This window comes from Neobacillus sp. DY30, assembly GCF_030123065.1.
Classification (GTDB): Bacteria; Bacillota; Bacilli; order Bacillales; family Cytobacillaceae; genus Neobacillus.
The window spans coordinates 150,343-206,766 of sequence record NZ_CP126093.1; the positions used below are offsets into that span (position 1 = coordinate 150,343).

The following is a 56,424-nucleotide window of genomic DNA, read 5'->3' on the forward strand; positions in this document are numbered from 1 at the left end:
GCAGCAAGTAGATACATTAAATATCGTTCCAGAAACAGAAGCATTTGAATCTGAGAAGGTTGGTTCCAAGGAATAAGAGACTTAGCTGAGGCACCAATGTGTGCTTCAGCTAAGGTTGATTTTGTAAATATTGTTGTTAAAATCTTAAAGCCGATTTTAACGTGGAAATAGCAATTTCGTGCATTAGAATTTAGTATGTAGGCTCTTTTCTTATTAAATTTTTCCTGTTTTCTGTGGAAGCATAGCACAATCATTAAATTCTGCTCTAAAAAGCAGAAAAGTTTAAGAAAAGAGCCTTAGCTAATGATTGTCTAGATAGAAAGGGAGGTAGGCCCCTTGCTGGATGTTAATAATTTTGAGTATATGAAGATTGGTCTGGCATCACCAGATAAAATCCGTTCTTGGTCTTTTGGAGAAGTAAAAAAGCCAGAAACCATTAACTATCGTACATTGAAGCCTGAAAAGGATGGTTTATTCTGTGAGAGAATCTTTGGTCCAACAAAGGACTGGGAATGTCATTGCGGTAAATATAAACGTGTCCGTTACAAAGGTGTTGTATGTGACCGATGCGGTGTTGAAGTAACACGAGCAAAGGTTCGTCGTGAACGTATGGGGCATATTGAGCTAGCAGCTCCAGTTTCTCATATTTGGTATTTTAAAGGCATCCCTAGCCGGATGGGACTAGTTTTAGATATGTCTCCAAGGGCATTAGAAGAAATTATTTACTTTGCTTCTTATGTTGTAACCGAATCAGGAGATACAGCTCTTGATAAGAAACAACTTTTATCAGAAAAAGAATATCGTGCATACCGTGAAAAGTACGGAAATAAATTCCAAGCAGCAATGGGTGCCGAAGCGATTAAAAAGCTTCTTTCTGATATCGATTTAAATAAAGAGGTTGACGCATTAAAAGAAGAATTAAAATCAGCTCAAGGCCAGCGCCGTACTCGTGCAATTAAGCGCCTTGAAGTGTTGGAAGCATTCCGTAATTCTGGTAATGAACCATCATGGATGATTCTTGATGTTCTTCCTGTTATTCCTCCTGAACTTCGTCCGATGGTACAGTTGGATGGAGGAAGATTCGCTACTTCTGACCTGAACGATTTATACCGCCGAGTAATTAATCGTAATAATCGTCTAAAGCGTTTGTTGGATCTTGGTGCTCCAAGTATTATCGTTCAAAACGAAAAGCGTATGCTTCAAGAAGCAGTAGACGCATTAATAGATAATGGCCGTCGCGGCCGTCCGGTTACAGGACCAGGTAACCGTCCATTAAAGTCGCTTTCCCATATGTTAAAAGGGAAGCAAGGGCGTTTCCGCCAAAACTTACTTGGTAAACGTGTTGACTATTCAGGTCGTTCGGTTATCGTTGTTGGTCCGAATTTAAAAATGTACCAATGTGGACTTCCGAAAGAAATGGCACTTGAGTTATTTAAGCCATTCGTTATGAAAGAACTAGTAGAAAAAGGATTAGCCCATAACATCAAATCTGCAAAACGTAAGATTGAAAGAGTATCTCCTGAGGTATGGGATGTACTTGAAGATGTTATTCGTGAGCACCCGGTTTTATTAAACCGTGCCCCAACTCTTCATAGACTTGGAATTCAGGCGTTTGAACCTACACTTGTTGAAGGAAGAGCGATCCGCCTTCACCCGCTAGTATGTACTGCATACAATGCGGACTTTGATGGTGACCAAATGGCTGTTCACGTTCCACTTTCGTCTGAGGCACAAGCTGAAGCAAGACTATTAATGCTCGCAGCTCAAAATATCTTGAACCCTAAAGATGGTAAGCCAGTTGTTACACCTTCTCAGGATATGGTATTAGGGAACTACTACTTAACTCTTGAAAGAGAAGGCACCGTTGGAGAGGGTATGATTTTCAAAGATACAAATGAGGCATTAGTTGCTTATCAAAATGGCTATGTTCATCTGCACACCCGTGTTGCTGTCCATGCTGGTTCACTAGGAAATGAAACCTTAACGGAAGAACAAAACAATAAGTTGCTGATCACTACTGTTGGTAAACTTATTTTTAATGAAATTCTTCCAAAGTCTTTCCCGTATATCAATGAACCGACTAGACAAAACTTAGAGGTTGAAACACCAGCAAAGTACTTTGTTGAAAAAGGTGAAGATGTTAAAGCTAGAATTAAGGAAATGCCTATAGTAGATCCGTTCAAAAAGAAAATCCTTGGTAATATCATTGCTGAAGTATTTAAACGATTTAAAATTACTGAAACGTCTAAAATGCTAGACCGTATGAAAGACTTAGGATTTAAATATTCTACAAAAGCAGGTATTACTGTCGGTGTAGCTGATATCGTGGTATTACCAGAAAAGCAAGAAATCCTAAGTGAGGCTCAAGGTAAAGTTGATAACGTTATGAAGCAATTCCGTCGAGGTTTGATTACTGAAGACGAGCGTTATGATCGTGTTATTGCTATTTGGAGTGCTGCGAAGGATACGATTCAAGGAAAGCTAATGAAATCTTTGAATAAAACGAATCCTATTTTCATGATGAGTGATTCCGGTGCCCGGGGTAACGCATCGAACTTTACACAGTTAGCAGGTATGCGTGGATTGATGGCCAACCCGGCTGGACGTATTATCGAATTACCAATTAAGTCAAGTTTCCGTGAAGGTCTAACAGTATTAGAGTACTTTATCTCTACACACGGTGCGCGTAAAGGTCTTGCCGATACAGCACTTAAAACTGCTGACTCAGGTTACTTAACACGTCGTCTTGTTGACGTTGCACAAGATGTAATTGTCCGTGAAGATGATTGTGGAACAGACCGTGGTTTGTTAATCCGTTCATTAAAAGATGGTACGGAGGTAATCGAAGGATTAGATGAACGTTTAATTGGCCGTTATGCACGTAACGCAATTAGACATCCTGAAACAAAAGAAGTATTAGTTCCTGAAAATGGACTTATCACGGAGGATCTAGCTGAAACGATTGTTGGTGCTGGAATCGAAGAAGTGAAAATTCGCTCTGCCTTTACATGTAATACCCGTCATGGCGTATGTAAGAAGTGCTATGGCCGTAACTTGGCTACAGGACAAGAAGTTGAAGTTGGGGAAGCAGTTGGTATTATTGCTGCCCAATCAATTGGTGAACCTGGTACACAGTTAACGATGCGTACATTCCATACAGGCGGGGTAGCAGGAGACGATATCACTCAAGGTTTACCGCGTATTCAAGAAATCTTTGAAGCTCGTAATCCTAAAGGTCAAGCAGTCATTTCTGAAATTGATGGTGTGGTTGTTGGTATTAATGAAGGTCGTGATCGTCAGCATGAAATCATTGTCCAAGGTGAGATTGAATCACGTACTTATAATGCTCCATATACAGCCCGCTTGAAAGTAGCCGTTAATGATCAGATTGAACGCGGTCAGGAATTAACTGAAGGTTCTATTGACCCTAAAGAGTTAATTAAAGTAAAAGATGTTAATGCTGTTCAAGAGTACTTGCTGCGTGAAGTTCAAAAGGTTTACCGTATGCAAGGGGTTGAAATTGGCGATAAGCACGTAGAAGTAATGGTTCGTCAGATGATGCGTAAGGTTCGTGTAAGTGATGCAGGTGAAACAGATGTACTTCCTGGTACATTATTAGATATTCACCAATTCACAGATGCAAACGAAAAAGCTTTGTTAGCAGGTAAGCTGCCAGCTACTGGACGTCCGGTATTACTTGGTATTACAAAAGCGTCACTTGAAACCGACTCATTCCTTTCTGCTGCATCCTTCCAAGAAACAACAAGAGTTCTTACTGATGCTGCAATCAAAGGAAAACGTGATGAATTACTCGGCTTAAAAGAAAATGTTATCATCGGTAAGCTAGTTCCAGCAGGAACAGGTATGCAGCGATATCGCAAGGCAGAGCCTGTTTTGAGGGATACAACCTCCGAAGAAACAGTTGCCATTGATTAAAAGTTAAAATAGTGCGGTACCCGCTCACAAAGCGAGTACCGCATTTTAAAGAATAAGCCATTATAAAAAAGTTGAAAGTTTTGTTGACAACTATTTTATAAAATGATACTATATCAAAGGTGCTCCTATTCACCTGATACTTTGGAGGATATGATAAATGTCTTATGAAAAAGTATTACAGGCAACGAAGATTGTTATAGGAAATAAACAAACAGTTAAAGTACTAAAGGATGGAACCGCAAGTGAGTTGATCATTGCAAATGACGCTGAAACAAAAGTTACAGCTGCTGTAGTGAAACTAGCTCAAGAATTGAACATCCCAATTATCTATGTTAACTCGATGAAAAAACTCGGGAAAGCATGTGGAATAGAAGTTGGTGCTTCAACTGTCGTAATTATCCGTTAAAAACTGTTTTTGTAGATAGAAGATCTGCAAGGACTTTGTTTTTTGCACAAAAATGAACCACCTGGATGTGTGGGTCTACAAATAATGAAGGGAGGAAAATTTTCATGCCTACTATTAACCAATTAGTGCGCAAGCCTCGTCAATCTAAAGAGGATAAGTCAAAATCACCTGCGCTTAACAAAGGTTACAACAGCTTCAAAAAATCACAAACAAATGTAACATCACCACAAAAACGCGGAGTATGTACTCGTGTTGGTACAATGACTCCAAAGAAACCGAACTCAGCGTTACGTAAATATGCTCGTGTACGTTTGACAAACGGTATTGAGGTGACTGCTTACATTCCTGGTATTGGTCACAACCTTCAAGAGCACAGTGTTGTTCTTATTCGTGGAGGACGTGTAAAGGACTTACCGGGGGTACGTTATCACATCGTACGTGGTGCTCTTGATACGGCTGGCGTTAACAACCGTATGCAAGGTCGTTCTAAATATGGTACTAAGAGACCAAAAGCAGCTAAGAAATAATACAGTTTAAATAGAAAGCTTGTTTGAAAGGAGGAAATTAAATGCCACGTAAAGGTCCTGTAGCAAAAAGAGACGTGTTACCAGATCCACTTTACAATTCTAAATTAGTTACTCGTCTAATCAACAAAATGATGGTTGACGGTAAAAGAGGTAAATCACAAGAAATTCTTTACTCTGCATTTGAAACAATCCGTGAACGCTCTGGTAAAGAGCCAATGGAAATTTTCGAAGCAGCAATGAAGAATATCATGCCAGTACTTGAGGTAAGAGCTCGCCGAGTAGGTGGAGCAAACTACCAAGTACCAGTTGAGGTACGCCCTGACCGTCGTACAACTCTTGGTCTTCGTTGGTTAGTAAACTATGCGCGTCTTCGCGGTGAAAAGACAATGGAAGAGCGTTTAGCGAACGAAATCATGGATGCAGCTAACAACACTGGTGCATCTGTTAAGAAGCGTGAAGATACACACAAAATGGCAGAAGCAAACAAAGCGTTTGCTCACTATCGTTGGTAGGATTACCTTTAATATAAAAACTTCTATACTAGGAAGGAGAAAGACCCATGGCAAGAGAGTTCTCCTTAGTAAACACTCGTAATATCGGCATCATGGCACACATCGATGCCGGTAAAACGACGACCACTGAGCGTGTCCTTTATTACACTGGTAAGATTCATAAAATCGGTGAAACACATGAAGGTGCTTCTCAGATGGACTGGATGGAGCAAGAACAAGAACGCGGAATCACAATCACTTCCGCAGCAACAACTGCACAATGGAAAGGCCATCGCGTAAACATCATTGATACACCAGGACACGTAGACTTCACAGTTGAAGTTGAACGTTCCCTTCGTGTACTTGATGGCGCGGTAGCTGTACTTGACGCGCAGTCTGGTGTTGAACCTCAAACTGAAACAGTTTGGCGTCAAGCAACAACTTACGGCGTACCACGTGTAGTATTTGTAAACAAAATGGACAAAATCGGTGCAGACTTCTTGTATTCTGTAAAGACTTTACATGATCGTTTGCAAGCGAATGCCCACCCAATTCAGTTGCCTATCGGTGCTGAAGACCAATTCTCAGCAATCATTGACCTAGTGGAAATGAACGCTGTATTCTACAGTAATGACCTAGGTACTGATATTGAAATCGGCGAAATTCCTGAAGAATATCGTGATTTAGCTGAAGAGTGGCGTGAAAAGCTAGTAGAAGCTGTAGCAGAATTAGATGAAGAGTTAATGGAAAAATACCTTGGTGGTGAAGAAATCACTAAAGAAGAGCTAAAAGCTGGTATTCGTAAAGGTACTGTTAATGTAGAATTCTATCCTGTTATCTGTGGTTCTGCTTTCAAGAACAAAGGTGTTCAGTTAATGTTAGACGCAGTTATTGATTATCTTCCATCTCCAGTAGATGTTCCAGCTATCAAAGGACATGCAGTGGATGATGAAGAGGAATTAATTGAACGTCATTCTAGCGACGAAGAGCCGTTCTCAGCTCTAGCGTTTAAGGTTATGACTGACCCTTATGTTGGTAAATTAACGTTCTTCCGCGTTTACTCTGGTACTTTAGAGTCTGGATCATACGTTCAGAACTCTACAAAAGGCAAGCGTGAACGTATCGGACGTATCCTGCAAATGCATGCAAACAGCCGTCAAGAAATCTCTAAGGTTTTCGCTGGTGACATTGCTGCAGCTGTAGGTTTGAAAGATACAACTACTGGTGATACTTTATGTGATGACAAAAACCCTGTTATCCTTGAGTCTATGCAATTCCCAGAGCCAGTAATCCAGCTTTCTGTTGAACCTAAGTCTAAAGCTGACCAAGATAAGATGACAACTGCACTACAAAAACTTCAAGAAGAAGATCCAACATTCCGCGCACACACTGACCAGGAAACTGGACAAGTTATCATCGCCGGTATGGGAGAACTTCACCTTGATATCATTGTAGACCGTATGCGTCGTGAATTTAAGGTTGAAGCTAACGTAGGTGCTCCACAGGTTGCTTACCGTGAGACATTCCGTGCTTCTGCACAAGTTGAAGGTAAGTTTGCTCGTCAATCTGGTGGTCGTGGACAATATGGACACGTCTGGATCGAATTCTCACCTAATGAAGAAGGTAAAGGATTCGAATTTGAAAATGGTATCGTCGGTGGTGTTGTTCCACGTGAATACATCCCAGCGGTACAAGCTGGACTAGAAGATGCGTTAGATCGCGGTGTTCTAGCTGGTTATCCACTAGTTGATATTAAAGCAAGATTATTTGATGGTTCATACCATGACGTTGACTCCTCTGAAATGGCGTTTAAGATTGCTGCATCAATGGCACTTAAAAACGCGGCTTCAAAGTGTAAACCTGTTATCCTAGAGCCTATGATGAGGGTTGAAGTTGTAATCCCTGAAGAGTACCTAGGTGATATTATGGGTCAAATCACTGCACGTCGCGGACGCGTTGAAGGTATGGAAGCACGTGGTAATGCACAAGTAGTTCGTGCGATGGTTCCACTTTCAGAAATGTTTGGTTATGCAACTGCACTTCGTTCAAGTACACAAGGTCGTGGAGTATTCTCTATGCACTTTGACCACTATGAAGAAGTTCCAAAATCAGTTTCTGAAGAAATTATCAAAAAAAATAAAGGTGAATAATTGATTTTCACCTTTTAATAAAGTATAACTACTTATGTAACAATGGAAACTGTGGAATTGGGACAACCTATTTACAGTTTCCATCCAATATACTTAACTTTTTTAAATTAAAGGAGGATTTTCCTAATGGGTAAAGCTAAATTCGACCGCTCTAAGCCACACGTTAACATTGGTACAATTGGTCACGTTGACCACGGTAAAACAACTTTAACAGCTGCAATCACTTCTGTTCTTGCTAAATCAGGTAAAGCAGAAGCTCGTGCATATGATCAAATCGATGGTGCTCCAGAAGAAAAAGAGCGTGGAATCACAATCTCTACTGCGCACGTTGAGTATGAAACTGACAACCGTCACTATGCACACGTAGACTGCCCAGGACACGCTGACTATGTTAAAAACATGATCACTGGTGCTGCTCAAATGGACGGCGGTATCCTAGTTGTTTCTGCAACTGATGGTCCAATGCCACAAACTCGTGAGCACATCCTTCTTTCTCGTCAGGTAGGCGTACCTTACCTTGTTGTATTCATGAACAAGTGTGATATGGTTGACGACGAAGAACTTCTTGAATTAGTAGAAATGGAAATCCGTGATTTATTATCTGAATACGATTTCCCTGGCGATGACACTCCAGTTATCAAAGGTTCTGCTCTTAAAGCTCTAGAAGGTGACGCTGCTTGGGAAGAAAAAATCCACGAACTTATGAACGCTGTTGATGAGTGGATTCCACAACCAACTCGTGACACTGATAAGCCTTTCATGATGCCAGTTGAGGATGTATTCTCAATCACTGGTCGTGGAACAGTTGCTACAGGACGTGTTGAGCGTGGTGTAGTTAAAGTTGGTGACGTAGTTGAAATCGTTGGTTTCACTGAAGAGCCAAAATCTACTACTGTAACAGGTGTAGAAATGTTCCGTAAGCTTCTTGATTTTGCAGAAGCTGGAGATAACATCGGTGCCCTTCTTCGTGGTGTAGCACGTGAGGAAATCGAGCGTGGACAAGTTTTGGCTAAGCCAAAATCAATCACTCCACACACAAAGTTTAAAGCTCAAGTTTACGTTTTATCAAAAGAAGAAGGTGGACGTCACACTCCATTCTTCACTAACTACCGTCCACAATTCTATTTCCGTACTTCTGATATTACTGGTATTTGTAATCTTCCAGAAGGCGTAGAAATGGTTATGCCTGGTGACCACATCGAAATGACTGTTGAGCTTATCGCTCCAGTTGCGATCGAAGAAGGAACTAAGTTCTCAATTCGTGAAGGTGGCCGTACAGTAGGTTCTGGTTCAATCACAACTATCACTGAATAATTTTAATTTCAGTTATATAAAGAAGCAGCTGGATGACGATCCAGCTGTTTTTTTGTGCAATAAAACAAGTTTCTTCTATATAAATAGAACTCATGAAATTTTCAGTAATTTATGCGTTATCAAAGGTTATTTTTGGAGAATGATATTTTCTATTGAAATTGTATAAACAGGTCGCTATAATAGTAAAAGTGTGCTAAACGTAACAAAAAGCTATATTCTTTAATTTTGATGTTTAAATATTAAGGTTTTCCGAAAAGAGCCATCAAAAAGAATTTAATAAAAAATGTTGCGTTTGCCTAATCTTTTATGTATAATAGACAATGTTGGTCTTTGACTGCGATGATGTGAAAGGTTGCTGACACACCCGGCCGCTTTGCCATGGCGAGTGTGTGGGAAATTTTCACTGAGAATGTCTATTTTTAAAATAGGCGAATAAAGGAGGGAAAATAATGGCAAAACAAAAGATTCGTATCCGTTTAAAAGCTTATGATCACAGAATTCTTGATCAGTCTGCAGAAAAAATCGTTGAAACAGCAAAGCGTTCAGGTGCAGCCGTTTCTGGTCCGATTCCACTACCGACTGAAAAATCAGTGTACACGATCCTTCGTGCGGTGCATAAATACAAAGACTCTCGTGAGCAGTTCGAAATGAGAACACATAAGCGTCTAATCGACATCGTTAACCCAACTCCACAAACAGTTGATGCGTTAATGCGTTTAGACTTACCATCTGGTGTTGATATCGAAATTAAACTTTAATAAAAATAAATAACCAAATTTGTAGGAGGTGTGACTTAAATGACCAAAGGAATCTTAGGAAGAAAGATTGGTATGACTCAAGTATTTGCAGAGAACGGTAACTTAATTCCTGTAACTGTAGTTGAAGCTGCTCAAAACGTAGTTCTTCAAAAGAAATCAGTTGAAAGCGACGGTTACGAAGCTATTCAAGTAGGTTTTGAAGATAAACGCGAAAAGCTTTCCAACAAACCAGAAAAAGGACATGTTGCTAAAGCAAACACTACTCCTAAGCGCTTCGTTCGCGAATTCCGCGGATTAGACGTAACAGGATATGAAGTTGGTCAGGAAGTCAAAGTTGATATTTTCGCTGCTGGCGATGTTGTAGATGTAACAGGAATCTCAAAGGGTAAAGGTTTCCAAGGCGTTATCAAGCGTCACGGACAATCACGCGGCCCAATGGCTCACGGTTCACGTTATCACCGTCGTCCTGGTTCAATGGGACCTGTTGCTCCAAACCGCGTATTCAAAGGTAAATTACTACCAGGACGTATGGGCGGAGAACAAATTACTGTTCAAAATCTTGAAATCGTTAAGGTTGATGTTGAGCGTAACTTACTATTAATCAAAGGTAACGTTCCAGGACCTAAGAAGGCTTTATTAAAGATTAAAAGTGCGGTAAAAGCGTAATATCTTCATAAGAAAGGAGGAGCAAAAGAATGCCTAAAGTTTCATTATTTAACCAAAACGGATCTCAAGTTGGTGAAATCGAACTTAATGAATCAGTATTTGGTATCGAACCTAACCAACACGTATTATTCGAAGCGATTGTTATGCAAAGAGCTTCATTACGTCAAGGAACTCATAAAGTAAAAGTTCGTTCTGAAGTACGCGGCGGTGGACGTAAACCATGGCGTCAAAAAGGAACTGGTCGTGCTCGTCAAGGGTCTATCCGTTCTCCACAATGGCGCGGAGGTGGTACTGTATTCGGTCCAACACCACGCAGCTACAGCTACAAATTACCTAAAAAGGTACGTCGCTTAGCAATTAAATCTGCATTATCTTCTAAAGTGTTGGAAGAGAATGTGTTAGTATTAGAAAGCCTTGCTTTCGATGCTCCAAAAACAAAAGATTTCAAAACTGTATTAGGTGGTCTTTCTGTTGAGAAGAAGGCACTTATCGTTACTGCTGACCTTGATGAAAATGTAGCATTATCTGCTCGTAATATTCCTGGTGTAACAGTTGTAACTGCTGACGGAATCAATGTTCTTGATGTAGTAAATCATGATAAATTAATCATGACGAAAGCTGCAGTTGAAAAAGTAGAGGAGGTGCTTGCATAATGGATGCACGCGATATCATTAAGCGCCCCGTTATCACTGAACGTTCTACTGACCTAATGGCTGAAAAGAAATATACGTTTGAAGTTGATGTGAGAGCTAATAAAACTCAAGTTAAAGATGCGATTGTTGAAATCTTTGGCGTTGAAGTTGAAAAAGTTAACATCATGAACTATAAAGGTAAATTCAAGCGCATGGGTAAATTCGGTGGTTACACAAACAAACGTCGTAAAGCTATTGTAAAATTAACTGCTGATAGCAAAGAAATCGAATTCTTTGAAGCATAAAAACAAACTAACAAGAAGAGGAGGGAATAAAAATGGCGATTAAAAAGTACAAACCTACCTCTAATGGTCGTCGCGGTATGACAGTTTCTGATTTCGCAGAAATCACAACTAGCACACCAGAGAAATCTCTATTAGCACCTTTAAAGAGAAAAGGCGGCCGTAATAACCAAGGTAAGTTAACTGTTCGTCATCAAGGTGGCGGCCATAAGCGTTCATACCGTATCATTGATTTCAAACGTAACAAAGATGGCATTCCTGGACGCGTTGCCACTATCGAGTACGATCCAAACCGTTCTGCAAATATTGCATTAATCAACTATGTAGATGGTGAAAAGCGTTATATCCTAGCTCCAAAAAACCTAGTAGTGGGTATGGAAGTTATGTCTGGCCCTGAGGCAGATATTAAAGTAGGTAATGCATTACCATTAGCAAACATCCCTGTTGGTACAGTAGTACACAACATCGAATTAAAACCAGGTAAGGGTGGCCAATTGGTTCGTTCAGCTGGTACATCTGCACAGGTTTTAGGTAAAGAAGGTAAATACGTACTTGTACGTTTAAATTCTGGTGAGGTTCGTATGATTCTTGCTGAGTGCCGTGCAACAATCGGTCAAGTAGGAAATGAGCAGCACGAACTTATCAACATTGGTAAAGCAGGACGCTCACGCTGGTTAGGTAAACGCCCAACAGTTCGTGGATCTGTTATGAACCCTAACGATCACCCACACGGTGGTGGTGAAGGACGTTCACCAATCGGACGTAAATCACCTATGTCTCCATGGGGTAAACCAACTCTTGGATTCAAAACTCGTAAGAAAAAGAATAAATCCGACAAGTTTATCGTACGTCGTCGTAAAAAATAACGGGGTTGAACTACGGTTCAAAGATAGAGCCGTAGAACAATCACGAAGGGAGGTTCATCCATGGGTCGCAGCCTAAAAAAAGGACCATTTGTTGATGATCATTTAATGGTTAAGATCGAAAAGTTAAATGAAACTGAAAGTAAGCAAGTTGTTAAAACTTGGTCACGTCGTTCTACGATCTTCCCACAATTTATCGGCCACACAATCGCTGTTTATGATGGTCGCAAACATGTGCCTGTATATGTTACTGAAGACATGGTAGGACACAAGCTTGGAGAATTCGCTCCAACTCGTGCTTACAAAGGCCATGGTAATGATGATAAGAAAACCAGACGTTAAGAGAGGAGGGCATCCAAATGCAAGCTAAAGCTGTTGCAAGAACAGTTCGTATTGCTCCTCGTAAAGCACGTTTAGTCGTAGATCTAATTCGAGGAAAGCAAGTTGGTGAAGCGGTGGCGATTTTAAATCACACTCCTAAGTTTGCTTCTCCAATCGTGGAAAAAGTATTGAAATCTGCTATGGCAAATGCCGAGCACAATTATGAAATGGACGTTAATAGCTTGGTAGTAACTCAAGCTTTTGTAGATGAAGGACCGACGTTGAAACGTTTTCGTCCTCGCGCAATGGGCCGTGCAAGCCAAATTAACAAACGCACTAGCCACATCACAATCGTACTATCAGAAAAGAAGGAGGGATAACCTGTGGGTCAAAAAGTAAATCCAGTCGGTTTGCGTATCGGAATCATCAAAGATTGGGAATCTAAATGGTACGCTGGTAAAGACTTCGCTGATCTTTTACACGAAGACCTTAAAATTCGTGAGTACATCACGAAGCGTTTGAAAGATGCTTCTGTTTCTAAAGTTGAAATCGAACGTGCGGCTAACCGTGTGAATGTAACAGTTCATACTGCTAAGCCTGGTATGGTTATCGGTAAAGGCGGTACTGAAGTTGAAGCACTTCGTAAAGCTTTAAATCAATTAACTGGCAAACGTGTTCACATCAACATTCTTGAAATCAAGAGAGCTGATCTTGACGCGAAATTAGTTGCTGAAAATATTGCTCGTCAATTAGAAAATCGTGTATCTTTCCGTCGTGCACAAAAGCAAGCAATTCAACGTGCTATGCGTGCAGGAGCTAAAGGTATTAAAACAATGGTATCAGGTCGTCTAGGCGGCGCAGATATTGCTCGTTCAGAACAATATAGCGAAGGAACAGTTCCACTTCATACACTTCGTGCTGATATCGACTATGCTCATGCTGAAGCTGATACTACTTATGGTAAGCTTGGCGTAAAAGTATGGATCTATAAGGGAGAAGTCCTTCCTACTAAGAAGAAATCTGCGGAAGGAGGCAAATAATATGTTATTGCCAAAACGCGTTAAATATCGCCGTCAACACCGTGGAAAAATGCGTGGTAACGCTAAAGGTGGCACTGAAGTGACATTCGGTGAATTCGGCTTACAAGCAACTGAAGCTTCTTGGATCACTAACCGCCAAATCGAAGCTGCCCGTATTGCAATGACTCGTTACATGAAACGTGGCGGTAAAGTTTGGATTAAAATCTTCCCACATAAGCCTTACACTGCAAAACCTCTAGAGGTGCGGATGGGTTCCGGTAAAGGGGCACCTGAAGGCTGGGTAGCTGTTGTTAAACCTGGAAAAGTTATGTTTGAAATCGCGGGTGTTTCTGAGGAAGTAGCACGTGAAGCACTACGTCTTGCTATGCACAAACTTCCAGTTAAGTGTAAGTTTGTAAAACGTGAAGAAATTGGTGGTGAATCAAATGAGAGCTAATGAAATTAAAGACCTTACCACTGCCGAAATTGAACAAAAAGTTAAATCTTTAAAAGAAGAGCTTTTCAACCTTCGCTTCCAATTAGCGACTGGACAACTTGAAAATACAGCTCGCATTCGTGAAGTACGCAAAGCGATTGCTCGCATGAAAACTGTGATTCGTGAGAGAGAAATCAGCGTTAACAAGTAATAATTGAGAGGAGGTTCACATAATGAGTGAACGTAATCAGCGCAAAGTTTACACTGGACGCGTGGTTTCTGACAAAATGGATAAAACCATTACTGTTTTAGTCGAAACTTACAAAAAGCATCCTCTTTACGGTAAACGCGTTAAATACTCTAAAAAGTTTAAAGCTCATGATGAGCAAAACGAAGCAAAAATCGGCGATATCGTACGTATCATGGAAACTCGTCCGCTTTCAGCTACTAAACGCTTCCGTTTAGTTGAAGTTACAGAAAAAGCAGTTATTATTTAATTGTTCGGATTAATGCTCTATTCCGAAGGGAGGTTACACACATGATTCAACAAGAATCACGTTTAAAAGTTGCTGATAACTCTGGTGCTCGTGAGGTACTTACCATTAAAGTTCTTGGTGGTTCAGGCCGTAAAACTGCGGGTATTGGTGATGTTATCGTTTGTACAGTGAAACAAGCAACACCTGGTGGCGTTGTTAAAAAAGGTGACGTAGTTAAAGCTGTTATCGTTCGTACGAAAAGCGGTGCTCGTCGACCTGATGGATCATACATTCGTTTCGATGAAAACGCATGTGTAATTATCAAGGATGATAAGAGCCCACGTGGAACTCGTATCTTCGGACCAGTTGCTCGTGAACTTCGCGATAACAACTTTATGAAAATCGTATCCTTGGCTCCAGAAGTACTATAATATAAATATTGCCTTTAAGGAGGTGCTTACGAATGCATGTTAAAAAAGGTGACAAAGTAAGAGTTATCTCCGGTAAGGATAAAGGCAAAACAGGAGTAATCCTAGCAGCCTATCCTAAAGATAGCCGTGTACTAGTAGAAGGTGTTAATATCGTGAAAAAACACGCTAAACCTTCTCAAGTGAATCCACAAGGCGGAATTATGAGCTTTGAGGCACCAATTCATGTATCAAACGTTATGCCTATCGACCCTAAGTCTGGTAACCCAACTCGTGTAGGTTACACAACGGTTGATGGCAAGAAAGTACGCGTAGCAAAATCCGGTGAAGTATTAGATAAATAAATAGTTTAAATAAGAAGGGAGGTACTATGAATGAACCGCCTAAAAGAAAAATTTGTTAAAGAAGTTACTCCTGCTCTTATGAGCAAGTTCAACTACAAATCAGTTATGCAAGTTCCTCAACTTGATAAGATTGTTATTAACATGGGTGTTGGTGACGCAGTAGCAAATGCTAAAGCTTTAGATAATGCTGTTGAAGAACTAGCTACTATTACAGGACAAAAACCTGTAGTAACTCGTGCTAAGAAATCAATCGCGGGCTTCCGTCTGCGTGAAGGTATGCCGATCGGTGCAAAAGTTACACTTCGCGGTGAGCGTATGTATCAATTCTTGGATAAATTAGTTTCTGTTTCTTTACCTCGTGTTCGTGACTTCCGTGGTGTATCTAAGAAATCATTTGATGGTCGCGGTAACTATACATTAGGTGTTAAAGAACAATTAATCTTCCCTGAAATTGATTACGATAAAGTAAGCAAGGTTCGTGGTATGGATATTGTTATCGTAACGACTGCTAACACTGATGAAGAAGCACGTGAACTGTTAACTCAATTTGGAATGCCATTCCAAAAGTAATCGTTAAATAATGGAGGCGAAAACGTGGCTAAAAAGTCAATGATTGCGAAACAAAAGCGCACGCCTAAATATGCAGTACAAGAGTATACACGCTGCGAACGTTGTGGCCGTCCACACTCTGTATACCGTAAATTTAAGCTTTGTCGTATTTGTTTCCGCGAATTAGCGTACAAAGGACAAATTCCTGGTGTTAAAAAAGCTAGCTGGTAAAACCCAAGTCTGGGAAGGAGGTAAAAATAATGGTCATGACAGATCCGATTGCTGATATGCTTACTCGCATTCGTAATGCGAATATGGTGCGTCACGAAAAGTTAGAAGTGCCTGCTTCTAATATTAAAAAAGAAATCGCTGAAATCTTAAAGCGCGAAGGTTTCGTTCGTGATGTCGAATTTATCGAAGATAATAAACAAGGTATCATCCGTATCTTCTTAAAGTACGGTTCAAATAACGAACGTGTTATCACTGGTCTTAAGCGCATAAGCAAGCCTGGACTTAGAGTTTATGCAAAATCTACTGAGGTACCACGTGTACTTAACGGTCTTGGTATCGCACTAGTATCAACATCAAATGGTGTTATAACTGATAAAGAAGCTCGTGCTAAACAAATCGGCGGAGAAGTATTAGCTTACGTTTGGTAAGATAGTTTCTGAATGAATGGAGGTGCACTGAATGTCTCGCGTAGGAAAAAAACCTATTGAAATCCCTACAGGTGTTACGGTTACTTTAAACAATAGTACCGTTACTGTTAAAGGTCCAAAAGGCGAACTTACTCGCTCTTTTAATCCAGATATCGAAATTAAAGTTGAAGAAAACCTTATTACGATCGCTCGTCCATCTGACGTGAAAGAACACCGCGCATTGCACGGAACTACTCGTGCGGTAATCGCGAACATGGTCGAAGGTGTTTCCAAAGGCTTCGAGAGAAAATTAGAATTAATCGGGGTTGGATACCGTGCTCAAAAGCAAGGTAACAAGCTTGTATTAAACGTTGGATACTCACATCCAGTTGAAATTGAACCAGAAACTGGCCTTGAAATCGAAGTACCTGCTAATACAAAGATTACTATTAAAGGTACTGACAAAGAACGTGTTGGTGCATTAGCAGCCAATATTCGTCAAGTTCGTCCTCCAGAGCCTTACAAAGGTAAAGGAATTCGTTACGAAGGCGAATTTGTTCGTCGTAAAGAAGGTAAAACTGGTAAGTAATGCCGCATAGGTAAACGAAAGGAGTGACGTAAATGATTACGAAGCTTGACAAAAATGCTAGTCGCAAGAAGAGACATGCTCGTGTTCGTGCGAAACTTAGCGGTACTGCAGCTCGACCACGTTTGAATGTGTTTCGTTCTAACAAGCATGTATATGCGCAGGTTATCGATGACATGAGTGGAGTAACTTTAGCAAGTGCTTCTACAATCGAAAAAGATCTTAACCTTGAATCTACAAGCAATGTTGAAGCAGCTAAGTTGGTCGGAGAATTAGTCGCTAAACGTGCGGTAGAAAAAGGTATTACTGCTGTTGTATTTGACCGCGGAGGATATCTTTATCATGGACGTATTCAAGCATTAGCAGATGCTGCTCGTGAAAACGGCCTACAATTTTAATAGACAAAGGAGGGACACATATAATGATACGTCGTATTGATCCAAACAAACTTGAACTAGAAGAACGCGTTGTAACGGTAAACCGTGTAGCGAAAGTTGTTAAGGGTGGCCGTCGTTTTCGCTTCTCTGCTCTTGTAGTAGTTGGTGATAAAAACGGTCATGTAGGTTTCGGTACTGGTAAAGCTCAAGAAGTACCTGATGCGATTCGTAAAGCAATCGAAGATGCGAAGAAGAACTTAGTTGAAGTACCAATGGTTGGAACAACTGTTCCTCACCAAGTAATTGGACGTTTTGGTGCTGGTGAAATTCTTCTAAAGCCTGCTTCTGAAGGTACAGGAGTTATTGCTGGTGGTCCAGTCCGTGCTGTTCTAGAATTAGGCGGGGTAGGAGATATCCTTTCTAAATCTTTAGGAACTAACACTCCAATTAACATGGTACGTGCAACGATCGATGGCTTAAAACAATTAAAACGTGCTGAAGACGTAGCAAAGTTACGTGGTAAATCAGTAGAAGAACTGCTAGGATAAGGAGGGAAATCAAATGGCAAACAAACTATTAATTACCCTCACCCGAAGCGTAATTGGTCGCCCTGAAGACCAACGCGCGACAGTTACTGCCCTAGGTTTACGTAAATTAAATCAAACAGTTGAGCACCAAGATAATGCTGCAATCCGCGGTATGATTACGAAAGTTGCTCACCTTGTAACAGTTAAAGAACAATAATTAATTGTTTTCTTTCATAAGGAGGTGCCAATATGAAACTTCATGAACTAAAGCCTGCTGAGGGTTCTCGTAAAGAACGTAAACGTTTAGGACGTGGTATCGGTTCCGGTCAAGGTAAGACTGCTGGTAAAGGTCATAAAGGTCAAAATGCTCGTTCCGGCGGCGGTGTCCGTCTTGGATTCGAGGGTGGTCAAACACCTTTATTCCGTCGTTTACCAAAACGTGGTTTTACTAATATCAGCCGTAAAGAATATGCGATTGTAAACCTTGATGTTCTTAATCAGTTTGAAGAGGGTACAGAAGTTACTCCAGAACTTCTAATTGAAACTGGTCTAGTAAAGAATGAAAAAGCAGGAATTAAGATTCTTGCTAAAGGGAACGTAGAGAAAAAACTTACTGTTAAAGCTCATAAATTCTCCTCTACCGCCAAAGAAGCAATTGAAGCTGTAGGTGGAACTACTGAGGTGATCTAATGTTCCAGACAATCTCCAATTTTATGCGCGTGGCTGAAATTAGAAGAAAAATTATTTTTACTCTTTTAATGTTAATCGTATTTCGACTAGGCAGTTTTATTCCTGTTCCGAATGTAAATGCTGATATTTTGGCAGCACAAGATAAACTAAGTGTTTTTGGGATTTTAAATACCTTTGGTGGTGGAGCGTTGCAAAACTTCTCCATCCTTGCTATGGGTATTATGCCTTATATCACTGCTTCCATTATTATTCAGCTTTTGCAGATGGATGTAGTTCCGAAATTTACGGAATGGTCAAAGCAAGGGGATGCTGGACGTCGGAAGTTAGCTCAGTTTACACGATATTTCACAATTGTCCTAGGTTTTATTCAAGCTATAGGTATGTCTTATGGCTTTAATAATATGTCTAATGGACAGTTGATAGAGAATCCTGGAATTGGTACTTATTTATTAATAGCAGTTGTTCTAACGGCTGGTACTGCATTTCTGATGTGGTTAGGAGAGCAGATCACTGAAAAGGGTGTTGGGAATGGTATTTCCATTATCATCTTTGCTGGTATCGTTGCAAGTATTCCTAATACAGTAAATCAGATTTATGTACAGCAGTTTGAAAATGCTGGTGAGCAATTATTCCTCCGTATTGTTACGGTTGTTTTAATTCTTTTAGCAGTCATTGCAATTGTGGTAGGTACTATTTTCATTCAACAAGCAACAAGAAAAATTCCTATCCAGTATGCAAAACAAAGAGCGGTTAACGGACGTAATGCAGGGGCGCAGCAATCCACTCATATGCCGTTAAAAGTTAATGCAGCTGGTGTTATCCCTGTAATCTTTGCAGTTTCCTTCATTGTAACTCCTAGAACCGTTGCTTCATTTTTTCCAACTAATGATGTAACACTTTGGATTACAAGAGTTTTTGATTATTCCCATCCGATTGGAATGACATTATATGCTGTTTTGATTATCGCTTTCACGTATTTTTATGCTTTTATTCAGGTTAATCCTGAACAAGCTGCAGAAAATTTACAGAAACAAAGCGGTTATATCCCTGGTATTAGACCGGGCAGGAATACACAGGAATACTTAACACGGGTACTTTATCGTTTAACATTTGTGGGTGCTATTTTCTTAACAGTAATTGCGATTCTTCCGATCATTTTTATCAATGTGGCGAATTTACCGCAATCAGCTCAAATTGGGGGAACAAGCTTGCTAATCGTTGTGGGTGTTGCACTTGATACGATGAAGCAGCTAGAGGCGCAGCTAGTTAAACGTCATTATAAAGGTTTTATTAAATAAATGGTTTCGGGGACTTTTGTTCCCTAAACCAATAAATAGCACGAGGGGGAACACGTGTGAATTTAGTATTAATGGGGCTTCCGGGTGCCGGCAAAGGTACTCAAGCCGAACAAATCGTCGAACAATACGGCATCCCTCATATCTCTACTGGAGATATGTTCCGTGCAGCGATGAAAGAAGGAACAGAACTAGGATTAGAAGCTAAGTCTTTCATGGACAAAGGCGAACTTGTTCCTGATGAAGTAACAATCGGCATTGTTCGTGAACGGTTAAGTAAAGATGACTGTAAAAATGGATTTTTACTTGATGGCTTTCCTAGAACGGTACCTCAAGCAGAAGCTTTGGAAAGTCTATTATCTGAATTAGATAAAAAGATTGACTATGTCATTAATATAAATGTTGATAAAAGTATTTTAATGGATCGTTTGACAGGTCGTCGTATTTGTAAAGAGTGCGGTTCAACATATCATTTAGTATTTAATCCTCCTGCGAAAGAGGGATCCTGCGACAAGTGTGGCGGGGAGCTCTATCAAAGAGCTGATGATAATGCTGAAACAGTTCAAAATCGACTAGACGTGAATATCAAACAACAAGAACCATTGCTTACTTTCTATGAGACTAAGGGTTACCTGCGTACAATTGATGGTCAGCAGGATATTAATAAAGTATTTGCTGATATCCAGCAATTAGTCGGGGACTTACGTTAATGGCCATTAGTTTTATCGTGGATCGACTCTCGAACATCTCTTCAATAAGCTTCAAAAGTATGTGGCTGTAAATTGCTTTTCTATTGTACAGAGTATGTAGGACTGAGAGTTGGGTAAGACTTACATGTGGAATTTGAAATTCCATTTAATATAGAATATACTTGCGGACAGATGTGTAACAGTATGTTAATATTAAAAGGTTGCTATTGTTTTGTACCTATGAAAAGTATTTACGATACATTTTCGAATTAATAATTGAAATGAGAAGGGAGACGAATTAATGGCCAAAGATGATGTAATTGAAATTGAAGGTAAAGTACTTGAAACTTTGCCGAATGCAATGTTTAAGGTAGAATTAGAAAATGGTCATACCGTGCTAGCTCATGTTTCTGGTAAAATCCGAATGCACTTCATTCGCATCCTTCCGGGTGACAAAGTTACTGTCGAGCTTTCTCCATATGACTTAACACGCGGAAGAATTACTTACCGCTTTAAATAATTGCTTGCACTCCGTATTACTAAGGAGGTTAGGATAATGAAAGTAAGACCATCTGTTAAACCGATCTGCGAAAAGTGCAAAGTTATCCGTAGACGCGGTAAAGTCATGGTTATCTGTGAAAACCCTAAACATAAACAAAAACAAGGTTAATCTTGAAGGAGGTGCGCTAACTAATGGCACGTATTGCTGGTGTAGATATTCCACGTGAAAAACGTGTAGTTATCTCTTTAACTTACATTTATGGTATTGGTAAAAATACTGCACAAAAAGTATTAGCTGAAGCTGGTGTTTCTGAAGATACTCGTGTGCGTGATCTAACAGAAGACGAATTAAACAAAATCCGTGATATCATCGACAAATTAAAAGTTGAAGGTGACCTTCGCCGTGAAATTTCTCTTAACATTAAGCGTTTAATGGAGATTGGCTGCTACCGCGGATTACGTCATCGTCGTGGTTTACCGGTTCGTGGACAAAACACGAAAAACAACGCTCGTACACGCAAAGGTCCTCGTAAGACTGTTGCGAACAAGAAGAAGTAATCGGCAAAGGAGGTTATTTAAATGGCACGTAAAACTAATACACGTAAACGTCGTGTTAAAAAGAATATTGAATCAGGTATTGCACATATCCGTTCAACATTTAACAATACAATCGTAACTATTACTGATGTACATGGTAATGCAATTTCTTGGTCTAGTGCAGGTGCGCTTGGATTTAAAGGTTCTCGTAAATCTACTCCATTCGCAGCACAGATGGCTGCTGAAACTGCAGCTAAGACATCTATCGAACACGGTATGAAGACTTTAGAAGTTACAGTTAAAGGACCTGGTGCAGGTCGTGAGGCTGCAATTCGTGCGCTACAAGCTGCAGGTCTTGAAGTAACAGCTATTAAAGACGTTACTCCTGTTCCTCATAACGGATGCCGTCCACCAAAACGCCGTCGTGTTTAATTTTTCTGTATAGAATTTATATCCTGTGTCTATAATGGGATATGATACTAATTTTGTAGTTCATACAGAAGATTTATTCCAGTTGTTGTGCACAAAACGGGAACGTATACATGGGGGAATTTCGATTAGTTAATTTACTAGTCGAGGTTTCGACGTTTTGAAGGAGGGTTATTTGATGATCGAAATAGAAAAACCAAAAATCGAAACGGTTGAGATCAACGATGATGCCAAGTACGGGAAGTTCGTCGTAGAGCCACTAGAGCGTGGATATGGTACCACTTTGGGTAACTCCTTACGTCGTATCCTTTTATCTTCACTCCCAGGTGCCGCTGTTACATCGATTCAGGTCGATGGGGTACTTCATGAGTTCTCAACAATTGAAGGCGTCGTAGAGGATGTAACATCCATCATATTAAACATTAAAAAATTAGCTTTAAAAATCTATTCTGATGAAGAGAAAACCCTTGAGATTGATGTTCAGGGTGAAGGTCCTGTTAAAGCGGCAAACATTACTCATGATAGTGATGTTGAAATTTTAAATCCAGATCTTCATATTGCTACATTGGCTTCAAGTGGACATCTTCGCATGAGATTAACGGCTAAGCGTGGTCGTGGTTATACACCAGCTGAGCAAAATAAGCGTGAAGACCAGCCAATTGGTGTCATTCCAATTGATTCTATTTTCACTCCAGTGTCTCGTGTGTCCTATCAGATAGAAAATACTCGTGTGGGTCAAATGACAAACTATGATAAGCTAACGCTTGATGTTTGGACAGATGGAAGCACAGGGCCAAAAGAAGCTATTGCTCTTGGATCAAAGATTTTAACTGAGCATTTAAACATTTTCGTTGGTTTAACTGATGAAGCTCAAAATGCTGAGATTATGATCGAAAAAGAAGAGGATCAAAAAGAAAAAGTCCTTGAAATGACGATCGAAGAACTTGATTTATCAGTTCGTTCATATAACTGCTTAAAGCGTGCAGGAATCAACACTGTTCAGGAACTAGCTAATAAAACTGAAGAAGATATGATGAAAGTACGTAACTTAGGCCGCAAATCACTCGAAGAAGTGAAGGCGAAACTAGAAGAGCTTGGATTAGGCTTACGTAAGGATGACTAATTAGGTCATCTCCGACTTTAAAACTAATCTGTTTAATGACTTCAACAAAGGAGGGAACCCTTCATGGCTTACAGAAAGTTAGGACGCACAAGTGCACAGCGTAAAGCTATGCTACGTGATTTAACTACAGACTTAATCATCAACGAGCGCATTGAAACAACAGAAACTCGCGCAAAGGAAATTCGCGGTACTGTTGAGAAAATGATTACATTAGGTAAACGTGGTGACTTACATGCTCGCCGTCAAGCTGCTTCTTACGTTCGTAATGAGGTTGCTGATGCTGAGACAGGTACAGACGCACTACAAAAACTTTTCACTGACATCGCTCCACGTTATTCAGAGCGCCAAGGTGGATACACTCGTATTATGAAACTTGGACCACGCCGCGGCGATGGTGCACCAATGGTAATTATCGAGTTAGTTTAATACCTTTAACAGACAACAAGGGCGCTGGACAGTTTAGTTACAAACTTGTTCTTGAGCCCTTTTTCTGTAAGATAAACTTTATATCACTTACGAACCAAGCCAAAAAGAGTGTTATGATGAGCGTGACCTTTCTATATAGAAGGGCACTATAAGTAGAATCTATTTCTCCTTGGAAAGATGAATGTAAGCCTTTTATTTATTCTTTTTCACGACTCGTCTAGCTCATGCACCTCCTCCCATTTCTTTTTAGAAAACCCGTTCAGTGGCAGAATTTACTCGTTCTTCTGTCCAGGGGGAGGTGCAGGCTTTTTTTGTATTCTTCGAACTAGCATAGATAAGTCATGAATAGGTGAGTTGAGAGGAGAAGGTTTATATGAGGGAATCAGTTGTTTCATTAAGAAATGTGTCATTTCAATATGAGAACCAAAATAGGTACGCTCTACACAATGTAAGCTTTGATATTTATGAAGGTGAATGGTTAGCGATTGTAGGTCATAATGGCTCGGGTAAATCGACCACGGCTAAGCTCTTAAATGGATTACAATTTCCGCAGCAAGGGGAAATTATCGTTTGTGGAATTAAATTAAATGAAGAATCCATTTGGGAGATAAGAAAAAAATTAGGAATGGTCTTTCAGAACCCTGATAATCAGTTTGTTGGTACAACTGTGCAGGATGATGTGGCTTTTGGTTTAGAAAACCATGGAATTCCAAGAGATGATATGATCATAAGGGTGGAAGATTCCTTAAAAAAAGTCAAAATGGATCAATTTCTTAATCAAGAGCCGCACCATCTATCTGGCGGGCAAAAACAGCGTGTAGCAATTGCCGGTGTTCTTGCGTTGAGACCCTCAATCATTATCTTAGATGAGGCGACATCAATGCTTGATCCAAAAGGCCGCAGCGAAGTTTTAGAAACCGTACGGGCTTTAAAGGAAGAGAAGTCCCTTACTGTCATTTCTATTACACATGATTTAGAAGAAGCGGCTAAAGCTGATCGTATTATTGTGATGAATCAAGGCGAAGTTTATCGTGAGGGCAGCCCTGAAGAAATTTTTTCTATGGATGATGAATTGGTTCATCTCGGGCTCGATATTCCTTTCTCTATCAAAATGAGTAATGCATTTCGTGCAAAAGGGATTGACCTATCGAGGCACTATTTATCGGAAGAAGAGTTGGTGAATGAGCTATGGACATTTCGCTTCAAAGTCTAGAGTACCGTTATCAAGCAAACACCCCTTTTGAACGTTTGGCCATTAAAGATGTGTCTATCGACATCCCTTCAGGAACATATATGGCGTTGATAGGCCACACAGGGTCAGGTAAGTCTACTGTTTTACAACATTTAAATGCTCTGCTGCTGCCGACAGAAGGAACTGTAGTGATTGGGAACCATGAGGTAAAAGCGAAGCAGAAGAATAAAAATTTAAGACAGATTAGACAAAAGGTAGGGATTGTCTTTCAGTTTCCGGAGCATCAATTATTTGAGGAAACGGTTGAAAAGGATATTATTTTCGGTCCTATGAATTTTGGTGTTTCAGAGACAGAGGCAAAAAAGAGAGCAAGGCTTGCCTTAAAACATGTAGGACTAACGGAAGAGATATTAGAAAAATCTCCATTTGATTTGTCTGGCGGACAAATGCGGCGCGTAGCGATTGCTGGTGTTTTGGCAATGGAACCAGATTGTCTCGTTCTAGATGAGCCGACTGCTGGTTTAGACCCTCGCGGCCGTAAAGAGATTATGGATATGTTTTATTCGCTTCATAAAGAGAGAAACCTATCAACTATACTTGTAACACATAGTATGGAGGATGCAGCTAAGTATGCTGACCAAATTGTTATAATGCAGCAAGGACGCGTTGTAAAGCAAGGAACACCTATTGAAATCTTTTCATCGGTTTCTGAACTGGTGGATATGGGGCTAGATGTACCGGAAGTGGTACGTTTTCAACGAAGTTTAGAAGAAAAGCTTGGAATAAAGTTAGGAGTAACCTATCTTTCTATTGAGGAGCTATCATCAGCTGTTGCAGAATTGTTAAGAGGTGCACACGTATGATGGAAAAAATGATTATTGGGAGATATGTTCCCGCGGAAAGTCTTGTTCATCGAATGGACCCTCGGTCAAAGCTTATTATCATTTTCTTATTCGTATGTGTTATTTTTCTTGCAAACAACTTTCTTACCTATGCACTAATTGGAATTTATACTTTTTTAATGCTTGGTTTATCTCGAATTCCTTTTCGATTTTTATATGCAGGTTTAAAACCAGTTCTCTGGTTGGTCTTGTTTACTTTACTTTTACAGGTCTTCTTTACAAAAGAAGGAAGTTTATTGTATGAGCTTGGTCCAATTAAAATCTATGAAGAAGGAGTCAGACAGGGGATTTTTATTTCAATGAGATTCTTTTTCCTAATTTTAATGACCAGTTTGCTTACACTAACTACAACACCGATCGAAATAACTGATGGGCTCGAAACGTTATTAAACCCTTTGAAAAAGGTTCGCTTTCCCGTACATGAAATGGCTCTGATGATGTCTATTTCACTACGGTTTATTCCAACCCTTATGCAAGAAACTGACAAGATTATGAAGGCACAAATTGCACGTGGAGTTGAGTTTTCCAGCGGTCCAGTAAAAGAGAGGGTTAAAGCGGTTATTCCATTACTGATTCCCCTTTTTGTCAGCTCTTTTAAGCGTGCTGAGGAGCTCGCCATTGCCATGGAAGCTAGAGGGTACCGCGGCGGTGAAGGAAGGACAAAATACCGTCTGCTGAGCTGGAAACTAGCTGACACGCTCCAGCTATTAATTCTTGGTATTTTAACGATATTATTAATCCTATTACGGTCATATGGAGCTTAATCATGAATCGCTTTAAATGCATTATTTCCTACGATGGTTCTGGATTCTCTGGATATCAGGTACAACCGAATAAACGAACCGTTCAAAGTCAAATAGAAACGGTCTTGGCTAAAATCCATAAGGGCAGCCATGTGAAAATTTCGGCTTCCGGAAGAACGGATGCAGGAGTCCATGCAAAAGGTCAGGTAATTCATTTTGATTCCCCATTGTCCATTCCTGAGGATAATTGGGAAGCAGCCATTAACTCTATGCTGCCAGAGGATGTATCAGTTCTTTCTGTGGAAAAAGTAGACTCGTCCTTTCATGCCCGGTTCGATGCCAGCGGAAAAGAATACCGCTATTTTCTTTACCAATCCTCGAAAAGGGATCCCTTTCAACGGCATTATGCTTATCATTACCCGTATCCTTTAAATCTAGCTGCCATGAGAGAAGCATGCGCCTATTTACTGGGTACACATGACTTTTCTAGTTTTTGTTCTGCAAAAACGGAAGTAGAAGATAAGGTGAGAACGATTGAGACCATCGAAATTCACCAAGAAGAAGAGCGTCTCTGTTTTCGTTTCGTAGGCAATGGCTTTTTATATAATATGGTTCGAATTTTAGTAGGAACGCTATTAGAGGTTGGTGCTGGGAAGCGGCGTCCAGAGGAATTAGTGGAGACACTAGAAAAAAGAGATCGCCGCTATGCTGGAAAAACCGCGCCAGGACAGGGATTATACCTTTGGAAAGTATATTATTAAATTTATTTTTAATAACAACACAACCTGGTGTAACATTTCCTTGACTTTTAGCTTTAAAGAATTTATTATATTATATGGTTGTGTTTTTAATCCCACGATAAAGCCCCGGAAAGTCTTCATCGTGATTGAAAATATATGAACTTAACAATTGACGCACAATGGCGTTACCGTTTATTCCCGGAACAGAATGGACGATAATGACTTATGACGGTGCGAAAAAATAATCTTTATGGATTTAATTTAGGAGGGAAATTCATGCGTACAACGTTTATGGCTAACGCCAACAATATCGAGCGTAAATGGTACGTGATTGACGCTGAAGGCAAAACTCTTGGTCGTCTTGCTTCTGAAGTAGCTTCAATCTTACGTGGTAAAAATAAACCAACTTTTACACCACATGTTGACACTGGTGATAATGTTATCATTCTTAACGCTTCTAAAGTTGAATTAACTGGTAAGAAATTAACTGACAAAATCTACTACCGTCACACTATGCACCCAGGTGGTTTAAAAACTAGAACTGCTCTTGAAATGCGTACAAACTATGCTGAGAAAATGATCGAGCTTGCTGTTAAAGGTATGCTTCCTAAGAATTCTCTTGGCCGTCAACAGTTCAAAAAATTACACGTATATGCTGGCAGCGAACATCCGCACCAAGCACAAAAACCTGAAGTTTACGAACTTCGCGGTTAATAAAGAGGGAGGGAATTAACTTGGCACAAGTTCAATATATTGGTACTGGTCGTCGTAAGAGCTCTGTCGCACGTGTGCGCTTAGTTCCAGGTACAGGTAAAATCCTAATTAACGGTCGTGACATCGAAGAGTATATCCCATTTGAAGCTTTACGTATGGTTGTTAACCAACCATTAGTAGCTACTGAAACTAAAGGCAGCTACGATGTTCTTGTAAACGTAAGCGGCGGTGGATACACTGGTCAAGCTGGCGCAATCCGCCACGGTATTGCTCGCGCATTACTTCAAGCTGACCCTGAATATCGTCCAACATTAAAGCGTGCAGGACTATTAACACGTGACCCACGTATGAAAGAACGTAAGAAATACGGTCTTAAAGGTGCGCGTCGTGCTCCTCAGTTCTCAAAACGTTAATTATCAATGTTTCAAGGCCCTTTTCACTTTTGTGGAAAGGGTCTTTTTTATGCTAAAAAGTGCTTTTGACCACATTTTGACCATCAAAAATTTTTGACCAAATCTGACCACCAATTAAAGCTCGATATACTTTTGTAACTTTGAAGCGGTTTGTTCTTTAAGGGTGTTAGTTACGTGAGTATATATATTCATTGTCATTTGAATATTAGTGTGTCCTAGTCGCTCTTGTACTTCTTTAATACTAGCACCAGCTTCAAATAATAAGGAGGCATGAGTATGGCGTAAACCGTGTATAGTTATGGGATGGAGGTTGTGTTTCTTTATTAAAATATTTAGCTTTTCATTAAGATAGGCTAAGCGTAACGGTGTTCCATCGTATCTTATAAAAACAAGATTATTGCCACCATTTATTTTTTCATTAGCAAAGACCTCTTCCATTGGCTTATACGCCACTTTTTAAGCAAAGCTAAGGATTTACTATCTAGGCTTATTAAACGCTTAGAATCCTTTGTTTTTGGTGTCTGAAAGAGATGTTTTCCATCAGTCTGGAATAGTGTTCTCCAAAAGCGGATAGAACCGGCCTCAAAATCAATATCATCCCATGTTAATGCCGATAGTTCCCCTTTTCGAGCCCCGGTGTAAATTAAGAGGTGGATGAAATAGAAATCACTTTCAAGGTGAGGGCAATACGTTAGAGGATTTAGTAAGTACTATCAATACAGTTTCATGGAAACCATACCAATACAACTTATTCTTACTCTCATATTTGTGTAGAATAAGCGAAAGAAAACAAAAAGGAAAAATAGGGAAAGAATTGAATAAGAGATGGAATTATTAGAGAATAAATCGAAGCTTTAAGTTATTCAATTAACGAGGAGTTAATTGTACAAGGTCATAAGGTGCTATTAAATTGAGGTGTTATTAATGATATTAGTGAGTTCTTGTTTAGCAGGGTTAGAGGTAAGATATAACGGTACGCATAGTTTAGATCATAAGATCAGAAAACTAATAGAAGTGAATAAGGCAATACCTGTATGCCCGGAATTGTATGGTGGATTTTCAACCCCCAGAGAACCTGCTGAAATAATAGGTGGTAACGGAGAAGATGTATTGGATGGGAAAGCTAAAGTAGTCGAGAAGTCAGGTAGAGACGTTACGGAACTATACATAAAAGGAGCTTACACTACTTTGGAAAAAGCTAAAGAGGTTAATGCAACAGTAGTTGTTCTTAAGGAGTATAGTCCATCCTGTGGTAGTTCAATGATTTATAATGGTGAATTTATGGGGATGAAAATTGCTGGAAATGGAGTTACAACTGCTTTATTAAAAAGAAACGGTTTACGAGTAATATCAGAAGAGCAGTTTGCTGATAATTTCGATAAGATAATATAATTTATCTTCAATTAATGAGCGCATTACTTCAATAAGGAGTAATGCGTTTCTAATTTGGACTAATTTGAAGTATTGTATAATAACTCCATGGCATAAATAGTTTCATAATTTTTAAATGCATTTGGATTATTATTGCAATGGCACATTTGCAAAAGTAGACGGACTTCAAAGTAAGCCGCTGTAAAGACACCGCTTTTTAAAGAAGTGGTGTCTTTAATTTGATAATAGAAAAGTTTCAGCCAAGATATGACATCCTTTTTACTGATTTTAAAGTGAATAACCCTTATCAAATAAGGGATTTACCTAGAATTAATCAAACGTTTGTTTAATGTTGTTTTTTGTAGTAAACAGTCGTTGTTAAATTCTTGCGAGTTTTAATCAAACGATGGATTGAAGGTTTGAATGTTGAAAATACTCGAGTCATGTTATTGACGCTTCTGAGCTCCACTTTATATTTTCTAAAATTTACAAAAAATCTTAGAGAAACGTTTCCACATATGATATTCTTGTTTGAAGAGGTGATATCATGGCAACGATTAAGGATGTTGCGAAGTTGGCGGGGGTGGGAATTGGAACCGCTTCCCGTGTCATTAATAAATCAGGATATATTAGTGAAGAGACGAAAAAGAAAGTCCTTGAGGCTATTGAAAAATTAGGGTACATACCAAATGAAACGGCAAGAGCATTTGTGACGCAAGATAATAAAATTGTGGCGTTATTTTTACCGTCCATTCATCATGCTTTTTTCTCTGAGCTGGCTTATTATATTGAGGATGAGCTTGACAAAAAGGGATATCAAATGATGCTTTGCAACTCGAGTGGGCAAATCGAGAAAGAACTTCAGTATATTAGAATGCTAAAGCAAAATAAAGTATCAGGAATTATCGGGATTTCATATAATCAGATACAAAATGAAATCACTTATTCCATGCCGATTGTGTTTGTAGACCGCCATATTGGAGAAATTCCATTTGTGTCGAGTGATAACTATGGCGGCGGTAAAATGGCCCTTCAAGTACTAAAGGAAACAGGATGTCAACATGTCGCATATATCGGGACGTATTCAAAAACCGTGGTTACTGAGGTGGAAAAAAGAAAACAAGGATTTGAAGATGCTGCAAAGCAGTACGGCATAAACCATACCATTTATATTGAAGAGGATCCGATCAAGGATCAAACGGCATTTCTAAATAAATTCTTAACGAAATTCAAGGATTTGGATGGAATATTTGTTGAAAATGATAATATGGCACTGGAGCTCGTACAAATGGCGCTTGAAAAGAATATTAAAATTCCTGAAGAGCTTTCCATTATAGGATTTGATGGGATCCAAACGGGTAAGGTGTTAAGGCCAAAGCTTTCAACGATCAGGCAGCCTGTAGAACGAATGGGTCGAAGCTTAGTCGAACTATTAATGAAAAGAATCAATGGTGTTCTAGTAACACCGGCTATTCATCCTGTAGAGTTTTTAAAAGGCGAAACGACACGTTAAAAACGAAAATACAGAATATTTAAAAAACGGATTGACAAAGATATGGGTGTTTTATATACTCAAAATATAGATGGAAACATTTCCACACCAACACAAAGGGCTCAGCCCTTTTATTATCGCTTTGTTTGGAAACGTTTCCAAAAAAGGAGGGGGTAAATATGAGAAAATTTATTAGTCTTTTAATGGTGGCATTATTCGTTTTTGTTTTAGCGGCTTGTTCGAATTCTGCAAGTAATAATCAGGAAACAGAGAAAGGGACAAATGAATTGAAAGTGTGGGTTCATGTACCTGAAGATGAACCAGAAGGGGCAAATTATGATGCAAGAGCGAAGGAATTTGAAGAGCAGCATGAAGGTGTAAAGGTAACGGTGGAACACATCGTAAAGACTGGTGAGGGCAGTGGATATAACGATAGAATCAATGCAGCCATAACGACAGGCGAGCTGCCCGATGTGGTTACGCTTGAAAGTGTTCATACCGCATCTTACGCTGATTCAGACATTCTTTTGCCATTGAATGATTACCTTGATCAATCAACCATTGATTCTTATTTAGATACCATTATTTCTGCTGGCAGTGTAGGAGATAACCTTTATGCATTGCAATCGTTTGATTTATCAGCACCTGTTTTTTACAATCCGAATATCTTCAAAGCTGCAGGCATAGAAATACCAGCGGATGAAAATGGAAATTGGACATTGGATTTGGCTTGGAGTTATGAAGAATTTTTAGAAAACACTAGAATCTTAAAAGAACACATGGGGAAGGAACCGGTGCATATGTTCCCTGACAACAGCGGATGGCAAATGTACGCGCACTCTCCTATCATTTTTGCAAATGATGGGAAGCTTGTTGGAGAAAATGGTCTGGATACAGATGGGTTTTTAAACAGTAAAAATACTATGGAAGCATTGCGATTTATGGAAACACTATTCAGAGAAGGCATTGTCTCTCCGACTGCCAGAGAAAATGCCTTTGCATTAGGAAATGCTGCAATCAGCTTTGAAGGTCCGTGGATGATTGATGTATTCACAAAGGATTATCCAGATTTGAATTGGTCAATCATGCCTTATCCATACGGAAAAGAAGGGCATAACTCAGCACCGCACGGAAGCTGGTATGTAGCAGGGACAAAAAACACGAAATATCCAGAACTTACAGCTGAGCTTGTTGCTCATTTAACAAATAAGGAAAGTGCCAAGGCGATGGAAGAAGCTGCCGGACTTATTCCGGGTCATAAAGAATTGCTGGATTCCTCGGAATTATATAGCACGTATCCACGAAAGCTTATGTTGGATCAATTAGTGAACACGGAGCACTTAAAGCCGAAATCACCGATTTTCCCAGTATTGGAAGATGTACTTGGTGATATTGTGGAAGGGATTGCATTAGAGAGCGGGTCTCTTGAGGACTTGGTACAGGATGCAATCGACAAAGCTGAGCGTGAGGCAACAAGATATAAATAAAGGTACCTCTGGCTGCAATCAATTTAACAGAGCCGAAAGTAAAAAAGATGACAATAATGGAGCTGTTCAAAAACCAAAGTGTCAGACCCTTTTGGGACAGCTCCATGATCGTAAGGGGTATTGATATGAACGAAGTCATAACAAGATTAATTAGAACAAGTATAAACAATAATAGAATGCTAAAATTCTTTTTTAGCCCTCAGTTTCTATTTTTACTCCCTGCATTTCTATTAATTACGGTATTTGTTATCTATCCATTGATTCTTGCAGTTGCCTATTCCTTTACAGATTATTATTTATTGAAACCTAATGATATGTCATTTGTTGGTTTTAATAACTATGTTGAGATAGCAAAGGACAAATATGCGAAACAAGCATTTTTTAATACTACAAAATATGTAATCTATATTGTTCCTCTTCAAGTTGCTTTATCGTTATTTTTGGCGATTCTTATTGCAAAAAAGTCAAGGGTTAATACGATTTTTAGAACTGCATTCTTCTCACCATATATTTTATCCATTATTGTGGTTTCTTTATTGTGGAAAAACATCCTTGATCCGGAATTGGGGATTGTTAACCTATTTTTAGCTAAACTTGGTTTTGCGAAACAAGCATTTTTCACCGATCCCGAATTAGCACTTCCAACCATCTCCTTTATTATTCTTTGGCAAGGGATTAGCTTCCAAATGTTAATATTAATGGCTGCTCTGCAGGATATCCCATCATCTTTATACGAGGCTGCGAGTATTGAAGGTGCAAATGCCTGGCAAAAGTTTAGATATATTACCGTTCCAAGTATAAAGGATCAGCTTGTGTTTGTACTCATTGTTGTAACAACAGGCACATTCAAAATCATCATTGAACCATTGGTTTTAACAAACGGAGGTCCTCAAGGCAGTACGTCCAGTATTTTATTATATATGTTTGAACAAGGATCGAGATATCGTCAAATTGGATATTCAAGTGCCATTACCGTCATATTCGCATTAGTATTAATTGTTATAGCATTTATACAAAGGAAATTAGTAAAGGAGGGATAAACATTGCCGAAATTTTATGTGATGAAATCAATGAAGATGTTTATCTTACTCGCATTTTTCATACTGTTTTTGTTCCCGACGGTTTGGATGTTTGTAAATAGTACGAAATCAGTCGCAGAAATTTCTAGAGAAATTGGCTCCATTCAAAGCTTTATACCAACTTTCAGTAACGTCCATTTATGGCTTGAGCCGTATAAAGAATTGTTTAGTAGATTTAACTTTTCCCTTCATTTTTTAAATAGTGTGTTTTACAGTTTTGTCATTGTTTTTGGAAGTTTGTTAGTGAACTCCTTAGCGGGATATGCGTTGGCGATATTTGATATCCCCTTTAAGAAGTATATCCAAGGATTCTTACTGATTTTAATTATCTTTCCATTTCAATCCGTCTTGATTCAGATCTTCATCATCATCAATGAAATGAACCTGACGAATACAGTGTGGGGCTTGGCATTGCCTCATATAGGAAGTGCCTTTAACATTTATCTCTTTATGGTATTTTTTCAAAAAATCCCGAAAGAATTGCGGGAGGCAGCTTATATGGATGGTGCATCGGATTGGAAAATTTTCACGAAAATTGCCGTTCCGATCTCTAGACCTATCTTTATCACGATTGGGATCTTAGTGTTTGTTGGATCTTGGAATGATTTTGTATGGCCGTTGATGATTTTCACTGAAACAGAAAAATATCCTTTGGCCGTTGCAGTCAATATTATGAATGAGACAAAGCCCGTCTACTTAAACCAGGTGATGGCTGGATTAACTGTAACAACGATTCCTATTCTATTAATCTATCTTTTTGGTCAAAAATACATCATGCCTCAAAATTCATCGTCTGGAATTAAATAATGGAGGTGCAAACATGAGTTTACTTTATGAGCTTAACTTTTATGAGGGGCATGGCAATAAAACAAGGGAGAGTATCCGCGGTCATAAACTGGACATTGAATATGTTTTCCATCATGCAAAATATAAGGAAAGCTGTTCACCAAATTGGATAAAGTCCAACGTTTCAGGCTATGCTCTCGATTTTGATGGCTATTCTACTTTTATAAAAGATAAGTCGCTTGATGTAAAGGGTTCCTTTACAATAACTGCTTTAATTGCTCCTCGCTGCTTTGAAGCATGCCATGGGGAAGTGTCAACAACGATCGTTGATCAATTGGACAAAAAAATGAAACGAGGCTTTGCTTTAAGCTTGTATCGTCATGGGGAAGTACAATTCGAACTAGGGGACGGTAAAAAGATACATAGATTAAGAACCATAGGGCAGCTCGAATTATTTAAGAAATCACTTATTACTGTTACCTATAACGAAGAAACCCATATGGCCTTCATCCATATCAATTCAACACTTGAAGCAATCGGGTCCCATACATTTTTCTCACCTGCTAAAATTCCTTTATCGATTGGACGAAATCATGCACCGTTTAAAATTAGCGATATTTTTACAGGTGGAATGTATTCAGGCTTAATCGACTTTATCAAGATTTATGATGATGCGTTGTCAGCTGAGATAATTCAAAAGGAATTCTTTAGTATAAAGGAAAAGCTGTCACTGGATATTAACGATATCGATCTAGATGAAACAAAGCTGTTGGATGATGTCCACCGTCCAAAATATCATGCTATTCCACCGCAGCATTGGATGAATGAACCTCATGCCCCTTTTTATTATAAGGGAAAATATCATTTATTCTATCAGAAGAATGCATCCGGGCCTTACTTCTCCAATTTGCATTGGGGACATTGGACCAGTGATGACATGGTTTTTTGGAAAAATGAAAAAACGGCATTATTTCCACAAAAGGGTGATTTATCACCTTCAGGGGTGTGGTCTGGTTCAGCCGCAATCGGACCAAAGGAAGTCCCTTATTTATTTTACACTTCTGCCAACTTGGCTAAAGAACGTAATCAAGGTGTTGCCATTGCACGGCCTAAACATATAGATGATGTACACCTTGTTGAATGGGAAATGGCCAATGAAGAGGCCATCACTCAAACAGACAAACAGGGAATACCTTCACAATTTAGGGATCCATTTGTCTGGAAAGATGAACAAAAGGAGAAATGGTATTTACTTATTGGCGGCGGCATGGAGGGAAGGGGACCTACAGCTTGGATCTATACATCAGAGGATTGCGAGAATTGGTTATTCAAAGGAGAGTTTTTTACTGTAAGCCATTCTCGCTTTCCTTATTTAGGAGTAAATTGGGAGCTGCCTGTCTTTTTGCCAGTATCCGATGACAAAGGAAATACAAAGTATGTGTTCATTTTTATGAGTCATTTTATAAAAGAATCAGATTACCAGGTGGATACCTACTATTATCTGGGAGATTTTGATAAGGACAATCTCGAATTCGTTCCTGATTCGGAAGAACCACAATTGATGGATTATGGAAGGTTTAAATTTAGCGGTCCAAGTGGTTTCGTTGATCCAGTGACGAACAAATCGATTTTATTCTCCATCCTTCAGGGGGATCGAACGGAAAGGGAAGAGTATGATGCTGGCTGGGCGCATAATGCTGGTCTTCCGATTGAGCTTTATATGGAAAATAATGAACTTAGAATGAAGCCGCTTAGGAATCTTACTGCTTTACGAGAAGAAATTCTACTAAACGAATCAAACCAATCATTAGCTGAAATAAATGAAAAACTGACAGCAGTGAACCATAAAATGCTTGAAATCATTGTCGAATTTGAAAAGACTGAAAAAATGGTCGGCATTGAAATCAAAAAGGATCCAACAAATCGAGAGAAAACTAGCTTGATATTTGAAAAAGAACATAACAAAGTCTGGATTGATCGAAGGAAAAGCAGTTTGGACCGTGATGGCGATAGACAAGGTGGAGCATTGGAAATTGAAAACAATTTAATGGCACATGTCTATATCGATCATTCGACGATTGAATGCTACTTAAATAATAAAAAAATGATAACAAGCAGAGCGTACCCTACATTACGTGACAGTGATCATGTATCGCTAATTGGTGACGGGGATATAAAAATTAAATCATTGAGTGTTTATACATTAAAACCGATTTGGAAAAATAGAGAGAAATGAGTGGGTTTCTCCCTTTTTCGATGATCAATTTAAAAAGAAGCGGTATTGGTTATACCCCAATTGCCCGAAAGACGAAGGAGATGGAGTTACGGTCAAATGGCGAGGCATCATTTGCCCGAAAATGAAAAGAGATATGAAAAGATAAAAAAGAGAGACCTTAGCCACCGCACTAAAGTCTCCAAGAAATAACCAAACCTAACCAAAGTGACGATCCGTCTTGCCTTCGAAGCTTGATGGATTGTTTGTTTACCTTTGTATATTAATGAACAAATTGATTGAAATTTGTTAAGGTGAAGGAGACATCTCCTTCACTTTCCTTTTTTCAAGAGTGACTATATTATTCTAAAAGTTACTTAGTTAATCAATAACTTCCTAAAATGTAAAACAAATCAGTTGTCATTTACGTTGGGTATGGGAAATAAATCTAAAAAAGAATTATATTTCGGGGATGCATCAACGTTATTTAAATACCTTAAATTATAAGTCATCACCCTTAGATCCATTTCAGATGCTTGTCCCTTATGTATGGCAGCAAAAGCCTCAGAAGCACCGGATAGCAGATTTCCAATTAACAGCAGTGCAAAGGACAATAAAAAAACAGGTTTCAATACTTTTTTCAACCAAATTCCCTCCTTCATGATTAATAAGAAAATAATAAGGTGTATGTAAATTTACGAATGGAAAAATGTAACTATATTGTAAAAAAGGAACACCCTGAATGGATATCATACCAAATAAAAAAATGGGTGGGATTTGAAAATTTCGAATTGTGTAACTTAAAGCTTTTTGGTACTATGAACTCGAAGTGTTAACTAATTTATATATTTGGTTAACAAATAGAGAGAAGGAGTGTAAATACCTATGACAACACGCAAATTTGATTATGATACTTTGGCTGAGAAAAATAAAAGATATGTGTGGCACCCTTTTACACAGATGAAGGAATACATAAATGATGATCCTGTCATTATAGCGAGTGGAGACGGGCGCAGGCTTACTGATGTAATAGGAAACGAATACTGGGATGGTGTGTCCTCGATTTGGCTTAATGTACATGGTCATCGCGTACCTGAACTGGATCAAGCCATTCGGGATCAACTGGATCAAATTGCTCATTCCACCCTTCTTGGAATGGCAAATATTCCAGCTATTTTACTTGCCGAAAAGTTAATTCAACGAATGCCAAAAGGTCTTGCAAAGGTATTTTACTCTGATTCGGGTGCAACGGCTGTAGAGATTGCGATTAAGATGGCATTTCAATATTGGCAACATAAAGGGCAGCCGCAAAAGCAACACTTTATTACAATGAAGGAAGCCTATCATGGAGATACCATTGGCGCTGTGTCCGTCGGTGCCATTGATTTATACCATAAGGCGTATTCGAGCCTGCTCTTTCACTCTATTAAAGCTCCTTATCCGTATATGTATCGATCTCCAATTGCGGGAAGCGAAGAAGAACAAACCGCCTTTTTCTTATCCGAATTAGAGAAAACGCTGCAGGCTTCTCATCACAAAACGGCAGCGCTCATCATCGAACCTCTCGTGCAAGGCGCGAGCGGAATTATTGTTATGCCGCAAGGGTATTTGCGGGGTGTACGCGAGCTATGTACCAAGTACAACGTATTATTGATTGCAGATGAAGTAGCAACCGGTTTTGGCCGGACAGGTCGCCTCTTTGCTTGTGACCATGAAGAAGTAACACCTGATATCTTAACAGCGGGAAAAGGTCTTACCGGAGGATATTTGCCTGTTGCCGTTACAGTGGCAACAGACGAGATTTACGAAAGCTTTTTGGGGGAGTATGAAGAGCAAAAGACGTTCTTCCACGGGCATAGCTATACGGGAAACCAGCTGGGGTGTGCTGTCGCGATTGCAAACCTTGAATTAATGGACAAAAACAATACATTGGTTGAAGCGGAGCGGAATGCCCGTTACGTTGCAAACCGGCTCCAAGAGTTTTACGAGCTGCTGCATGTAGGAGATATCCGCCAAAAAGGATTAATGATTGGAATTGAGCTAGTCATGGATCGTTATTCGAAACTGCCGTATGAGTGGCAGGAACGAATCGGTGTCCGCGTATGCCGCCGGGCAAGGGAATTAGGTATGCTCATCCGGCCACTTGGAAATGTCATTGTTTTCATGCCGCCGCTTGCCTCTACTTTTGAGGAATTGGATGCGATGCTCGATATCTTATATCAATCTATTAAAGAGGTTACACAATGACGATATGGGAACAGGAACTTGACTCGATTAAGAACGAAGGGCTGTACCGTCAGCTGAAACTTGTTGAAATAATTGGTGATGAAGGATATGCGATGGTGAACGGGCAGAGTATGCTTATGTTTGCCTCTAACAATTACTTAGGTCTCGCAAGTGACCATCGGCTAATTCGAGCATCTATAGAGGCAACAAATCAGCTCGGCACAGGATCAACAGGGTCAAGGCTCACGACTGGCAATACATCTCTCCATGAAAAATTAGAGGAAAGGATCGCAAGCTTTAAAGAAACGGAAGCAGCGATTCTATTTAATACAGGGTATATGGCGAATATTGCTGCGTTGACAACGTTAGTTGGAAAGGAGGATGTCATTTTATCGGATGAATGGAATCATGCTTGCATCATCGATGGCTGCCGATTGTCACGTGGACAAACGATGGTCTACCGTCACGCCGACTTAGAAGATCTGGAGAGCAAACTTAAAGAAGCGGACCATTTTCGGAGAAGACTTATTGTAACAGACGGGGTGTTCTCCATGGATGGTGATATCGCCCCGCTGCCGGGTATTATTGAGCTTGCAAAGCGTTATAATGCCCTTGTGATGGTCGACGATGCCCATGCGACAGGAGTATTAGGAAAGGATGGACGGGGTACGGCAGAGTATTTTGGACTCACTGGTGAGGTGGATATTCATATGGGCACTCTTTCTAAAGCAATGGGGGCAGAAGGAGGATATATCGCAGGCAGCCGGTCATTAGTCGATTATCTTATGAATCGGGCGAGGCCGTTTATCTATTCTACCTCTCTTCCTCCGGGAGTGGTGGCAAGTGCTCTTACCGCAATCGACATCATCAAGTCAGAGCATGTGCGCAGAGTACGGCTGCATTACATAAGTGAACGACTGCGGCAGGCATTAACAGCTCTTGGGTATCATGTACTGGGTGGACAGACACCGATCCTTTCTGTTATGTCTGGGCAAGTAGATGAGGCTATGAAATTGTCACAAGCATTATATGAAAATGGTATTTTTGCTCCTGCCATCCGTCCTCCAACTGTTCCAGTAGGAACATCACGTATTCGTCTCACTGTAATGGCAACCCATCAAGATAAGCACATCGATCAAGTCATTCAAGTGTTTAAGAAACTAGCTGCAAAATAAGAGGGGGATAAACCGGATGAAAGGATTTTTCGTTACGGCTACGGATACCGAAGTGGGAAAAACAGTGATAGCCGGGGCAATCGCGGGTGTGCTGAGGAAACAGGGGAAAAATGCCGGCGTATATAAACCTGTTCAGAGTGGTCATGTTGCCGGTCATCTGGAAGGAGATGCGGCACGGCTTAAAGCACTTTCGGGAGTAGATGATCCACTGGATCATATTTGCCCGTTTTCGGCAGAAGAACCGCTTGCCCCTATACTGGCGCTGCGCCGCGCTGGAAAACATGTCACCTTGGGCCATTTAAAGCATCACTACACTCGATTGAAAGAAAAGTACGAATATATGATTGTAGAGGGAGCAGGGGGGCTCGCCGTCCCATATGTCGAGGATGGACTAGTCGTAGATGCAGCTCTAATGTTCAAACTTCCCCTCCTTATCGTGGCAAGGCCAAATCTAGGTACGGTAAACCATACACTGTTAACGATAGAATTTGCCAAGCAGCGCGGGTTGCAAGTGGCAGGGGTGGTTCTGTCCGGTTACCAGGAAGAAACGGCAGGCATAGCTGAACAAACGAACCCGGATATAATCCATTCCTATAGCGGGGTACCTGTTATAGGGGTCATCCCATGGATCACGGAGTCAAATCAATCGGAATATGTTTTATCGGCCGTTGAGCAATGCATAGACTGGAACCAATTAAGAATTCTATAACGATATTATTTAATAACAGCAGGGCAGGAATCGATGGCGGACTGGACGATGATTGAAGATCTCGGATTTGAAATTGAGGAGTGCGCATTGTAAGAAGGAGACAGTTTAGGCAGGTTGGGTGATATTGTGTCAGAAGAGTTATACAGTATACGGATGCGTGCAGCAGAAGGCGGCCCCCATGAACAAGGAGGGTTTCATATTTCAGGTGGTGAAACGCTCACCTCAAAACAAAAGGTAGCCGAAACTGCCAGGACGCTCGTTCAAAAAGCGTTGAAGCATAGCCGTGGAGACGCGGATTTTATTCAAGTTGTCATTGAAAAGGTAAGTGCGGACAACCATATGCCTATTACTCCCTTGCCGGTTTTGTCGGTTGCGGCGAAAAATAGGGAAGAGGGCAGGCTACGTGCCGCAGAATATTTACGATCGTTTGGTGTTTCCGAACAAGCTATCATAAGCGGAATGCAGCTGTTGCAAGACCATACAAACTTACGCGGAGCTGCCATTTTGAGCGCTTCTACCGGGAAACGTCTTGATGATCGGGGCGAGAGGGGAGTGCGGGTGACGCGGATGGGATGGAGCCAAGAAGCCTACAACAGCTGGTGCGCTGCACACCCTCACGTTTCTTCTTCCCGGATAACCGAAGCGCTCGTGCTGGCGACGAAGGTTGCCCATGCCCCGTTTGTACAAGCTGAGCTTTGCTGGTCTGATGACCCGGAGTATGTAACGGGATATGTAGCCTGCCGGGAAATGGGATATGTACGAATCAATCCTTTGAAGGAACGAGGGGACTTTAGCGGCGGCCGAATCTTTTTCGTACAAGATGATGTCAACTTGGACCAATGTATTTCTTTTTTGGAACAAAGGATCGTAATGCTCGTATAATACGAATGAAGAAACTTGCACATCCTTTTATAAGAAATAGCAGCACATGAAAAGCCGATGATCCTAAAAAGGAACATCGGCTTTTTTGCTTGTGCACCCGTTATATGGTAAAGGAAACAGGAAGTGCTTTCAACGAACGAAAACCAACAAGCTCCCTCCACTGCAAGTCGTCTGTTTCTAGTTGTAGATTCGAAAACCTTCTTAGTAAAGTATTAATGGCAATTTGTGCTTCTACACGTGCTAGAGAAGAGCCCAGGCACATGTGTATTCCGCTGCCGAATGCGAGGTGATGATTGGATGACCGGGTTATATCGAGCTTATCGGGATCTTGAAATTTAGCGGGATCGCGGTTGGCGGCTCCGAGCCAAATGTACACGTTTTGGCCTTTTTTGATAGTAACTCCTCCAATAGACATCGTCTCAGAGGCAGTCCGGGCCGTCATTTGTGTAGGACTGTCATATCGTAAACATTCCTCTACAGCGGATGGTATAAGAGAAAGTCGTTCTCGTAATTTATCCAACTCCTCTGGATGCCGAAGTAAAGCAAAAATGCTGTTGCTAATAAGATTTACTGTTGTTTCATGACCAGCAATGAGCATTAAAATGCAGGCAGCCAACACTTCTTCTTTATTGATCCTGCCCTGTTGTTCTCCTGCTATCACTAATTTGCTAATAAAATCGTTTTGCAGATGCTGGGTACGCTTTTCAATCAATTCCTGAAAATATATGGCTAATCTGAACAGAGCCTTTCTGCTCCGATGCAATGTGTCTGGTGTTCGGGTTAAATCAATCGCTTCAATTATCGTATTGGAACACTCCCGAAACAGCTGGCGGTCATCGGCCGGTATGCCTAATACCCTGGCGATGACCATACTTGGAAGCAAAAAGGCAAAATCAGCCACAATATCCATCCGTTTAGCCTGTTCTACACGATCAAGCAAGGTATCCGCGGTTTCCTGTATGTACGGAAGGAAATCATCTGCAGTACATGAAGTAAAGACAACCTGAATCAGCGATCGTAACCGCATATGGTCAGGAGGATTTTTAAAAAGCATCGTGTTGTTCCATATCGAAGAAATAGGATCCTGCCTCTTTGATGGGGGGGACGGGAACCCGGGTTTTAAAGCGGGAATCCTTCAAGATGGCAGAGGCCTCTTTATAACCTGTAACAAACCACCCTTTGTGCTCGAGAGAGGAAACCCATTGGATGGAACCTGCAGAACGAAGAGAATGGTAGAAAGGGTAAGGATTTGCAAGAAACTCAGGCGATAAAGGGTTAAATAGATTGGGAACGAGTGTTTCTAGTGTAGAACGTTCATTCGACATACTAATACCTCCAGATGTTAAATGTAAACTTAAACTTATAATGGGTTGACATATGTTGATTATATCATTTTAAAGAATGAGTTTACACTAATAACAAGTGCCAGGAGCGCTGGAATTACACGTTTCTGACTATGTAATTTGCATATTAGAACATTCGATTTCTTTACCAGTAACAACTGAATTTCAGTCGTATTTTCACCAACAGGCTTGAATATTGATTTAGATCCTTGTCATTCTATCAAGGTTCTTTTTTCGCTATTACGTTTTTTCAATAAGGCAGGAATAAATCAAGGAATTGAAGAATTTCACTATGACGAGAGTATAGAAAATTAACGAAAGTGAGGGAAGGTAAATTGAACAATATCAGGGAAAGCCTTCCGAACCAGAATTTTTTATTAACAACGAAACTTCACCTTCCTCATCCCCCCATTCATCATGTGAAAAGAGAAAGGCTTTATCAAAAGTTAAACCTTGCCATGCAATGTAAGCTTACCTTGGTTACAGCACCTCCTGGATATGGAAAGTCCACCATCGTAAGTGATTGGGTTCGGAACGAAAGGATTAACGCTTGTTGGTTATCACTTGATGAGGGTGACAATGATGTGCTTCGTTTTTGGACCTATTTGACCGCTTCATTAGCGGCTGTACATCCAGCCATGAACAGTGTCCAGGAGGATTTGTTGCAGCCTGAGTTAATGTTATCGTTAGAACAATTGGCGGGCAATTTGATTAATAAGCTGGTGGATGTTTCGGAACACATGGTCATGATTTTTGATGATTATCATCATATCGACAACCCGGAAGTCCACCGTTTCGTCTCGCTTCTAATACAACACATGCCGAGTCAAATACATATTTGTTTAATCAGCCGAACGGAACCTCCCTTTCCAATCGGTGCTTTACGAGCTAAGGGACAAATCAACGATATGAATAGCCAAGAATTGAAATTTACAAAGGACGAGATCTCGGACTATTGGCTCCATCAAACAGGTGTTTTTCCACACCAATCCATCCTTCAATGCTTAACCAAGGTGACAGAAGGATGGATCGCAGGAATTCAGTTGGCCAGTCTTTCCGAACAGTCTGGCCAAAAAGGCACTTTAAGTCATTTTAACGGCAGTCATCGCTATATTGTCGATTACTTAATGGAAGAGGTTTTTCAACATTTGCCTCATGATTTGAAATTATTTTTAATGAAAACATCGATTCTTCATCGGATGAATAGTGACTTATGTAATGTGCTCACAGCCCGAACTGATTCTCAACAATTTTTAAGGCATATCGAACAATCGAACTACTTCCTTATCCCGTTAGACAGTCACCTATATTGGTATCGTTATCACCATCTCTTTGCTGACTTTTTAACTTCTCATTTGAAAAAAGAACTGCCGAATGAATATAAGAATCTGCATGAAAAAGCTAGTCAATGGTTCTCTCAACATGGCTATAAAGAAGAAGCTGTTCCATATGCCATTGCCGCTGGAAATTATGAGCTGGCCGTAGAGATAATCCTGAGTATTGTCACGAATCTTTTAAGGAGGAGAGAGGTGACGACATTACAAAAGTGGCTGCAGCAATTACCTGCTAAGATCATAGAGCGGCCTGAAATTTTAATCTTATTAACATGGACGGATATGCTGTCGGGAAAATATGAAAATGTAAATCTATATCTTGGAAAAATAAAAGCGATCCTCCAGGAGGAAAAGTTTCATGAGCAGGCAATTCGGCTAAATGAGGAACTCTTTGTATTAAAAAATTTAAATGCCTTGATAATGGGGGATTATGATTCTGCAATTGAGTTATTAAGTCAGCTGGCAGAACGGGAAAAAATGCCTGATGTGAAAATATGGCTGGATTATGGGATTGAGCTAAATCCAGGAGAGCTGCCATTCATCCGAAGCTACTATGGGATGAATGGCAGAGTCAATAAAGCTTTCCAATTCCATCAGCTTTATCATACCTTCATTGAAAAGAACGATTACCAAGATTCTGCCTATGCTGCTTATCAGCGTGCAGCTTTTAGTGAAATTTATTATGAGCGAAACGAGGACGATTTGGCAATGGAATATGCGGCAGAGGCTATCAAGCTGGCAAAATCTTTTCGGTTAATAGGGGCATATATCCCCGCGGTAATCGTTAAATCAAAAGTAGATTGGTCCAGGGGAAATGCTTTTCTATCGATAGAAAGTCTTAATCGTGCAAAAGACTATTTGAAGGAATTAAACCGCCATACCAGCTATTGGAGTCAACTAGTATCTTCTCAACTCGTTCGGTTCGAGCTTGCAAAAGGTGAAATGGGCAAGGTCGATCTATGGTTGGAGGCATGTCATTTTCAGGAACAGGCAGAAATCCTTCCTAATCAGGAGTTCGAACTCCTTGTTTATATCCATGGATTGATGGAAAAAAGGCAGTTTAGCCTGGCTGTTGGTTGGGCAAAACGGGTACTGAATCAAGCACAACAAAACGGTAGAATCATGATAGTGCTGGAATCCCAGCTATATCTTGCAGAAATCTACCGCAGACAGGGTCTTGCGTTTGAAAGTATGGAGCACCTAAATCAAGCTATAAAACTTGGCGAAGAGCATGGCTATCTGCGGGCCTTTACTGATATCGGATTTCCACCTAAAGAGTTGTTTCAACAATACCTATTAGTAAAAAATAAACGCCAGCATCTTGAAATGGTAACTGGCGTTTCGAATGAATATATTACTTCCATCCTTGAATTGGTCGGGGTATACGATAAATCTAGCGATCGAGCAGGGGTCCACACTCTCACGACTAGAGAATTAGAGGTCCTTCAACTGTTGTCCATGGGTTTATCTAATAGAGAAATTGCTGCGAAACTGGTGTTATCCGAGGGAACTGTGAAAATCCACCTCAATCGAGTTTACAGTAAACTTGGAGTAAAAGGCAGGGTGGAAGCCATTCAAAAAAGTAAATAAAACCAATTAAATATAACCTACTATATAACCTTTGTTAGATTAACAGTTGTGGTCTGTTTGCTACGATGGTTTTATCAAAAGCAAAGGTTATAGGAGGTTTTTTAATGAGGAATCAATTTGATGTTATTATTGTTGGCGGCCGCGTAGCAGGTGCGGCAACAGCCTATGAGCTGTCCAAAAAAGGTTACAAGGTCCTGTTGGTTGAACGAGGAAAGTTTCCTAGTGATATCCTTTCCACCCATAACTTTTTTAACAATTCTCTCGTAATGTTAAAAGAAATGGGGGTTCTCGGAACACTATTGGCCACGGGAACGCCAACATATAAACGAGTATTCATCCAATTCGATGATCAAATCATTGATGGGAACTTTCCGGAGGTAGAGGGTGAACCAAACTGTTTATGTATTCGTCGTACGCATTTGGATCAAATTTTGTTCTATCATGCGGCGCAACAAGAAAATGTAACGGCAATTCAAAGGTACCGAGTAACAGATGTGGTAGAAGAAAACGGAGCTACTGTAGGTATTCTTGCGGTCGATCAGAATGGGATCGAGCATGAATATCGCGCGAATCTCGTGATTGGCGCAGATGGAAGAAATTCTTTAGTCCGGAAAAAGGTAAACAGTGAGAAGTTGAAATCCGTACCCACTGATTTCGCCTCCTATGTCGGCTATGTCAAAAATTTTACGCAAAATGGTAAGAGAAGCGCGGAATTTTATAAAATCAAGGATAAACTGATTATCGCTTTCCCAACCAGCGATCAGCTGCATGTCATCGGGATTATGTTTCCGCTTGAGGATAAGGAATGGATGGAACGGTTTAAAGGAAACCCGGAAGAAGCATTTCGTTCCCTAGTGGATTCCGGCTTTGAAAACACCGATTTTCCCAGGCGTTTACAGGCTGCTTCCTTTGAGGGACCTGTAAAAGGTTTATTAGGCTATGATAATGATTGGTATAACGGAATGGGGAAAGGCTGGGCCTTGGTCGGTGATGCACTTTCCTTTAAGGATCCGGCGGTGGGGCAGGGGATGCATGATGCCCTTTATGGTGCTCGAGTTCTTGCCGAAATCTTAAGTCAGCATCAAGACTGGTCCATCAACTGGGATGACATGGCTGAAGAGTACAAACAGCAAATGACGACGAAAATGATGGCAAGATTTGAAATGGCCTGCAAATTTACAAAAAATATACCGTTCTCAGAGGAACAGCACCTGGTCAATCAATTGATCGGGTCCAATCCAGAATTAACACAAACCTTCCTAGGGATCTATAATTATGCCAGTGATCCAATAGAGTTAGAAATCAAGATTGGTAGTTTAATTGAGAGTCTTCAGCAAAAATAGCGGCTATTTTGGGAACCGTTTTTGGCTCAAGTTGAGCAGTCTAAATATCTTGGCTAAAAGGGTATGATAATTCATGCTTCTTTGCAAGAGTGTGTAAAAAGGAAACAGGAAGGACTCCCTCTCAATTTCGGGAGGATGAAAAAGAATAAGAAAAGCAAAAACAGGCCATCCAAATATATTTGGTTCATTACTTGATCTCAGTTGAATTAATGCCGTGTGCATTAATAGTGCAAGCACGGTTCTGTGAGGGGATGGAGTACAATTTGCCGTAAGGTAGAAAGGCGCCCTTCTACTCGACTAGTTGAATAAGCATGAATTATTTTTGACCACCAAACATATATAAGAGTATATTATCAAATTTTTAATAAACAGAAAAAAGCCCGATAAATCAGGCTTTCAGTAAATGATTTTATTCCCAGTTTCTTCATATTTAATATATAAATAAAAGAACGTAAGAAATACGGTCTTAAAGGTGCGCGTCGTGCTCCTCAGTTCTCAAAGGGTTAATTTTCAAACTTTCAAAGACTCTCAACTATTTTGGTTGGGGTCTTTTTTATGCCCAGTTTTTTCATAGTTAACAGGTAGGATGGAGGACAATTCTCAAGAACTCTCCAGGAGATTTTGCCTGCTTAAACAAAAGACTAGACGACTTGCTTTAGGGAATTGAAACGGTTATCTTTTTAGAGACTTGACTTTAACTTGATGGGCTATGAAATGAAATTTCATAATTTTACTGTATATTTTAAAAAATAATGCTAACTACTTAATACTTAAGACCTGTAAAAGCACCTGTTATGAGACTTATGTGGTATAGACGACTGTATATCATTACCTATATGCTTTTACTATAAGTTGTAAGCGTTGCCAGATTATTGGTGAACACCGGGTAGTTCCCCGCCTACAATTCAATCATTTGTATTAAGGAGGGCATATGAAAAGAAAAACGTTTATGATAACTGCAGTTTGTACAATGCTGCTAGGTACATCACCTGTATTTGCAAACTATGAACTTCCTTATGGACCCACAATTGAAAAGGAAGAGAAACTCACCATCCCATCTAAGAAACCACATCCTGTATTTACATGGAATTCGACTATTATACCAGTTACAAGTGTACTTCATCCAAGCTCCGCACGAGGAGCAGGCATGGTGGAAACACCACTCAAGCAAATTGATCAAATTATGAACCAAGCCATTTCACAAAAGTTAATGCCTGGGGCGGTAACATTTGTTGCGAGGGCGGGAAAAATTGTTAAACATGACGCATATGGCAATTCAGCTCAATACATCGATGGCAAGTTCACAGAAATGGAAAATCCCATTCCTATGCAAAAAGATATGATCTTTGACTTAGCGTCAATCAGCAAGATTTTTACCGCTACTGCTGTAATGATTCTTTTTGAAAAAGGGTTATTTAATCTTGATGATCCGGTAGCCAAACATATCCCGGAATTTGCTGCAAACGGGAAAGAAAGCGTAACAATTCGTCAGTTGTTAACTCATACCTCTGGGTTTACTGCTTGGATTCCATTGTATTCACAGGGGACTTCAAGAGAAGATAGGCTGCAATTGGTTTTAAATCAGCCATTGAAAAATGCACCTGGTACGACATACGAATACAGTGATCTAAACATGATTACGTTAGGGATGTTAATAGAGCATTGGTCAGGTACTCGCCAGGATCAATTTGTCTACGAGAATATCACAGCACCTTTAGGAATGAAGGATACGATGTACAACCCGCCAGTTTCTTTAAAACATCGCATTGCGGCGACTGAATATCAGGCAATACCAAATCGCGGTCTTGTCTGGGGCGAAGTTCATGATGAGAATGCTTGGTCGTTGGATGGTGTTGCTGGTCATGCTGGCGTATTCTCTACGGCTAATGACCTTGCAAAACTTGCCCATATATTTATTAATGAAGGCGAGTATGGCGGCAAAAGAATCTTGAAGCCTGAAACCGTACAGTTGCTGCTGCAAAATCAGAATGCAGCGTTTCCGGGGAATGACCACGGACTAGGCTGGGAGCTTGGCCAGGGCTGGTATATGGATGCATTATCAGAAGGTACATACTCCTTTGGCCATACGGGCTATACAGGTACATCAATTGTAATTAGCCCAAACAATAAAACAGTAGCCATTTTGCTGACCAATCGTGTCCATCCGTCAAGAAATATGGGGTCAATGAACCAAACCCGACGCTTATTTGCTAGAAGTGTAGCTGATTCAATTCCGGTATCCATTCCAGGTAAGAGCAATGCATGGTTTGCTGGGTACGGCGATAAGCTCAATCGAGTAATGGAAACCACCTTGGATTTATCAAATGAAGCCAAACTGTCTTTCTCCACTTGGCATATGATTGAGAATGTCTGGGATAGTGGATCTGTAGAGATCTTTAGAGATGGCAGTTGGCAGCAACTTGCCTTATTAACAGGCACAAGTGATGGATGGGAAAAGAAAGAATTGACGATACCTAGTAATGCGACAAAATTACGATTTGTTTATCAAACGGATGGATCTACAAATTCACGTGGCTGGTACATTCTGAATCCAAAACTGGATTCGGGAGATGTACTTTCTTTTTCAAAAAATGAATGGGAACTTAGAGATTATTAAATGGACAATAACTTGAGGAGGAGAAACATGCGAAAATTAGTAAAGTCATTATTCACCTCATTTCTCGCAGTTGCGCTGCTATTTACAGGAATTCCATTGTCAGGTGTGGCAGCTGCTTCGGAAATTAAAGATTTAGTGATAGACCTCAATGTCCCGCAAGTTACACGGGAAGTAAGTGAAAACAAACTTGATTTAAACGCACTCCATGTTTATGAGGATGGCCGATTTATGATGGCTTCTGAAAATTTAAAATGGAATTCTTCTAACAAGAATGTGGCATCTGTTTCGAAAGATGGAGAAGTAACGTTGTCTGGTCACAATGGGAAAACATTTATATCTGTCAGTGATGGCAGCTATAGTGATAGGATTTCAATTCAATTCAAAGGAAACCAAGATACGGTTCTTGTTGAAAAAGAAAAAGGCAGCCGCTATGACCTTATTGGCAGTGCAATCAAGCATATGAGCATGGAAGAAAAGGTCGGACAAATGCTAATGCCTGATTTTAGAACCTGGAAGGGTCAGAATGTAACAGTAATGAATAATGAAATTGCTAAGCTTGTAAAGGACTATCATCTCGGCGGTGTGATTTTATTCCGTGAAAATACGGTAACAGCTGATCAAACAACGAAGTTAGTCAGTGCCTATCAGGAAGCCGCAGAAAAGTTCGGACTGCTGATTTCCATTGACCAAGAAGGTGGAATCGTGACACGTCTGCAAACTGGAACCGACATGCCTGGAAATATGGCACTGGGAGCAACTCGCTCTGAAGAAACAGCCGAGAAAGTTGGTAAAGCCATCGGTGAAGAGTTAAACGCACTGGGGATTAATATGAATTTTGGCCCAGTACTGGATGTAAACAACAATCCAGATAATCCGGTAATAGGGGTTCGTTCATTCGGTGAAAATCCCGAGTTAGTTGGAAAATTAGGTAATGCATATATTAAAGGACTTCATGAATCGGGAACTGCTGCAACCGCAAAGCATTTTCCAGGTCATGGTGATACTGCAGTTGATTCACATATAGGACTTTCTGAAGTACCACATGATATTGATCGATTGAAAAAGGTGGAGTTATATCCATTCCAACAGGCAATGGATGCGGGAATTGATGCAATTATGACAGCACATGTAACCTTCCCGAAAATCGATAATACAAAAGCCATTTCGAAAAAGGATGGAACAGAAATTGCTGTACCCGCAACTCTCTCTCATAAAGTATTAACAGGGCTAATGCGCGAAGATATGGGCTTTAAAGGAGTAATTGTTACCGATGCGATGAATATGGGTGCTATCTCAGAACATTTTGGCCCGGTTGACGCAGCAATCCGTGCGGTTAAGGCAGGAGCTGACATTCTTTTAATGCCAGTTGGGATTGAAGCTGTAGCGAATGGAATCTATGCTGCTGTTAACTCTGGCGAAATTTCAGAAGATAGACTAGAGCAATCAGTTGAGCGAGTTTTAACGTTGAAAATAAATAGAAGCATTGTAAAGGCAGAGGGAGAAAAAAGTCTTGATGAAAAGGTAGCAAATGCACTTCAAGTCGTAGGATCTCCTGAACATAAGGCAATTGAAAAAGAAGCAGCAGAAAAATCGATTACGCTTGTAAAAAATGATGCTGTTCTTCCTCTTAACGTTTCACCGGAAGATAAAATTGTTGTAGTTGGCGGTTCAGGATTCTCCATTAATCTCCTTGCTGATGAGGTCAAAAAGCACCATCCTGGGGCTATATATGTGAATGCTTCAGGTCCGCTTAATGCTGCACAACTAGCACAAGTGCAAAGTGCGAAATACATTATAGTCGGAACCTACACCTCTAGTGTAAGTGGCAGAGCAGAAAACGCCAGCCAAATGGTGATGACAAGACAACTCATCGAAACGGGTGTACCTGTTATTGCAGTAGGGGCTAGAAATCCTTATGACATTATGTCTTATAAAGATGTCGATGCGTTTCTTGTTCAATATGGTTTCAGACCAGCAAGCTTTGAGGCAGCAGCAAACACCATTTTTGGCAAAAACAATCCAACTGGAAAACTGCCAGTAACCATTTACAACCATGATGGCAGTGTATTATATGGTTTTGACCATGGGTTAGGATACTAGACAGAGAATAGATAAAGAGGAGGGATAGTTTTGAAAAAGTGGCTTACAGGATTATTAGTTCTCGTTCTACTACTATCTACTGTTTCTGCAGCGTTGGCGAAGAACGATAAAGAGAAGAAGAATAAAAAATTCCGTTTAGGTGTAGAGGTTTTGCTGCAGGATGAAATTGAGTTGATTAAAGATAAACGTGTGGGGTTGATCACCAATCCAACAGGAGTCGATCAGAACGTTACGAGTATCGTAGATTTATTCTTCAATCATCCCGATGTGAACCTTACTGCTCTTTACGGTCCTGAGCATGGTGTACGAGGAAGTGCACAAGCAGGTGCGTATGTCGAACAATATACAGATGAAAAAACAGGACTTCCTGTTTACAGCTTATATGGTAAGACGAAAAAGCCGACACCTGAGATGCTGAGCAATGTCGATGTATTATTATTTGATATTCAAGATGTTGGGGCGAGGTTCTATACGTACATTTATACAATGGCTCTAGCCATGGAAGCAGCAAAAGAGAACAACATTCCGATTATCGTACTTGACCGTCCAAATCCGATCAGCGGGACAAAAGTTGAAGGACCTGTCCTCGAGGATAAATACTCTTCGTTCATCGGTGAATACCCAATTCCTGTCCGTCACGGTATGACTGTTGGGGAATTAGCTCAGCTTTTTAATAGTGAATTTGGTATTGGTGCAGATTTAACGGTAGTAGAAATGGAAGGCTGGAAGCGGAACATGTATTTCGATGAAACACCATCAGAATGGGTCCTTCCGTCACCAAACATGCCAACTTTAGAAACTGCAATTGTCTATCCAGGGGCTGCCCTTATTGAAGGAACAAATGTATCAGAGGGAAGAGGAACAACAAAGCCATTTGAATTAATTGGCGCACCGTTTATCAATGGCGACAACTTGGCATCAAAGTTAAACTCATACAAATTACCTGGTGTCACCTTCCGGGCCGCATCGTTTATACCAACTTTCTCGAAACATGCGAATGTCTTAAGCCATGGGATCCAAATTCACGTTACAGACCGGAATTCTTATAAGCCGTTTGAAACAGGTTTGTATATCGTAAAAACGATTCACGATATGTATCCAAACGATTTCCAATTTAGAGCACCAAATGCAGCAGGAATCTCCTTCTTTGATAACCTTGTCGGCAATGGCTCTATTCGCGCCGATATTGAAGCGGGCAAGACTGTTGAGGAAATGAAATCGGCATGGCAGTCTAGCTTAGATGAATTTAACGAGAATCGTGAAAAATATTTATTATATTAATTAGTTTGAGGAGGCCTTCTTTTTAGGAGGTCTCTTTTACAGTAGATTTATCAATGAATTGATTAAAGTAGAAAAACTGACTGGAAAAGTCGAAGTTTGTATTTTCAGGGAAATAATAAACTATTTTTGTTGAATTATGATACTATACGGAAACCGGACGGTCATGCAGTAAATTAACAAAACCTGTGTAAGGGTTGATCGGGAATAAAAAAAGGGCTTTAGAAGGCCCTTTATTCAATCAGTTAAATATCAAATTCTTTTCGAAGTCTAATTATATAGGAACTCTCTACCCCTAGTAATTCTGCTAAAATCTTTTCATTCGCCTTTGGGTTCTTTTTCAGCAATTTTTTAAGCATTTTCTTTTGTGCTTTACGCTCTGTATTCAACATCTTATTTTCTTCTTTAGCGTTCGTCTCCGCTTTCAGTACCGAATTTTCTACATTAGCTTCCGGCTCAGCTTTTAGCACCGAATTTTCTTCTGTAGTGTCCTTCTCTGCTTTCAGCTCCGAACCATCCTCAGCTTGTAATTCATGTTGTTGGCTAGTTAATAGTGATAATTCCCCGTTTAACAAATCAAGTTTTTCTTTGTACTCTCCAATTAAAGTATTTTGAATTTCATTGGTTGCATTCAACTCGTCTACTTGTTTATGAAGTTCGACAACTTCCTGTTTGCTTTTTTCTAGACTCACAGCAAATGACGTAATGATCTGTTCCTTAGTGCCAATTAATTCTCTTAGATTTTGCAGCTGCATTTCTTGATCAGCTACTAGGCTGCTTAATCCCCCAATCAATGATTGATTTTTTTCATTGGTAGCTTTTATTTCATCTACTTGATTTTGAAGTTCTGCTATTTCTTTATTGCGGTTTTCAAGGCTTGCGGTAATTGAAGTAATATCTTCTTTTTTAGCTGACAATTCATCTTTTAAATGAATTTCTCGTTTTAACATGTCAGCCGCTAACTCATTGATACGATTCGTAAGTGCCTCAAGTTCAGAAACGATTTGATAATTATCACCATTGGCTCCGGTTAAATCATGAATTTGATTATCTACATTGAATTTACTATCTGCCATTCCTTTCTCTCCCCTTTTTCTATTTAAGTCTAAAATAATAATCATAGGATCCAGCAAATCAATCACTACTTATATTAAAATATGATAGTAAGAGAAAAATTGAATGGACAAGTATCTAAAATTAATGATAATTAATAAAAATATTTTGTTTCAAAACTATTTTAAGTTACAAAGGTAGATGCAAATGATAGGGAGGATGTTTATAACAAAGACGCTGTAAGGTTATTTTCCTCCTATCTTCCGATTGAATAATATTCAATTGGATATTGGCTGACCTCTTCCAAGGAATAACAATTTCGTCCATCAAAGAGAACCGGTGAAGACATTAGTTCTTTGTATTTTGATAAAGGAACTTTTTTGATTTCCTCCCATTCAGTAAAGATAAATGCCATTTCAGCATTCACCAGTGCACCCTCGATTGAAGAAGAATAGTAAATATCGTCCCCAAAAAGTTTCCTAACATTTTCGATTGCTACAGGGTCATATGCCGTCATTTGAACCCCTTCATCAAGCAGAATATTCATAACACGTACAGCGGGAGAATCCCTAATGTCATCTGTATTCGGTTTAAACGATAGACCTAGTATTGCTGCCTTTTTATTATGGAGACTGCCAAAACGCTGCTTTGCTTTTTTAATTAACACAACCTGCTGGTGTTGATTCACTACATTAGCTGCTTTTATGATGTTCATGTCTACATTATGCATAGTAGCAGTTTGGATGAGTGCGCTCACATCTTTAGGAAAGCAAGATCCTCCGTAGCCAATTCCTGCTCTTAAAAATTTTGAGCCAATACGTGAATCAAGACCCATTCCATAGGCAACGTCCTCAATATTGGCACCAACTCTTTCACATATTTGGGCAATTTCATTAATAAAACTTATCTTCGTCGCTAAAAAAGCATTGGAACTGTACTTAATTAGTTCAGCGCTTTGCAGGTCTGTTTTAAAAATTGGAATGTCAAATGGTTGATTTATTTTCTCCACTACTTCAGCAGCATATTTACTATCAGAGCCAATAATAATTCGTTCCGCAAAAAGTGTATCATGGATAGCAGTGCCCTCTCTTAAAAATTCCGGATTGGATACTATCTCTATTGAAGCTCGTCCACTAGAAACAGCCTGGATTCGTTCTTTAATAATCCGATTCGTTCCGATAGGGACCGTGCTCTTCATGACAATAATGACTTTATTTGTGATGTGTTCCGCGATTTGATCTGATGCTGTATATATATAGTTGAGATCTATTTGTCCATCTGTACCCATCGGGGTGCCGACTGTTATATAGATGATTTCACTATTTAATAAAGCATCTCGAATGCTGTATGTAAATGATAACCTGCCATTTTCAGTATTCTTTTTAACCATTTCGTTGAGCCCAGGTTCAAAGAAAGGTAGGCACCCTCGTTTTAATAATTGTATCTTATCCCGATCTACATCATAACAAGTGACCATATGGCCAATTTCCGCTAAACATGTTCCGGTAATCAGCCCAACGTGACCAGTTCCAACAAGGGTAATCTTCATATATCTTCCTCCACTATAATATCCGATTTTAAAGTTTTATTAATTATACACAATTTTAAAAAAGATTATCTAACCCCTTATTGACAATGAGAATCATTCTCTCTATAATTGTAATTGTTAATGAAATTCATTATCAATTAGGTACATATAATTATTAATTATATTTTGATAGAAGAGGGGATTTATATGAAAAAGAGAGAATTAAAAGCTATTTTTGCAAGCTTTCTAATGGCTTCAACCGTATTAGCAGCTTGTGGATCACAAGAAACGGCAGAAAAGCCAAAAGAGGAAAAACAAGAACAGACTGCCTCAGAAGATAAGGCGGAAGAAAAGGAACAAGAAGTTGACTTTTCTGCGGTTTACAAAGAAGCACTAACAGAATTAGATAAGGCGAAAGAACAAAAAGAAGTTGATTTCGCGATGGTAACCGATCTTTATACAAAAAATCTTCAAAGTCTCGTACAAAAACGAGATGCTGAGTTTGAAGCACAGCACGACCAGCATATTACGGCTGCGCTGAAAGCTGGCCAAGACGGTTCTATGGATCCTATTGTTGTAAGACAAATCTTTGATAAGTTAATGCAAAAAGTTTTCTATACAACGGTAAAACATGAATTTACTGAAGTTGTTGAGAACTGGGGCAATAAGGATTCTGTAA

General features: G+C 39.9%; 66 protein-coding genes (2 of these 66 cut by a window edge). 59 read left to right on the plus strand and 7 right to left on the minus strand.

The genetic code is table 11. The features are described from left to right. The 42 genes from rpoB to rpsI (QNH29_RS00955) all read left to right on the plus strand — a co-directional run. Positions 1-76 carry the end of a DNA-directed RNA polymerase subunit beta gene (gene rpoB, locus QNH29_RS00750; protein ID WP_283863022.1) on the plus strand. It extends 3,485 nt beyond the left edge of the window, so the window shows 76 of its 3,561 coding nt (coding positions 3,486-3,561); the start codon falls outside the window, past its left edge; its stop codon occupies positions 74-76. Between the two features lie 260 nt (positions 77-336). Next, positions 337-3,936 (plus strand): DNA-directed RNA polymerase subunit beta', encoded by a 3,600-nt coding sequence (gene rpoC / locus QNH29_RS00755; RefSeq protein ID WP_283863023.1) that lies wholly within the window; start codon positions 337-339, stop codon positions 3,934-3,936. Between the two features lie 157 nt (positions 3,937-4,093). Continuing rightward, on the plus strand, positions 4,094-4,342 hold the full coding sequence (locus QNH29_RS00760) for a 50S ribosomal protein L7ae-like protein (RefSeq protein WP_283863024.1): 249 nt from the start codon (positions 4,094-4,096) through the stop codon (positions 4,340-4,342). A 104-nt stretch (positions 4,343-4,446) separates the two neighbouring features. Further along, positions 4,447-4,869 carry a 30S ribosomal protein S12 gene (rpsL, locus tag QNH29_RS00765; protein ID WP_283865506.1) on the plus strand — a complete coding sequence of 141 codons (423 nt, stop codon included), beginning with the start codon at positions 4,447-4,449 and terminating at the stop codon, positions 4,867-4,869. 41 nt (positions 4,870-4,910) lie between these two features. Next, positions 4,911-5,381 (plus strand): 30S ribosomal protein S7, encoded by a 471-nt coding sequence (gene rpsG / locus QNH29_RS00770; protein WP_034676063.1) that lies wholly within the window; start codon positions 4,911-4,913, stop codon positions 5,379-5,381. Positions 5,382-5,428: 47 nt separating this feature from the next. Then, the gene (fusA, locus tag QNH29_RS00775; protein ID WP_283863025.1) at positions 5,429-7,510 is read left to right on the plus strand and encodes an elongation factor G; all 2,082 of its coding nucleotides are present in this window, start codon (positions 5,429-5,431) and stop codon (positions 7,508-7,510) included. Positions 7,511-7,636: 126 nt separating this feature from the next. Further along, positions 7,637-8,824 carry an elongation factor Tu gene (gene tuf / locus QNH29_RS00780; protein WP_283863026.1) on the plus strand — a complete coding sequence of 396 codons (1,188 nt, stop codon included), beginning with the start codon at positions 7,637-7,639 and terminating at the stop codon, positions 8,822-8,824. Positions 8,825-9,273: 449 nt separating this feature from the next. Then, positions 9,274-9,582 (plus strand): 30S ribosomal protein S10, encoded by a 309-nt coding sequence (gene rpsJ, locus QNH29_RS00785; protein WP_007085291.1) that lies wholly within the window; start codon positions 9,274-9,276, stop codon positions 9,580-9,582. 39 nt (positions 9,583-9,621) lie between these two features. Continuing rightward, positions 9,622-10,248, plus strand: coding sequence for a 50S ribosomal protein L3 (rplC, locus tag QNH29_RS00790; protein ID WP_283863027.1), 627 nt, complete (start codon positions 9,622-9,624; stop codon positions 10,246-10,248). Between the two features lie 29 nt (positions 10,249-10,277). Then, positions 10,278-10,901, plus strand: a complete 624-nt coding sequence (rplD, locus tag QNH29_RS00795; protein WP_179161260.1) for a 50S ribosomal protein L4 — start codon at positions 10,278-10,280, stop codon at positions 10,899-10,901. Further along, positions 10,901-11,185, plus strand: a complete 285-nt coding sequence (gene rplW / locus QNH29_RS00800; protein ID WP_034676080.1) for a 50S ribosomal protein L23 — start codon at positions 10,901-10,903, stop codon at positions 11,183-11,185. The genes rplD and rplW overlap by 1 nt, the downstream gene beginning before the upstream one ends. A gap of 32 nt (positions 11,186-11,217) precedes the next feature. Then, positions 11,218-12,048, plus strand: coding sequence for a 50S ribosomal protein L2 (gene rplB / locus QNH29_RS00805; RefSeq protein WP_034676082.1), 831 nt, complete (start codon positions 11,218-11,220; stop codon positions 12,046-12,048). Between the two features lie 60 nt (positions 12,049-12,108). After that, a complete protein-coding gene (gene rpsS, locus QNH29_RS00810; protein WP_095250620.1) occupies positions 12,109-12,387 on the plus strand; it encodes a 30S ribosomal protein S19 in 279 nt (92 codons plus the stop codon). 17 nt (positions 12,388-12,404) lie between these two features. Further along, positions 12,405-12,746 (plus strand): 50S ribosomal protein L22, encoded by a 342-nt coding sequence (gene rplV / locus QNH29_RS00815; RefSeq protein ID WP_090767626.1) that lies wholly within the window; start codon positions 12,405-12,407, stop codon positions 12,744-12,746. Positions 12,747-12,749: 3 nt separating this feature from the next. Continuing rightward, positions 12,750-13,406, plus strand: a complete 657-nt coding sequence (gene rpsC / locus QNH29_RS00820; RefSeq protein ID WP_283863028.1) for a 30S ribosomal protein S3 — start codon at positions 12,750-12,752, stop codon at positions 13,404-13,406. 1 nt (position 13,407) lies between these two features. Further along, on the plus strand, positions 13,408-13,842 hold the full coding sequence (gene rplP / locus QNH29_RS00825; protein ID WP_034676090.1) for a 50S ribosomal protein L16: 435 nt from the start codon (positions 13,408-13,410) through the stop codon (positions 13,840-13,842). Beyond that, positions 13,832-14,032, plus strand: coding sequence for a 50S ribosomal protein L29 (gene rpmC / locus QNH29_RS00830; protein WP_034676094.1), 201 nt, complete (start codon positions 13,832-13,834; stop codon positions 14,030-14,032). The genes rplP and rpmC overlap by 11 nt, the downstream gene beginning before the upstream one ends. A gap of 22 nt (positions 14,033-14,054) precedes the next feature. Beyond that, positions 14,055-14,318 carry a 30S ribosomal protein S17 gene (gene rpsQ / locus QNH29_RS00835; protein ID WP_034676097.1) on the plus strand — a complete coding sequence of 88 codons (264 nt, stop codon included), beginning with the start codon at positions 14,055-14,057 and terminating at the stop codon, positions 14,316-14,318. Positions 14,319-14,359: 41 nt separating this feature from the next. Then, positions 14,360-14,728 carry a 50S ribosomal protein L14 gene (gene rplN, locus QNH29_RS00840; protein WP_034676100.1) on the plus strand — a complete coding sequence of 123 codons (369 nt, stop codon included), beginning with the start codon at positions 14,360-14,362 and terminating at the stop codon, positions 14,726-14,728. Between the two features lie 32 nt (positions 14,729-14,760). Next, positions 14,761-15,069 carry a 50S ribosomal protein L24 gene (rplX, locus tag QNH29_RS00845; protein WP_045516531.1) on the plus strand — a complete coding sequence of 103 codons (309 nt, stop codon included), beginning with the start codon at positions 14,761-14,763 and terminating at the stop codon, positions 15,067-15,069. A gap of 30 nt (positions 15,070-15,099) precedes the next feature. Then, positions 15,100-15,639, plus strand: coding sequence for a 50S ribosomal protein L5 (gene rplE / locus QNH29_RS00850; protein ID WP_034676105.1), 540 nt, complete (start codon positions 15,100-15,102; stop codon positions 15,637-15,639). A 24-nt stretch (positions 15,640-15,663) separates the two neighbouring features. Further along, complete coding sequence (locus tag QNH29_RS00855) at positions 15,664-15,849, plus strand: type Z 30S ribosomal protein S14 (protein WP_034676107.1); 186 nt, start codon at positions 15,664-15,666, stop codon at positions 15,847-15,849. 29 nt (positions 15,850-15,878) lie between these two features. Then, a complete protein-coding gene (gene rpsH, locus QNH29_RS00860) occupies positions 15,879-16,277 on the plus strand; it encodes a 30S ribosomal protein S8 (protein ID WP_283863029.1) in 399 nt (132 codons plus the stop codon). A 31-nt stretch (positions 16,278-16,308) separates the two neighbouring features. Further along, a complete protein-coding gene (gene rplF / locus QNH29_RS00865; protein ID WP_283863030.1) occupies positions 16,309-16,845 on the plus strand; it encodes a 50S ribosomal protein L6 in 537 nt (178 codons plus the stop codon). A gap of 32 nt (positions 16,846-16,877) precedes the next feature. Continuing rightward, positions 16,878-17,240: a 50S ribosomal protein L18 gene (gene rplR / locus QNH29_RS00870; RefSeq protein ID WP_283863031.1), complete on the plus strand. Its 363-nt coding sequence runs from the start codon at positions 16,878-16,880 to the stop codon at positions 17,238-17,240. A 26-nt stretch (positions 17,241-17,266) separates the two neighbouring features. Next, a complete protein-coding gene (rpsE, locus tag QNH29_RS00875) occupies positions 17,267-17,767 on the plus strand; it encodes a 30S ribosomal protein S5 (RefSeq protein ID WP_283865507.1) in 501 nt (166 codons plus the stop codon). 13 nt (positions 17,768-17,780) lie between these two features. Then, positions 17,781-17,963 (plus strand): 50S ribosomal protein L30, encoded by a 183-nt coding sequence (rpmD, locus tag QNH29_RS00880; RefSeq protein ID WP_283863032.1) that lies wholly within the window; start codon positions 17,781-17,783, stop codon positions 17,961-17,963. Between the two features lie 32 nt (positions 17,964-17,995). Further along, on the plus strand, positions 17,996-18,436 hold the full coding sequence (gene rplO / locus QNH29_RS00885) for a 50S ribosomal protein L15 (protein WP_283863033.1): 441 nt from the start codon (positions 17,996-17,998) through the stop codon (positions 18,434-18,436). Beyond that, on the plus strand, positions 18,436-19,734 hold the full coding sequence (gene secY / locus QNH29_RS00890; RefSeq protein ID WP_283863034.1) for a preprotein translocase subunit SecY: 1,299 nt from the start codon (positions 18,436-18,438) through the stop codon (positions 19,732-19,734). The genes rplO and secY overlap by 1 nt, the downstream gene beginning before the upstream one ends. Before the next feature lie 56 nt (positions 19,735-19,790). Continuing rightward, a complete protein-coding gene (locus QNH29_RS00895) occupies positions 19,791-20,441 on the plus strand; it encodes an adenylate kinase (RefSeq protein WP_283863035.1) in 651 nt (216 codons plus the stop codon). Positions 20,442-20,721: 280 nt separating this feature from the next. Beyond that, entirely contained in the window at positions 20,722-20,940 is a 219-nt protein-coding gene (gene infA / locus QNH29_RS00900) for a translation initiation factor IF-1 (protein ID WP_034676129.1), read from the plus strand. Positions 20,941-20,976: 36 nt separating this feature from the next. Further along, positions 20,977-21,090, plus strand: a complete 114-nt coding sequence (gene rpmJ, locus QNH29_RS00905) for a 50S ribosomal protein L36 (RefSeq protein WP_000868344.1) — start codon at positions 20,977-20,979, stop codon at positions 21,088-21,090. Positions 21,091-21,113: 23 nt separating this feature from the next. Next, positions 21,114-21,479: a 30S ribosomal protein S13 gene (rpsM, locus tag QNH29_RS00910; RefSeq protein WP_026565543.1), complete on the plus strand. Its 366-nt coding sequence runs from the start codon at positions 21,114-21,116 to the stop codon at positions 21,477-21,479. Between the two features lie 21 nt (positions 21,480-21,500). Continuing rightward, positions 21,501-21,890: a 30S ribosomal protein S11 gene (gene rpsK / locus QNH29_RS00915; RefSeq protein ID WP_026574109.1), complete on the plus strand. Its 390-nt coding sequence runs from the start codon at positions 21,501-21,503 to the stop codon at positions 21,888-21,890. Between the two features lie 175 nt (positions 21,891-22,065). Then, the gene (locus QNH29_RS00920; protein ID WP_034676137.1) at positions 22,066-23,010 is read left to right on the plus strand and encodes a DNA-directed RNA polymerase subunit alpha; all 945 of its coding nucleotides are present in this window, start codon (positions 22,066-22,068) and stop codon (positions 23,008-23,010) included. A gap of 63 nt (positions 23,011-23,073) precedes the next feature. After that, positions 23,074-23,436, plus strand: a complete 363-nt coding sequence (gene rplQ, locus QNH29_RS00925) for a 50S ribosomal protein L17 (RefSeq protein WP_283863036.1) — start codon at positions 23,074-23,076, stop codon at positions 23,434-23,436. A 373-nt stretch (positions 23,437-23,809) separates the two neighbouring features. Next, a complete protein-coding gene (locus tag QNH29_RS00930) occupies positions 23,810-24,649 on the plus strand; it encodes an energy-coupling factor ABC transporter ATP-binding protein (protein WP_283863037.1) in 840 nt (279 codons plus the stop codon). Then, positions 24,625-25,491 carry an energy-coupling factor ABC transporter ATP-binding protein gene (locus QNH29_RS00935; RefSeq protein ID WP_283863038.1) on the plus strand — a complete coding sequence of 289 codons (867 nt, stop codon included), beginning with the start codon at positions 24,625-24,627 and terminating at the stop codon, positions 25,489-25,491. Before QNH29_RS00930 ends, QNH29_RS00935 begins: the two co-directional genes overlap by 25 nt. Beyond that, positions 25,488-26,294 (plus strand): energy-coupling factor transporter transmembrane component T family protein, encoded by an 807-nt coding sequence (locus QNH29_RS00940; protein ID WP_283863039.1) that lies wholly within the window; start codon positions 25,488-25,490, stop codon positions 26,292-26,294. Before QNH29_RS00935 ends, QNH29_RS00940 begins: the two co-directional genes overlap by 4 nt. A 2-nt stretch (positions 26,295-26,296) precedes the next feature. Further along, positions 26,297-27,034, plus strand: coding sequence for a tRNA pseudouridine(38-40) synthase TruA (gene truA / locus QNH29_RS00945; protein ID WP_283863040.1), 738 nt, complete (start codon positions 26,297-26,299; stop codon positions 27,032-27,034). 255 nt (positions 27,035-27,289) lie between these two features. Beyond that, positions 27,290-27,727: a 50S ribosomal protein L13 gene (gene rplM, locus QNH29_RS00950; RefSeq protein WP_283863041.1), complete on the plus strand. Its 438-nt coding sequence runs from the start codon at positions 27,290-27,292 to the stop codon at positions 27,725-27,727. Between the two features lie 20 nt (positions 27,728-27,747). After that, positions 27,748-28,140 (plus strand): 30S ribosomal protein S9, encoded by a 393-nt coding sequence (rpsI, locus tag QNH29_RS00955; protein ID WP_283863042.1) that lies wholly within the window; start codon positions 27,748-27,750, stop codon positions 28,138-28,140. Between the two features lie 114 nt (positions 28,141-28,254). Here the strand turns inward: rpsI (QNH29_RS00955) and QNH29_RS00960 are convergent, their stop codons facing one another. Together QNH29_RS00960 and QNH29_RS30365 are read right to left on the minus strand one after the other, a co-directional pair. Further along, positions 28,255-28,578 carry a tyrosine-type recombinase/integrase gene (locus tag QNH29_RS00960; RefSeq protein ID WP_283863043.1) on the minus strand — a complete coding sequence of 108 codons (324 nt, stop codon included), beginning with the start codon at positions 28,576-28,578 and terminating at the stop codon, positions 28,255-28,257. After that, positions 28,548-28,796 carry a site-specific integrase gene (locus tag QNH29_RS30365; protein ID WP_481858805.1) on the minus strand — a complete coding sequence of 83 codons (249 nt, stop codon included), beginning with the start codon at positions 28,794-28,796 and terminating at the stop codon, positions 28,548-28,550. The genes QNH29_RS00960 and QNH29_RS30365 overlap by 31 nt, the downstream gene beginning before the upstream one ends. A gap of 268 nt (positions 28,797-29,064) precedes the next feature. Here QNH29_RS30365 and QNH29_RS00965 point away from each other — a divergent pair, with 268 nt between their 5' ends. The 6 genes from QNH29_RS00965 to QNH29_RS00990 all read left to right on the plus strand — a co-directional run bounded on the left by QNH29_RS00965 (position 29,065) and on the right by QNH29_RS00990 (position 36,591). Then, the gene (locus QNH29_RS00965; RefSeq protein WP_283863044.1) at positions 29,065-29,532 is read left to right on the plus strand and encodes a 2-thiouracil desulfurase family protein; all 468 of its coding nucleotides are present in this window, start codon (positions 29,065-29,067) and stop codon (positions 29,530-29,532) included. Between the two features lie 526 nt (positions 29,533-30,058). Further along, entirely contained in the window at positions 30,059-31,024 is a 966-nt protein-coding gene (locus QNH29_RS00970; RefSeq protein WP_283863045.1) for a LacI family DNA-binding transcriptional regulator, read from the plus strand. A 158-nt stretch (positions 31,025-31,182) separates the two neighbouring features. Further along, entirely contained in the window at positions 31,183-32,490 is a 1,308-nt protein-coding gene (locus tag QNH29_RS00975; protein ID WP_283863046.1) for an ABC transporter substrate-binding protein, read from the plus strand. Positions 32,491-32,615: 125 nt separating this feature from the next. Then, positions 32,616-33,530, plus strand: coding sequence for a carbohydrate ABC transporter permease (locus QNH29_RS00980; RefSeq protein ID WP_283863047.1), 915 nt, complete (start codon positions 32,616-32,618; stop codon positions 33,528-33,530). A 3-nt stretch (positions 33,531-33,533) separates the two neighbouring features. Beyond that, positions 33,534-34,376, plus strand: a complete 843-nt coding sequence (locus QNH29_RS00985) for a carbohydrate ABC transporter permease (RefSeq protein ID WP_283863048.1) — start codon at positions 33,534-33,536, stop codon at positions 34,374-34,376. A 13-nt stretch (positions 34,377-34,389) separates the two neighbouring features. Beyond that, positions 34,390-36,591, plus strand: a complete 2,202-nt coding sequence (locus QNH29_RS00990) for a glycoside hydrolase family 32 protein (RefSeq protein WP_283863049.1) — start codon at positions 34,390-34,392, stop codon at positions 36,589-36,591. Between the two features lie 389 nt (positions 36,592-36,980). Here the strand turns inward: QNH29_RS00990 and QNH29_RS00995 are convergent, their stop codons facing one another. Next, on the minus strand, positions 36,981-37,211 hold the full coding sequence (locus QNH29_RS00995; RefSeq protein WP_283863050.1) for a hypothetical protein: 231 nt from the start codon (positions 37,209-37,211) through the stop codon (positions 36,981-36,983). Between the two features lie 241 nt (positions 37,212-37,452). Here QNH29_RS00995 and bioA point away from each other — a divergent pair, with 241 nt between their 5' ends. The 4 genes from bioA (at position 37,453) to QNH29_RS01015 (ending at position 41,559) form a co-directional block, all read left to right on the plus strand. After that, the gene (gene bioA, locus QNH29_RS01000; protein ID WP_283863051.1) at positions 37,453-38,814 is read left to right on the plus strand and encodes an adenosylmethionine--8-amino-7-oxononanoate transaminase; all 1,362 of its coding nucleotides are present in this window, start codon (positions 37,453-37,455) and stop codon (positions 38,812-38,814) included. Continuing rightward, positions 38,811-39,968: an 8-amino-7-oxononanoate synthase gene (bioF, locus tag QNH29_RS01005; protein WP_283863052.1), complete on the plus strand. Its 1,158-nt coding sequence runs from the start codon at positions 38,811-38,813 to the stop codon at positions 39,966-39,968. The genes bioA and bioF overlap by 4 nt, the downstream gene beginning before the upstream one ends. Before the next feature lie 16 nt (positions 39,969-39,984). Continuing rightward, positions 39,985-40,677: a dethiobiotin synthase gene (bioD, locus tag QNH29_RS01010; RefSeq protein ID WP_283863053.1), complete on the plus strand. Its 693-nt coding sequence runs from the start codon at positions 39,985-39,987 to the stop codon at positions 40,675-40,677. A gap of 114 nt (positions 40,678-40,791) precedes the next feature. Then, complete coding sequence (locus QNH29_RS01015) at positions 40,792-41,559, plus strand: 6-carboxyhexanoate--CoA ligase (protein ID WP_283863054.1); 768 nt, start codon at positions 40,792-40,794, stop codon at positions 41,557-41,559. A gap of 100 nt (positions 41,560-41,659) precedes the next feature. Here QNH29_RS01015 and QNH29_RS01020 read toward each other — a convergent pair whose 3' ends face one another. Both QNH29_RS01020 and QNH29_RS01025 read right to left on the minus strand, forming a co-directional pair. Continuing rightward, positions 41,660-42,613: a cytochrome P450 gene (locus QNH29_RS01020; RefSeq protein WP_283863055.1), complete on the minus strand. Its 954-nt coding sequence runs from the start codon at positions 42,611-42,613 to the stop codon at positions 41,660-41,662. Then, the gene (locus tag QNH29_RS01025) at positions 42,603-42,884 is read right to left on the minus strand and encodes a hypothetical protein (protein ID WP_283863056.1); all 282 of its coding nucleotides are present in this window, start codon (positions 42,882-42,884) and stop codon (positions 42,603-42,605) included. Before QNH29_RS01025 ends, QNH29_RS01020 begins: the two co-directional genes overlap by 11 nt. A gap of 353 nt (positions 42,885-43,237) precedes the next feature. Between QNH29_RS01025 and QNH29_RS01030 the strand changes: the two genes are divergently transcribed. The 6 genes from QNH29_RS01030 to QNH29_RS01050 all read left to right on the plus strand — a co-directional run bounded on the left by QNH29_RS01030 (position 43,238) and on the right by QNH29_RS01050 (position 53,167). Further along, entirely contained in the window at positions 43,238-45,826 is a 2,589-nt protein-coding gene (locus tag QNH29_RS01030; RefSeq protein WP_283863057.1) for a winged helix-turn-helix domain-containing protein, read from the plus strand. 104 nt (positions 45,827-45,930) lie between these two features. After that, a complete protein-coding gene (locus tag QNH29_RS01035; RefSeq protein WP_283863058.1) occupies positions 45,931-47,169 on the plus strand; it encodes an NAD(P)/FAD-dependent oxidoreductase in 1,239 nt (412 codons plus the stop codon). A 441-nt stretch (positions 47,170-47,610) separates the two neighbouring features. Then, positions 47,611-47,676, plus strand: coding sequence for a 30S ribosomal protein S9 (rpsI, locus tag QNH29_RS30370; protein ID WP_481858806.1), 66 nt, complete (start codon positions 47,611-47,613; stop codon positions 47,674-47,676). 424 nt (positions 47,677-48,100) lie between these two features. Next, positions 48,101-49,786, plus strand: coding sequence for a serine hydrolase domain-containing protein (locus QNH29_RS01040; RefSeq protein WP_283863059.1), 1,686 nt, complete (start codon positions 48,101-48,103; stop codon positions 49,784-49,786). Between the two features lie 27 nt (positions 49,787-49,813). Next, positions 49,814-51,886, plus strand: coding sequence for a glycoside hydrolase family 3 protein (locus QNH29_RS01045; RefSeq protein ID WP_283863060.1), 2,073 nt, complete (start codon positions 49,814-49,816; stop codon positions 51,884-51,886). Positions 51,887-51,916: 30 nt separating this feature from the next. After that, complete coding sequence (locus QNH29_RS01050) at positions 51,917-53,167, plus strand: exo-beta-N-acetylmuramidase NamZ family protein (protein ID WP_283863061.1); 1,251 nt, start codon at positions 51,917-51,919, stop codon at positions 53,165-53,167. A gap of 242 nt (positions 53,168-53,409) precedes the next feature. On the opposite strand, the gene QNH29_RS01055 is transcribed toward QNH29_RS01050, so the two are convergent. Together QNH29_RS01055 and QNH29_RS01060 are read right to left on the minus strand one after the other, a co-directional pair. Further along, positions 53,410-54,240, minus strand: coding sequence for a coiled-coil domain-containing protein (locus tag QNH29_RS01055; RefSeq protein ID WP_283863062.1), 831 nt, complete (start codon positions 54,238-54,240; stop codon positions 53,410-53,412). A 233-nt stretch (positions 54,241-54,473) separates the two neighbouring features. Beyond that, a complete protein-coding gene (locus QNH29_RS01060; RefSeq protein ID WP_283863063.1) occupies positions 54,474-55,766 on the minus strand; it encodes a UDP-glucose dehydrogenase family protein in 1,293 nt (430 codons plus the stop codon). 186 nt (positions 55,767-55,952) lie between these two features. Here QNH29_RS01060 and QNH29_RS01065 point away from each other — a divergent pair, with 186 nt between their 5' ends. Next, positions 55,953-56,424, plus strand: partial view of a hypothetical protein gene (locus tag QNH29_RS01065; protein ID WP_283863064.1) — the 5' portion only. It continues 710 nt past the right edge of the window; the window shows 472 of its 1,182 coding nt (coding positions 1-472); its start codon is at positions 55,953-55,955; its stop codon lies off the right edge, out of view.

What these genes read in the sequence shown, in the direction of transcription:
- QNH29_RS01060 (WP_283863063.1), bottom strand. Translation starts at nt 55,766, where the DNA reads ATGAAGATTACCCTTGTTGGAACTGGTCACGTTGGGCTGATTACCGGA.
- rpsG (WP_034676063.1), top strand. Translation starts at nt 4,911, where the DNA reads ATGCCACGTAAAGGTCCTGTAGCAAAAAGAGACGTGTTACCAGATCCA.
- rplC (WP_283863027.1), top strand. Translation starts at nt 9,622, where the DNA reads ATGACCAAAGGAATCTTAGGAAGAAAGATTGGTATGACTCAAGTATTT.
- rpsK (WP_026574109.1), top strand. Translation starts at nt 21,501, where the DNA reads ATGGCACGTAAAACTAATACACGTAAACGTCGTGTTAAAAAGAATATT.
- rplE (WP_034676105.1), top strand. Translation starts at nt 15,100, where the DNA reads ATGAACCGCCTAAAAGAAAAATTTGTTAAAGAAGTTACTCCTGCTCTT.
- fusA (WP_283863025.1), top strand. Translation starts at nt 5,429, where the DNA reads ATGGCAAGAGAGTTCTCCTTAGTAAACACTCGTAATATCGGCATCATG.
- rplM (WP_283863041.1), top strand. Translation starts at nt 27,290, where the DNA reads ATGCGTACAACGTTTATGGCTAACGCCAACAATATCGAGCGTAAATGG.
- rpmJ (WP_000868344.1), top strand. Translation starts at nt 20,977, where the DNA reads ATGAAAGTAAGACCATCTGTTAAACCGATCTGCGAAAAGTGCAAAGTT.
- QNH29_RS01025 (WP_283863056.1), bottom strand. Translation starts at nt 42,884, where the DNA reads ATGTCGAATGAACGTTCTACACTAGAAACACTCGTTCCCAATCTATTT.
- bioF (WP_283863052.1), top strand. Translation starts at nt 38,811, where the DNA reads ATGACGATATGGGAACAGGAACTTGACTCGATTAAGAACGAAGGGCTG.
- rpsQ (WP_034676097.1), top strand. Translation starts at nt 14,055, where the DNA reads ATGAGTGAACGTAATCAGCGCAAAGTTTACACTGGACGCGTGGTTTCT.
- bioD (WP_283863053.1), top strand. Translation starts at nt 39,985, where the DNA reads ATGAAAGGATTTTTCGTTACGGCTACGGATACCGAAGTGGGAAAAACA.
- rplX (WP_045516531.1), top strand. Translation starts at nt 14,761, where the DNA reads ATGCATGTTAAAAAAGGTGACAAAGTAAGAGTTATCTCCGGTAAGGAT.
- QNH29_RS00930 (WP_283863037.1), top strand. Translation starts at nt 23,810, where the DNA reads ATGAGGGAATCAGTTGTTTCATTAAGAAATGTGTCATTTCAATATGAG.
- QNH29_RS00940 (WP_283863039.1), top strand. Translation starts at nt 25,488, where the DNA reads ATGATGGAAAAAATGATTATTGGGAGATATGTTCCCGCGGAAAGTCTT.
- rplO (WP_283863033.1), top strand. Translation starts at nt 17,996, where the DNA reads ATGAAACTTCATGAACTAAAGCCTGCTGAGGGTTCTCGTAAAGAACGT.
- rplP (WP_034676090.1), top strand. Translation starts at nt 13,408, where the DNA reads ATGTTATTGCCAAAACGCGTTAAATATCGCCGTCAACACCGTGGAAAA.
- QNH29_RS01055 (WP_283863062.1), bottom strand. Translation starts at nt 54,240, where the DNA reads ATGGCAGATAGTAAATTCAATGTAGATAATCAAATTCATGATTTAACC.
- QNH29_RS01035 (WP_283863058.1), top strand. Translation starts at nt 45,931, where the DNA reads ATGAGGAATCAATTTGATGTTATTATTGTTGGCGGCCGCGTAGCAGGT.
- rplB (WP_034676082.1), top strand. Translation starts at nt 11,218, where the DNA reads ATGGCGATTAAAAAGTACAAACCTACCTCTAATGGTCGTCGCGGTATG.
- rplF (WP_283863030.1), top strand. Translation starts at nt 16,309, where the DNA reads ATGTCTCGCGTAGGAAAAAAACCTATTGAAATCCCTACAGGTGTTACG.
- rpsL (WP_283865506.1), top strand. Translation starts at nt 4,447, where the DNA reads ATGCCTACTATTAACCAATTAGTGCGCAAGCCTCGTCAATCTAAAGAG.
- QNH29_RS01040 (WP_283863059.1), top strand. Translation starts at nt 48,101, where the DNA reads ATGAAAAGAAAAACGTTTATGATAACTGCAGTTTGTACAATGCTGCTA.
- rpsJ (WP_007085291.1), top strand. Translation starts at nt 9,274, where the DNA reads ATGGCAAAACAAAAGATTCGTATCCGTTTAAAAGCTTATGATCACAGA.
- QNH29_RS00975 (WP_283863046.1), top strand. Translation starts at nt 31,183, where the DNA reads ATGAGAAAATTTATTAGTCTTTTAATGGTGGCATTATTCGTTTTTGTT.
- QNH29_RS01045 (WP_283863060.1), top strand. Translation starts at nt 49,814, where the DNA reads ATGCGAAAATTAGTAAAGTCATTATTCACCTCATTTCTCGCAGTTGCG.
- QNH29_RS00990 (WP_283863049.1), top strand. Translation starts at nt 34,390, where the DNA reads ATGAGTTTACTTTATGAGCTTAACTTTTATGAGGGGCATGGCAATAAA.
- rpsH (WP_283863029.1), top strand. Translation starts at nt 15,879, where the DNA reads ATGGTCATGACAGATCCGATTGCTGATATGCTTACTCGCATTCGTAAT.
- rplV (WP_090767626.1), top strand. Translation starts at nt 12,405, where the DNA reads ATGCAAGCTAAAGCTGTTGCAAGAACAGTTCGTATTGCTCCTCGTAAA.
- bioA (WP_283863051.1), top strand. Translation starts at nt 37,453, where the DNA reads ATGACAACACGCAAATTTGATTATGATACTTTGGCTGAGAAAAATAAA.
- rplD (WP_179161260.1), top strand. Translation starts at nt 10,278, where the DNA reads ATGCCTAAAGTTTCATTATTTAACCAAAACGGATCTCAAGTTGGTGAA.
- QNH29_RS00760 (WP_283863024.1), top strand. Translation starts at nt 4,094, where the DNA reads ATGTCTTATGAAAAAGTATTACAGGCAACGAAGATTGTTATAGGAAAT.
- rpsM (WP_026565543.1), top strand. Translation starts at nt 21,114, where the DNA reads ATGGCACGTATTGCTGGTGTAGATATTCCACGTGAAAAACGTGTAGTT.
- rplW (WP_034676080.1), top strand. Translation starts at nt 10,901, where the DNA reads ATGGATGCACGCGATATCATTAAGCGCCCCGTTATCACTGAACGTTCT.
- truA (WP_283863040.1), top strand. Translation starts at nt 26,297, where the DNA reads ATGAATCGCTTTAAATGCATTATTTCCTACGATGGTTCTGGATTCTCT.
- QNH29_RS01020 (WP_283863055.1), bottom strand. Translation starts at nt 42,613, where the DNA reads ATGCTTTTTAAAAATCCTCCTGACCATATGCGGTTACGATCGCTGATT.
- secY (WP_283863034.1), top strand. Translation starts at nt 18,436, where the DNA reads ATGTTCCAGACAATCTCCAATTTTATGCGCGTGGCTGAAATTAGAAGA.
- QNH29_RS00935 (WP_283863038.1), top strand. Translation starts at nt 24,625, where the DNA reads ATGGACATTTCGCTTCAAAGTCTAGAGTACCGTTATCAAGCAAACACC.
- rplQ (WP_283863036.1), top strand. Translation starts at nt 23,074, where the DNA reads ATGGCTTACAGAAAGTTAGGACGCACAAGTGCACAGCGTAAAGCTATG.
- rpsS (WP_095250620.1), top strand. Translation starts at nt 12,109, where the DNA reads ATGGGTCGCAGCCTAAAAAAAGGACCATTTGTTGATGATCATTTAATG.
- rpmC (WP_034676094.1), top strand. Translation starts at nt 13,832, where the DNA reads ATGAGAGCTAATGAAATTAAAGACCTTACCACTGCCGAAATTGAACAA.
- rplN (WP_034676100.1), top strand. Translation starts at nt 14,360, where the DNA reads ATGATTCAACAAGAATCACGTTTAAAAGTTGCTGATAACTCTGGTGCT.
- QNH29_RS00970 (WP_283863045.1), top strand. Translation starts at nt 30,059, where the DNA reads ATGGCAACGATTAAGGATGTTGCGAAGTTGGCGGGGGTGGGAATTGGA.
- QNH29_RS00920 (WP_034676137.1), top strand. Translation starts at nt 22,066, where the DNA reads ATGATCGAAATAGAAAAACCAAAAATCGAAACGGTTGAGATCAACGAT.
- QNH29_RS00965 (WP_283863044.1), top strand. Translation starts at nt 29,065, where the DNA reads ATGATATTAGTGAGTTCTTGTTTAGCAGGGTTAGAGGTAAGATATAAC.
- QNH29_RS00980 (WP_283863047.1), top strand. Translation starts at nt 32,616, where the DNA reads ATGAACGAAGTCATAACAAGATTAATTAGAACAAGTATAAACAATAAT.
- QNH29_RS00960 (WP_283863043.1), bottom strand. Translation starts at nt 28,578, where the DNA reads ATGGAAGAGGTCTTTGCTAATGAAAAAATAAATGGTGGCAATAATCTT.
- infA (WP_034676129.1), top strand. Translation starts at nt 20,722, where the DNA reads ATGGCCAAAGATGATGTAATTGAAATTGAAGGTAAAGTACTTGAAACT.
- tuf (WP_283863026.1), top strand. Translation starts at nt 7,637, where the DNA reads ATGGGTAAAGCTAAATTCGACCGCTCTAAGCCACACGTTAACATTGGT.
- rplR (WP_283863031.1), top strand. Translation starts at nt 16,878, where the DNA reads ATGATTACGAAGCTTGACAAAAATGCTAGTCGCAAGAAGAGACATGCT.
- rpmD (WP_283863032.1), top strand. Translation starts at nt 17,781, where the DNA reads ATGGCAAACAAACTATTAATTACCCTCACCCGAAGCGTAATTGGTCGC.